Source organism: Streptomyces sp. NPDC097640 (assembly GCF_040302705.1).
Taxonomy (GTDB): domain Bacteria; phylum Actinomycetota; class Actinomycetes; order Streptomycetales; family Streptomycetaceae; genus Streptomyces.
This window is the reverse complement of sequence record NZ_JBEOSB010000001.1, coordinates 73,136-130,607: the sequence shown is the minus strand read 5'-3', so window position 1 is coordinate 130,607 and position 57,472 is coordinate 73,136. Positions and strand designations below refer to the sequence as shown.

Annotated in this window: 46 protein-coding genes and 1 pseudogene (2 of these 47 cut by a window edge); 14 read left to right on the top strand and 33 right to left on the bottom strand. The window is 70.3% G+C overall.

Annotated features, from left to right (window positions below; translation table 11 throughout):
• The 3 genes from ABTY62_RS00300 to ABTY62_RS00290 all read right to left on the bottom strand — a co-directional run.
• Positions 1-1,046 carry the 5' portion of a sugar ABC transporter substrate-binding protein gene (locus tag ABTY62_RS00300; protein WP_352127058.1) on the bottom strand. 187 nt of this gene lie to the left of the window's left edge, so 1,046 of the gene's 1,233 nt are visible here — the first part of the coding sequence; it begins with the start codon at positions 1,044-1,046; its stop codon lies beyond the left edge, outside the window.
• 258 nt (positions 1,047-1,304) lie between these two features.
• Entirely contained in the window at positions 1,305-2,378 is a 1,074-nt protein-coding gene (locus ABTY62_RS00295; protein WP_352127057.1) for a LacI family DNA-binding transcriptional regulator, read from the bottom strand.
• Positions 2,379-2,527: 149 nt separating this feature from the next.
• The gene (locus ABTY62_RS00290) at positions 2,528-3,106 is read right to left on the bottom strand and encodes a Dps family protein (protein WP_352127056.1); all 579 of its coding nucleotides are present in this window, start codon (positions 3,104-3,106) and stop codon (positions 2,528-2,530) included.
• 238 nt (positions 3,107-3,344) lie between these two features.
• Here ABTY62_RS00290 and ABTY62_RS00285 point away from each other — a divergent pair, with 238 nt between their 5' ends.
• Genes ABTY62_RS00285 through ABTY62_RS00275 form a run of 3 tightly spaced genes read left to right on the top strand, consistent with a single transcriptional unit; the run spans position 3,345 to position 6,653 of the window.
• Positions 3,345-4,712, top strand: a complete 1,368-nt coding sequence (locus tag ABTY62_RS00285; protein ID WP_352127055.1) for a dihydrolipoyl dehydrogenase family protein — start codon at positions 3,345-3,347, stop codon at positions 4,710-4,712.
• A gap of 50 nt (positions 4,713-4,762) precedes the next feature.
• Positions 4,763-5,935, top strand: a complete 1,173-nt coding sequence (locus tag ABTY62_RS00280) for a low temperature requirement protein A (protein WP_352127054.1) — start codon at positions 4,763-4,765, stop codon at positions 5,933-5,935.
• A complete protein-coding gene (locus ABTY62_RS00275; RefSeq protein WP_352127053.1) occupies positions 5,916-6,653 on the top strand; it encodes a YoaK family protein in 738 nt (245 codons plus the stop codon). The genes ABTY62_RS00280 and ABTY62_RS00275 overlap by 20 nt, the downstream gene beginning before the upstream one ends.
• 11 nt (positions 6,654-6,664) lie before the next feature.
• Here the strand turns inward: ABTY62_RS00275 and ABTY62_RS00270 are convergent, their stop codons facing one another.
• The 7 genes from ABTY62_RS00270 to ABTY62_RS00240 all read right to left on the bottom strand — a co-directional run bounded on the left by ABTY62_RS00270 (position 6,665) and on the right by ABTY62_RS00240 (position 15,561).
• Positions 6,665-7,672, bottom strand: coding sequence for an AraC-like ligand-binding domain-containing protein (locus ABTY62_RS00270; protein WP_352127052.1), 1,008 nt, complete (start codon positions 7,670-7,672; stop codon positions 6,665-6,667).
• Positions 7,673-7,773: 101 nt separating this feature from the next.
• Complete coding sequence (locus ABTY62_RS00265; protein WP_352127051.1) at positions 7,774-8,589, bottom strand: carbohydrate ABC transporter permease; 816 nt, start codon at positions 8,587-8,589, stop codon at positions 7,774-7,776.
• Between the two features lie 11 nt (positions 8,590-8,600).
• Positions 8,601-9,455 carry a carbohydrate ABC transporter permease gene (locus ABTY62_RS00260; protein ID WP_502997383.1) on the bottom strand — a complete coding sequence of 285 codons (855 nt, stop codon included), beginning with the start codon at positions 9,453-9,455 and terminating at the stop codon, positions 8,601-8,603.
• Positions 9,456-9,564: 109 nt separating this feature from the next.
• A complete protein-coding gene (locus tag ABTY62_RS00255) occupies positions 9,565-10,818 on the bottom strand; it encodes a sugar ABC transporter substrate-binding protein (protein ID WP_352127049.1) in 1,254 nt (417 codons plus the stop codon).
• A 150-nt stretch (positions 10,819-10,968) separates the two neighbouring features.
• Positions 10,969-11,739, bottom strand: coding sequence for an alpha/beta fold hydrolase (locus ABTY62_RS00250; protein WP_352127048.1), 771 nt, complete (start codon positions 11,737-11,739; stop codon positions 10,969-10,971).
• Positions 11,740-11,829: 90 nt separating this feature from the next.
• Complete coding sequence (locus ABTY62_RS00245; RefSeq protein WP_352127046.1) at positions 11,830-14,652, bottom strand: helix-turn-helix transcriptional regulator; 2,823 nt, start codon at positions 14,650-14,652, stop codon at positions 11,830-11,832.
• A gap of 183 nt (positions 14,653-14,835) precedes the next feature.
• On the bottom strand, positions 14,836-15,561 hold the full coding sequence (locus tag ABTY62_RS00240; protein WP_352127045.1) for an alpha/beta fold hydrolase: 726 nt from the start codon (positions 15,559-15,561) through the stop codon (positions 14,836-14,838).
• A gap of 378 nt (positions 15,562-15,939) precedes the next feature.
• Here ABTY62_RS00240 and ABTY62_RS00235 point away from each other — a divergent pair, with 378 nt between their 5' ends.
• Entirely contained in the window at positions 15,940-16,776 is an 837-nt protein-coding gene (locus ABTY62_RS00235) for an alpha/beta fold hydrolase (protein WP_311721739.1), read from the top strand.
• Positions 16,777-16,867: 91 nt separating this feature from the next.
• On the opposite strand, the gene ABTY62_RS00230 is transcribed toward ABTY62_RS00235, so the two are convergent.
• Positions 16,868-17,425 (bottom strand): adenine phosphoribosyltransferase, encoded by a 558-nt coding sequence (locus ABTY62_RS00230; protein ID WP_352127448.1) that lies wholly within the window; start codon positions 17,423-17,425, stop codon positions 16,868-16,870.
• Between the two features lie 115 nt (positions 17,426-17,540).
• A complete protein-coding gene (locus ABTY62_RS00225) occupies positions 17,541-17,675 on the bottom strand; it encodes a hypothetical protein (protein WP_352127044.1) in 135 nt (44 codons plus the stop codon).
• Positions 17,676-17,826: 151 nt separating this feature from the next.
• Between ABTY62_RS00225 and ABTY62_RS00220 the strand changes: the two genes are divergently transcribed.
• Positions 17,827-18,351, top strand: a complete 525-nt coding sequence (locus ABTY62_RS00220) for a GtrA domain-containing protein (protein WP_352127043.1) — start codon at positions 17,827-17,829, stop codon at positions 18,349-18,351.
• Between the two features lie 22 nt (positions 18,352-18,373).
• On the opposite strand, the gene ABTY62_RS00215 is transcribed toward ABTY62_RS00220, so the two are convergent.
• Together ABTY62_RS00215 and ABTY62_RS00210 are read right to left on the bottom strand one after the other, a co-directional pair.
• The gene (locus tag ABTY62_RS00215) at positions 18,374-18,955 is read right to left on the bottom strand and encodes an NIPSNAP family protein (RefSeq protein ID WP_352127042.1); all 582 of its coding nucleotides are present in this window, start codon (positions 18,953-18,955) and stop codon (positions 18,374-18,376) included.
• Positions 18,952-19,419 (bottom strand): hypothetical protein, encoded by a 468-nt coding sequence (locus ABTY62_RS00210; RefSeq protein WP_352127041.1) that lies wholly within the window; start codon positions 19,417-19,419, stop codon positions 18,952-18,954. The genes ABTY62_RS00215 and ABTY62_RS00210 overlap by 4 nt, the downstream gene beginning before the upstream one ends.
• 56 nt (positions 19,420-19,475) lie before the next feature.
• Here ABTY62_RS00210 and ABTY62_RS00205 point away from each other — a divergent pair, with 56 nt between their 5' ends.
• Positions 19,476-20,405, top strand: coding sequence for a helix-turn-helix transcriptional regulator (locus ABTY62_RS00205; RefSeq protein ID WP_352127040.1), 930 nt, complete (start codon positions 19,476-19,478; stop codon positions 20,403-20,405).
• 25 nt (positions 20,406-20,430) lie between these two features.
• Here ABTY62_RS00205 and ABTY62_RS00200 read toward each other — a convergent pair whose 3' ends face one another.
• Entirely contained in the window at positions 20,431-21,804 is a 1,374-nt protein-coding gene (locus ABTY62_RS00200; RefSeq protein ID WP_352127039.1) for an NtaA/DmoA family FMN-dependent monooxygenase, read from the bottom strand.
• Between the two features lie 23 nt (positions 21,805-21,827).
• The gene (locus ABTY62_RS00195) at positions 21,828-23,030 is read right to left on the bottom strand and encodes an LLM class flavin-dependent oxidoreductase (protein ID WP_352127038.1); all 1,203 of its coding nucleotides are present in this window, start codon (positions 23,028-23,030) and stop codon (positions 21,828-21,830) included.
• Positions 23,031-23,704: 674 nt separating this feature from the next.
• Here ABTY62_RS00195 and ABTY62_RS00190 point away from each other — a divergent pair.
• A complete protein-coding gene (locus tag ABTY62_RS00190) occupies positions 23,705-24,913 on the top strand; it encodes a S8 family peptidase (RefSeq protein WP_352127037.1) in 1,209 nt (402 codons plus the stop codon).
• A 96-nt stretch (positions 24,914-25,009) separates the two neighbouring features.
• Here the strand turns inward: ABTY62_RS00190 and ABTY62_RS00185 are convergent, their stop codons facing one another.
• Positions 25,010-25,495, bottom strand: a complete 486-nt coding sequence (locus ABTY62_RS00185; protein ID WP_352127036.1) for an RrF2 family transcriptional regulator — start codon at positions 25,493-25,495, stop codon at positions 25,010-25,012.
• A 53-nt stretch (positions 25,496-25,548) separates the two neighbouring features.
• Positions 25,549-26,772, bottom strand: coding sequence for an acyl-CoA dehydrogenase family protein (locus ABTY62_RS00180; RefSeq protein WP_352127035.1), 1,224 nt, complete (start codon positions 26,770-26,772; stop codon positions 25,549-25,551).
• Positions 26,773-27,016: 244 nt separating this feature from the next.
• On the opposite strand from ABTY62_RS00180, the gene ABTY62_RS00175 reads away from it, so the two are divergent.
• The 4 genes and pseudogenes from ABTY62_RS00175 to ABTY62_RS00160 all read left to right on the top strand — a co-directional run bounded on the left by ABTY62_RS00175 (position 27,017) and on the right by ABTY62_RS00160 (position 31,555).
• Positions 27,017-27,940 (top strand): LLM class F420-dependent oxidoreductase, encoded by a 924-nt coding sequence (locus tag ABTY62_RS00175; RefSeq protein WP_352127034.1) that lies wholly within the window; start codon positions 27,017-27,019, stop codon positions 27,938-27,940.
• A 181-nt stretch (positions 27,941-28,121) separates the two neighbouring features.
• A pseudogene (locus ABTY62_RS00170) lies at positions 28,122-29,231 on the top strand (pectate lyase family protein); the annotation flags it as partial.
• Between the two features lie 236 nt (positions 29,232-29,467).
• Positions 29,468-30,529 carry a hypothetical protein gene (locus ABTY62_RS00165; protein ID WP_352127033.1) on the top strand — a complete coding sequence of 354 codons (1,062 nt, stop codon included), beginning with the start codon at positions 29,468-29,470 and terminating at the stop codon, positions 30,527-30,529.
• A gap of 51 nt (positions 30,530-30,580) precedes the next feature.
• A complete protein-coding gene (locus ABTY62_RS00160; protein WP_352127032.1) occupies positions 30,581-31,555 on the top strand; it encodes an acetylxylan esterase in 975 nt (324 codons plus the stop codon).
• Between the two features lie 71 nt (positions 31,556-31,626).
• On the opposite strand, the gene ABTY62_RS00155 is transcribed toward ABTY62_RS00160, so the two are convergent.
• From ABTY62_RS00155 to ABTY62_RS00115, 9 genes are all read right to left on the bottom strand, one after another.
• Positions 31,627-33,330 carry a right-handed parallel beta-helix repeat-containing protein gene (locus ABTY62_RS00155; protein ID WP_352127031.1) on the bottom strand — a complete coding sequence of 568 codons (1,704 nt, stop codon included), beginning with the start codon at positions 33,328-33,330 and terminating at the stop codon, positions 31,627-31,629.
• Positions 33,331-33,500: 170 nt separating this feature from the next.
• Positions 33,501-35,672, bottom strand: a complete 2,172-nt coding sequence (locus ABTY62_RS00150; protein ID WP_352127030.1) for a glycoside hydrolase family 3 N-terminal domain-containing protein — start codon at positions 35,670-35,672, stop codon at positions 33,501-33,503.
• Between the two features lie 85 nt (positions 35,673-35,757).
• Positions 35,758-37,359 carry an FAD-dependent oxidoreductase gene (locus ABTY62_RS00145; protein ID WP_352127029.1) on the bottom strand — a complete coding sequence of 534 codons (1,602 nt, stop codon included), beginning with the start codon at positions 37,357-37,359 and terminating at the stop codon, positions 35,758-35,760.
• A 214-nt stretch (positions 37,360-37,573) separates the two neighbouring features.
• Entirely contained in the window at positions 37,574-38,617 is a 1,044-nt protein-coding gene (locus tag ABTY62_RS00140) for a LacI family DNA-binding transcriptional regulator (RefSeq protein WP_352127028.1), read from the bottom strand.
• Complete coding sequence (locus tag ABTY62_RS00135) at positions 38,614-39,717, bottom strand: ABC transporter ATP-binding protein (protein WP_352127027.1); 1,104 nt, start codon at positions 39,715-39,717, stop codon at positions 38,614-38,616. The genes ABTY62_RS00140 and ABTY62_RS00135 overlap by 4 nt, the downstream gene beginning before the upstream one ends.
• The gene (locus ABTY62_RS00130) at positions 39,714-40,781 is read right to left on the bottom strand and encodes an ABC transporter ATP-binding protein (RefSeq protein WP_352127026.1); all 1,068 of its coding nucleotides are present in this window, start codon (positions 40,779-40,781) and stop codon (positions 39,714-39,716) included. Before ABTY62_RS00130 ends, ABTY62_RS00135 begins: the two co-directional genes overlap by 4 nt.
• Before the next feature lie 58 nt (positions 40,782-40,839).
• Complete coding sequence (locus tag ABTY62_RS00125) at positions 40,840-41,739, bottom strand: ABC transporter permease (RefSeq protein ID WP_352127025.1); 900 nt, start codon at positions 41,737-41,739, stop codon at positions 40,840-40,842.
• A gap of 6 nt (positions 41,740-41,745) precedes the next feature.
• Entirely contained in the window at positions 41,746-42,786 is a 1,041-nt protein-coding gene (locus ABTY62_RS00120) for an ABC transporter permease (RefSeq protein ID WP_352127447.1), read from the bottom strand.
• Between the two features lie 14 nt (positions 42,787-42,800).
• A complete protein-coding gene (locus ABTY62_RS00115; protein WP_352127024.1) occupies positions 42,801-44,468 on the bottom strand; it encodes an ABC transporter substrate-binding protein in 1,668 nt (555 codons plus the stop codon).
• A gap of 526 nt (positions 44,469-44,994) precedes the next feature.
• Between ABTY62_RS00115 and ABTY62_RS00110 the strand changes: the two genes are divergently transcribed.
• The 3 genes from ABTY62_RS00110 to ABTY62_RS00100 are packed head-to-tail and all read left to right on the top strand — an operon-like array spanning position 44,995 to position 49,673.
• Positions 44,995-47,004 (top strand): beta-galactosidase, encoded by a 2,010-nt coding sequence (locus ABTY62_RS00110; RefSeq protein WP_352127023.1) that lies wholly within the window; start codon positions 44,995-44,997, stop codon positions 47,002-47,004.
• A gap of 56 nt (positions 47,005-47,060) precedes the next feature.
• The gene (locus ABTY62_RS00105) at positions 47,061-49,046 is read left to right on the top strand and encodes a hypothetical protein (protein WP_352127022.1); all 1,986 of its coding nucleotides are present in this window, start codon (positions 47,061-47,063) and stop codon (positions 49,044-49,046) included.
• Positions 49,047-49,073: 27 nt separating this feature from the next.
• On the top strand, positions 49,074-49,673 hold the full coding sequence (locus tag ABTY62_RS00100; protein ID WP_352127021.1) for a YdcF family protein: 600 nt from the start codon (positions 49,074-49,076) through the stop codon (positions 49,671-49,673).
• On the opposite strand, the gene ABTY62_RS00095 is transcribed toward ABTY62_RS00100, so the two are convergent.
• The 6 genes from ABTY62_RS00095 to ABTY62_RS00070 form a co-directional block, all read right to left on the bottom strand.
• Positions 49,597-50,685 carry a MerR family transcriptional regulator gene (locus tag ABTY62_RS00095; RefSeq protein ID WP_352127020.1) on the bottom strand — a complete coding sequence of 363 codons (1,089 nt, stop codon included), beginning with the start codon at positions 50,683-50,685 and terminating at the stop codon, positions 49,597-49,599. The two genes, ABTY62_RS00100 and ABTY62_RS00095, sit on opposite strands and share 77 nt — an antisense overlap.
• 3 nt (positions 50,686-50,688) lie before the next feature.
• On the bottom strand, positions 50,689-51,336 hold the full coding sequence (locus ABTY62_RS00090; protein WP_352127019.1) for a HEAT repeat domain-containing protein: 648 nt from the start codon (positions 51,334-51,336) through the stop codon (positions 50,689-50,691).
• A gap of 94 nt (positions 51,337-51,430) precedes the next feature.
• Positions 51,431-52,792, bottom strand: coding sequence for an RICIN domain-containing protein (locus ABTY62_RS00085; protein WP_352127018.1), 1,362 nt, complete (start codon positions 52,790-52,792; stop codon positions 51,431-51,433).
• 48 nt (positions 52,793-52,840) lie between these two features.
• Positions 52,841-55,963, bottom strand: a complete 3,123-nt coding sequence (locus ABTY62_RS00080; RefSeq protein ID WP_352127017.1) for a hypothetical protein — start codon at positions 55,961-55,963, stop codon at positions 52,841-52,843.
• Positions 55,960-56,676 carry a type VII secretion system-associated protein gene (locus tag ABTY62_RS00075; protein ID WP_352127016.1) on the bottom strand — a complete coding sequence of 239 codons (717 nt, stop codon included), beginning with the start codon at positions 56,674-56,676 and terminating at the stop codon, positions 55,960-55,962. The genes ABTY62_RS00080 and ABTY62_RS00075 overlap by 4 nt, the downstream gene beginning before the upstream one ends.
• A gap of 50 nt (positions 56,677-56,726) precedes the next feature.
• A protein-coding gene (locus tag ABTY62_RS00070) for a lonely Cys domain-containing protein (RefSeq protein ID WP_352127015.1) crosses the window boundary here: on the bottom strand, positions 56,727-57,472 show its end. Its footprint extends 54,346 nt past the window's final position; only the last 746 of its 55,092 coding nucleotides appear in the window; its start codon lies beyond the right edge, outside the window; the stop codon is at positions 56,727-56,729.

Genomic DNA, 57,472 nt, shown 5'->3' with positions numbered 1-57,472 from the left:
TTGTCGGCCTTGTACTGGGCGGCGGCGGAGTCCCTGGTGGGGATGTTGTTCACGCCCGCACCCCAGCCCACCTGGTTCTGGCTCTTGTTCAGGCAGTTGAGGATCTTGGCGGCAGTGGCCTGACGCCCGGTGTCGTCGGTACGGGGCAGGGTCATCACGGTTCCGCCCATCGGCGCCACCGGAGCCTTGCCGGCCACGGGCACCGGGATGGTGGTGACCGCCCAGTGCAGGGACTTGTGCTGGCTGAGCACGGGAACCTGCCAGGGGCCGTTGACCATCATGGCCGTACGGCCCGCGATGAACTGATCGTTGACGTCCTGCTGGTTCCAGGTGACCACGGCGCTTGACGCGGACCGGGCGGTGACCAGGTCCTTCCACAGCTTGAGCGCCTGTTCGCCCTTGCCGTTGTCGATGTGGGCCTCGTCGCCGCCCGCGGACCAGAAGAAGGGAAGGAACTGGTACACCCCGTCCGCGTCGGGTGTGGCGCTGAAGGCCATCCCGAACGTCTTGCCGCGGGTGAGCTTCTTGGCCGCCACCTTCAGCTCGTCCCACGTGGTGGGCGGTGCCACCCCCGCCTCCTTCAGCACGTCCGTGTTGTAGAACAGCGCCAGGGTGTTGACCGAGCGGGCGATGCCGTACGCGGTGCCCTGGAAACTCCCCATGCTCACGGCCCCCGGCGAGAGCCCGTCCACACTCACCCCCGCTGTCTTCAGCGGCACCAGGCCGCCGGCGTCGGCGAACTGCGGCAGCTCCGATCCGTCCAGCTCCAGGATGTCGGTCATCGAGTGTGACGACGCCATCCGCAGCGCCTTGGTCGCCACCTGGGCGGCGGGAACACTGGTCTGCTTCACCTTCACCCCGAGGGGCTTGGCACACCGGTCGAAGAACTTCTGCTGTTGGTCGTGCTCATGCTGGTCCGTGGCGGAGTTCAGCACCGTGATGGTGTCGGGGTCGGCCCCGCGCGCGCACCCGGTGAGGCCGGCCGAGGCCACAACGAGGGTCAGGAGCAGGACCGGCGCCGGCGGGCGGCGGCGAAGCAATGGCATGTGGTGTCTCTCAGTTCGTGCTACGGCTCTGCAAGGGGAGACGGAGGTCGTGCGAGATCGGCGTTCCGGGGGACAGCACCCATGCCACTTCATTGTGCCGGAACGTCCATCGAATCGATTCGACGAAGTGGCCAGCAGTGATGTTAAAGGCATGTGTCCGATGGCGACAAGAGTCTCAGGAGAAGAAAACAGCCACGGCAGCGCCGGGCAGGCCCACGGGATCCGGCGAGGCAGGCGCGCGGGGAAGGCTCGCGGAGTTCAGGCCCGCGGGGCGGTGAGCGGCGCGTCCCCCGGCAGCAGGACCGGAGCGATCAGAAGATGGCCGACGGTGTCGGCGAGCAGCCGGGGACCGGCCTCCGCGTTCCCTTCGGCGGTCTCGCGCAGCGCCGTGGCGGCGGCCACGGCGAGCCGGGTCACCTCGCCCGCCAGCGTTTCCACCGGCAGTTCGACACGAGGCAGCCGACGGCCGGCCGGGTCACCGGGCAGGGCGCCGATCACCACGACGGTGAGATCCTCGGGTATACGGAGCCCGGCATCGGCCACGGACGTCAGGATGTGGTGATGCGCGGAGGGGTGCTGCACGATCAGCGCGGTCGGCCGCCCGCCCGCCCCGTCGTCCGCCCGCTCCGCGAGCAGCGCCCGGAGCCGGCGGGCCAGTCCGGCCGGATCGTTCACCGCATGGGCCACCGTGACGGCGGCGCCGGTGCTCCGGGCGCCGCGGGTCGCACCGGCGATACCCCGGAGCGCGTAACTGCGCCTGGCCGCCACTTCCGCCTCGGTGGGGGCGAGGTACACCATCTCGCGGTGTCCCGCGGCGGCCAGCTCGCGCACCACCAGGGCGGCGGCCTCTTCCCAGTCCAGGTCGGTCCACGGCAGGGCGTCCTCGTCGGCCGGCCGCCCGATGAGCGCGGCGGGAAACTCCAGCTCCCGCACGACATCGATCCGGGCGTCCTCCATGTCGACGGCCATCAGCACCGCCGCATCGGCAAGGCCGCTCAGCGCCACGCGGCGCAGCCCCTCGGCCTTGTCCTGGGACGTGGTGAGCAGCAGGTCGTAGCCGAGTCTCACGGCTGCGTCGCTGACCTCGATCGCGAAGGGGCCGTCCACGGCGTTCCGCCGGCCGGCCGGGCGGGGCAGCGCGAGGGCGATCACATGGGTGCGGCTGCTGCGCAGGGTCCGGGCGCTGGCCCGCGGGTGATACCCGAGTGCGTCCACGGCCTCCTGCACGCGTCGGCGCGTCTCATCGGAAATGGGCCGGGAGCCGTTGAACACGTAGGAGACGGTGCTCGGCGCGACCCCTGCGTGCTGGGCGACATCCCTGATGGTAGGCAACCTCGACCCCTCGGTGATGCGGGCACGACGACGAAAGGCCTGAGCGGCGAACCCCATCATATAAGGGACGCCCGGAAGCCCGTCGCGGCAGGTCAGGCAGCGTTACACCGGCCGGGGAACCCGTCTGCCCGGGTGGGAGGTGCCATTTCTCAGGCGCGGACCAGGGGGGTGTCGACCAGATGCTCGGCGAGGAACCACGCCTGCCGTTCGCCGGTCCGGATCACCTGGGAGACCAGCAGATCGTTGGTGCCGTCGTCACCGCCCTCGGCGGTCCGGGCGGCGGCGTCGTGGGCGTCGATGAGGATGGTCTCGTGGGCCTCCAGCAGTCGGGACAGCATGGCCGGCACCTCCTCCACCCCGTCCGGGGGCCGCGGGATCGAGGTGATCTCGGCGACGTGCCGGGGATCTCCCACCGCGACACCGCCCAGCGACTGGACGCGTTCGGCGATGGTGTCGATGATTTCGAGCTGTTCACCAGCGTGCTTGTCCAGGACCAGGTGCAGCTGGTAGAAGGTCGCGCCGCGCATCAGCCAGTGGTGCTTCTTGTAGAGGCCGTAGAGGATCTGCGTGTCCGCGAGGGCCTTGTTCAGGCGCTGGCAGGAGTACATCCGTGCCTCGTAGGACAGGGCGACGGGGAACTGCTTGACGGTTCCGAACTCCTGGATCACCTCGCCCTTCTGGTGCAGCCAGGGCTGGCTGCCGTGCGGGGATGTCGAGTTGGTGGTCATGGGCCGCCTCCTGCGGTGCGGTGTGGTGCGTACCCCGGTGACGCTAGGTGCCCGGCCGGGGGCCGTGTTGACCGGCAGTGCATGCGGTGGTGCCCACCAGCGCACTGTGCCCTGTCCCTGTCCTCGGCGTTCACTCTCGGGCAAGCCTCCGTGCACGGGCGGACTCGGGCCGTTCTCCGGGCGCCCTAGCGTCAGCGGGACGGTCCATGCCCGGAGAGCCGGCGGAACGAGGAGAGGCATGAGCGTGAACGAGCAGGCGGATGTGGTGGTCGTCGGGCTGGGGCCGGGCGGTGAACACGTCGCCGGCACGCTGGCCGAAGCGGGACTTGATGTGGTGGGGGTCGAGGCGGGGCTCGTCGGCGGCGAGTGTCCGTACTGGGCCTGTGTGCCCAGCAAGATGATGATCCGGGCCGGGAACCTGCTCGCCGAGGCGGGCCGGGTGCCCGCCCTCGCCGGTGCGGCTGCGGTGACTCCCGACTGGACCAGAGTCGCCGGACGGATCCGGAACGAGGCCACCGACGACTGGAACGACCAGGTGGCCGCGGACCGCTTCGCGGCGAAGGGCGGTCGGCTCGTCCGGGGGACGGGGCGCCTGGCCGGGCCGCGCCGGGTGACCGTCGGTGACCGCACCTTCGAGGCCCGGCGCGGTGTCGTGCTGGCCACCGGTACCCGGCCCCGTATCCCCCCGGTGCCGGGGTTGGAGGAAACGCCGTACTGGACCAACCGCGACGTCATGGCCGCCAAGGAGCTCCCGGCCTCCATGGTGGTGCTCGGCGGGGGCGCCATCGGCGTCGAACTCGCCCAGGTCTTCGCCCGCTTCAACTGCGCGGTCACCGTGGTCGAGGGACAGGACCAGTTGCTGTCGCAGGAGGAGCCGGAAGCGGGGAAGCTGGCCGCGGAGGTGCTGCGCGCGGACGGTGTCACCGTTCTCACGGGCGCCCGGGCGCGGCGGGTCAGCTATGACGGCACCGAGTTCACCGTCCGTCTCGAGGGCAGTGAACAGCCGCTGAGTGCCGAACGGCTTCTGGTCGCCACCGGACGCGTGGCCGACCTGACTCCGCTGGGGGTCGACTCGGTGGGGCTCGATCCGGCAGCGGGAGCCGTTCCCACGGACGGGCGGATGCGGGCCGGGGAGGGGCTGTGGGCGGTCGGCGACATCGCCGGCCGGGGCGCCTTCACCCATGTGTCGATGTACCAGGCCGGTATCGCCGTCCGGGACATCCTCGGGCAGCCCGGTCCCGAAGCCGACTACCGGGCGCTGCCCCGCGTCACGTTCACCGATCCGGAGATCGGGGCCGTGGGGCTGACGGAGCGCCAGGCGCGCGAACGGGGGCTGCGCGTGCGCACCAGCGTGGTGGCCGTCGCCTCCTCCACGCGCGGCTGGATCCACGGGCCGGGCAACGAGGGGTTCATCAAGCTCGTCGAGGACGCCGACCGGGGCGTGCTGGTCGGGGCGACCTCGGCGGGACCGGTGGGCGGCGAGGTGCTGTACGGGCTGAACGTGGCCGTCCATGCCGAGGTACCGGTCGAGCGGCTCCAGCACATGATCTACACCTATCCGACCTTCCACCGGACGATCGAGGCGGCCCTGGGAGCCCTCCGCTGAACGCCACCCCGACCACGCAGGCGGACCCGGGCGCCGGGCGGTGGCGCACCATGGTGGGCCGCAATCCCGGCGAGCCTCATCGGTCCGCCACTTCGCTGGAGCTCTTCTTCGACCTGTGCTTCGTCGTCGCGGTGGCGCAGGCGTCCATGAGCCTGCATGAAGCGTTCGCCGAAGGGGAGCACGGCAGCGGCGCGCTGCGCTTCGCGCTGGTGTTCTTCACCATCTGGTGGGCGTGGATGAACTTCACCTGGTTCGCCTCCGCCTACGACCCGGACGACGTCACGTACCGGCTGACGGTGCTGGTGCAGATCACGGGATCGCTCATCCTCGCCGCCGGTGTCCGGCGCGCGTTCGAAGACGGCGATCTGCACATCATCACGCTCGGGTACGTCGTGCTGCGGACGGCGTTGGCCGCGTTGTGGCTGCGCGCCGCGCTGTCCGATGCCGCCCGGCGGAGGACCGCACTGCGCTTCGCCGCAGGGGTGACGATGTGCCAGCTCGGCTGGCTGGGGCTGCTTCTCGTGCCCGCTCCGGCGCGGCTGCCGGGCATCGTGGTGATGATCGTGGCCGAGCTGTCCGTTCCCGTGTGGGCGGAGTCCGCCGGGAGGACACCCTGGCATCCGCACCACATCGCCGAGCGCTACGAACTGTTCACCCTCATCGTCCTCGGCGAGTCGGTCGCGGCCGCCACCGTCGCCGTCCGGGGCGCCTTCGAGCGGCATCAGGGCACCGGTTCGCTGTACGCGCTGGCGGCGGGCGGCCTGCTCATGGCCTACGCCATGTGGTGGCTGTACTTCGCCCGCCCCGCGCATACGCTGCTCGCGACGACGCACCAGGCGCGCCGCAGGAGATTCCCCTGGGCCTACGGCCACTACCTGATCTTCGCCTCGGCGACCGCGGAGGGCGCCGGCCTGGCCGCGTACGCCGATCACGTCACGCGTCACACCGGGTCCTCGTCGGCTGCCGCCGGCGCCGCGGTCACGGTTCCAGCGGCTATCTTCCTGATCACGGTCTGGCTCGTGCACCTGCGGCCACACCAGAGGAGCCTGGCCGAACGGGTTCCGTTCCCCCTCGCCGCGGTCGGTGTCCTGGCGGCCGCCTGGTCTCCGGCACCCGCGCTTGTCGCCGGTGTGCTCCTGGCGGGCCTGGTCGTGGTGGTTACGGTGCCGCGTCACCCGCCCGCCGCGAGGGAAGGGAAGCAGTATGCGCAGGCTGCTGAGTGACGCGATGCACACGCTCGCACCGTCCGGGCAGGATCGCCATGGCCCGCTGCCTCCCCTGATGCTGACGCTGACGGTGGTCACGGGTCTGGTCGACGCGGTGAGCTATCTGGCACTCGGGCATGTGTTCGTCGCCAACATGACCGGCAACGTGGTGTTCCTGGGGTTCGCTCTGGCGGGCGCCGCGGGCCTGTCCGCGATCGCCTCTCTCGTCTCCCTGGCGGCGTTCCTCGCCGGCGCGCTCGCCGGGGGCAGGATCGGCACCCGGTTCGCGACGCACCGCGGAAAGCTGTTGAAGACGGCCACCGCCGTGCAGGCGGTGCTCGTCGCCGTCACCGTGGCCGCCGCCGCGGTCATGGACGGCCGGGTCACCACGGGCGTCCAGTACACGCTGATCGTGTTCCTGGGGCTCGGCATGGGGCTACAGAACGCGGTCGCCCGGCGCCTCGGTGTCCCGGACCTCACCACGACCGTACTGACCCTGACCCTGACGGGGCTGGCCGCGGACTCCACTCCGGCCGGCGGCGCGGCGCCACGGCCCGGCCGCCGGATCCTGTCCGTGCTCGCGATGTTCCTCGGCGCCCTCGCCGGAGCCCTGCTGGTGCTGCACGGCCACCTCGTGCTCACCCTGAGCCTGGCCCTGCTGCTCCTCGGCCTCACCTCCGTGGCCACCCACCGCCTCTCGGCCGCCGACCCGGACTGGACCCGGCCGCCGTCCTGACGCGGCGGGGGCTACGACGCCAGCAAGCCCTGGGTGTCGCGCCATTCGCGGGGAGCCATCCCGTAGGCGGCCCGGAAAGCCCGGCTGAAATGCGCGGCGCTGGTGAAACCCCAGCGGTGCGCCACCGCGGCGATCGTGGAGCTGCTCGCGCGGCGCGCCAGATCGCGTCGGCACTCCTCCAGCCGACGCCGCTGGATCCACCGGCCGACCGTGACGTCTTCGCTCTCGAACAGCTTGTGCAGATAGCGCAGGGATATGCGGTGGGCGCGGGCGATGGACTGCGGGGTGAGATCGGGGTCTGCGAGATGACGGTCGATGAACGCCTGGATCCGCAGCAGCAGTGCCCGGTTCCCGCCGGGCGTGTCCTCGTTCGATCGGCCGAGAATCTCTCCGGCCAGCGCGCCGAGCATGTCCACGACGTTGCGGGCCATCAGCTCGCTGGTGCGCGGCGAGTAGTTTCCCGCGCCGTCCACGAGTCCGGCCAGGAAGGGCGAGAGCAGACTGCCGAGGGGCGTGTCGGGGCCGAGCGGGGACGCCGTGACATGTGTCATATCGGACTCGCTCAGGCCCAGCACGTCCCTCGGTATGACGAGGGACTTCGTCCGGAAGGACTGGGGAAGATTCAGCCGGAGGGGGCGCGTCATGTCGTAGACGAAGATGTCTCCCGGCCCGAGGACCGCTTCACGGCCGTCCTGCTCCAGTCGGGCGACTCCCCTGTCCAGCAGTTTGACGACCACGTAGTCTTTGCCGCCCTGCGTGACCAGTCGGCGCGTGCGCAGGGCGGACAGGCAGTCGCCGTCCACCGTGACGGCCTGAAGTCGGCCGAGCGGTGCCGTACGGATCGTGCCGGAATACACCTCGTCGGGGACGGTCATGTCCACGCCGCCGAACGTTTGGGACAGGGCTTCACGCCAGTACGACCGTCTGCGCGGGACAGGCAGCGAATCGGTGGTGTGGAAGCTGCCGGAGGCGCTTCGTTCGAGCCGCACATGTTCCGGCCTCGATGTATCCAGCAGCATGATCCCTGTCCTTCTACCGGTGAGCCTGCTGAATCACCGTGCCAGCGGCCCGGGAGCGGCACATCGCGTGAATCCGCTAGATCACGGCTGCGGGACCGCCCTCACTTGCCGGCTCCCCTGGTGGCGCCGGCGGTGACATGGCGCTGGGCGACGACGAGCAGTGCGGCGGCGGGGACGGACGCCATGACTGTCGTGGCCATGATGGCGTTCCACTGGTTCGTGTGGGCCCCGATGTACTGGTAGATGCCCAGGGTGATCGGCCGAACGGTGTCCGTGGTGGTCAGTGTGAGGGCGAAGAGGAAGTCGCTCCAGGTGAAGAGGAAGGTGAAGACGGCGGCGGTGATCAATGCGTTGGTGCTCAGCGGGAGCACCACGGAGCGGAAGACCCGCAGCCTGCCGGCGCCGTCCACCCGCGCGGCCTCGAGGATCTCCCGGGGAATGCTCCGCATGAACGAACGCATGATGATGATCGCGAAGGGGACCCCGGCGGTGGAGTCGGCGAGGATCAGTCCAAGGTAGGAGTTCAGGAGTCCCAGGTCGTTGTAGGCGCCGTAGAGCGCGTTGGCCATGGCGATGCCCGGCACCATCTGTGTGATCAGGATGCCGAAGACCACGAGGTTGGTTCCCCGGAGGGGGAAGTGGGCCAGCGCGTAGGCCGCCGGCGCGGCGAGCCCGAGGCTGAGCGCCACGCTGCCGAGGCTGACGACGAGGCTGGTGACGAGGTTGCCTCCCTGGTCGCGCAGTGCCGTGACGTATCCGCTGAGGTCCGGATGGGCGGGGAACCATCCTCCCTGGAGTGTGTTGCCCGCCGGCTGGAGCGAGGCGTTCACCATCCAGTAGACGGGGAACAGCATCACGGCGAGCAGGGCGATCCCGACGATGGTGGACGGCAGGCCACGGCCCGGCGCGCGCTTCATGGAATCGCCTCTCAGACGTTGCGGGCGCGACGGCCGGCGCGCAGGTGGACGAGGGCGAAGGCGAGCGAGATGACGATGAGCACATTGCTCATCGCGGCGCCGCGCCCGAACTCGAACTGCTGAAAGGACAGTTCGTAGGAGCGCGTGGCGATGGTCTCCGTGGCGTCGGCCGGTCCCCCGCCCGTCACCACGAGGATGATGTCCAGCATCTTGACCGTGTAGACCACGCCCAGCACCAGCACCACGCTCACCACGGGCCGCAGCAGTGGCCAGGTGATATGGCGGAACGACGTCACCGGGCCGGCGCCGTCCAGCTTCGCCGCCTCGTACAGGTGCGTGGGGATGTTCTGGAGGCCGCCGTACAGGATCGCGGTGTTGAAGGGGATTCCGACCCAGATGTTGATGAGGATCACCGACACGAGCGCCTGGGAGGTGCCGGTGAGCCAGGGGACGCCGGACGACGAGAGATGGAGGCCGCGCAGCGCCGCGTTGACGACTCCCGTGTCGGGGTCGAGCATCCACTTCCACGTCGTTCCGGAGACGACCAGCGGCAACAGCCACGGCAGCAGCAGGAGCGAGCGCAGAACGCCGCCGAGCGGGAAGCGGCGCTGGAAGAACAGGGCGAAGGCCAGGCCGAGCGCGAACTGCCCGATGATCGAGCCGGCGGTGAACAGGACGGTGGTCAGCAGGGCCTGGGAGAACAGGTCCGACGAGAGGATCGCCGAGTAGTTCCGCAGCCCCGCGAACGGCGCGGAGCCCGTGTAGAACGTCGTGGTCGTGTACTGCTGGAAGCTCATCACGACGTTCCTGAAGATCGGGTAGCCGAAGAACAGCAGCAGGTACGCCGCGACGGGCACGAGGAACATCCACTGGGCCGTGCGCTCCCGAAAGCGGGACCGGGCCGCGGCCCGGTCCCCCGCGGCGAAGGCGCCGTCGTCCTGCCCGGTGCGGGGCTTCGGCAGGGCCGGGGACGGGTCAGTCACCGGTCGCGTACCGCTGCGCATGCCTGAGCGCTTCCTCCGGTGTCTGCTCGCCCGTCAGTGCGGACTGGATCGCGGTGTATATCCCGGTCGCCGCCTTGGGCCACCTGACGCCGAGCTCGCTGGTGCGGGCGCGCGCCGTTGCCACGCTCGTGACGAAGGCAGCCATCGACGGAACCTGCTCGGCGCGCCGGGCGGCCACCGCGGTCCGGGAGGGCACGGTGAAGTGCTGCCTGGCCAGGGTGAGCATGTTCGAGGAGTTGTTCAGGCAGGCGAGGACCTGGGCGGCCTTCTTCTGCCGGGCCTTGGAAGAGCTCTGCGGGACCGTCCACACCTCACCGCCGAGCGGTGTGACCGGGGTCCGCCCCGCCCGGGGGACGGGGACCGGGGCAACCCCCCAGCGCAGGTTCTTGTCCTTGTTCAGGGCGGGTATCCGCCAGGGGCCATTGATCATCATGGCCGTCCTTCCGGCGGCGAACTGATCGTGGACATCGGCCTGTGCCCAGTTCAGCACCGACTTCGACATGGACCCGCTCTTCACCAGGTCGACCCACAGCTGGAGTGCCTGCGCGGCCTGCGGGGTGTCCAGCCGCCTCTCGTCCCCGCCGTTGGACCACAGGAAGGGCAGGAACTGCCAGGCGCCCTCGAAAGTGGCGTTCGCGTCGACCGCCATGCCGTAGCGCCCGGGACGGGTCAGCTCGGCCGCGGCCGTCTTCAGTTCGCTCCAGGTCCTCGGTACGGCGACACCGGTCTTGGCGAGCATGTCCTTGTTGTAGAAGAGGGCGACCGTGCTGACGTAGGGGGCCAGTCCGTACACCTTTCCCTCGTATGTGCCCGCCGACAGGATGCCCGGGGCGAGGCCGCCGGGTTCGATGCCGTACTGGTCCAGAGGGGTCAGCGCGCCGGTCCGGGCGATCTGCTGAAGGTCGGGGTTGTCCAGCATCAGCAGGTCGGGAAGGGTCCGCGACGATGCCTGCCGCAGGACCGTGGGGATGAGCGACGCCCCCGGAACGCTCGTCTGCTCGACCTTCACCCCGGCGGTCTTGCCACAGGCGGTGAGCATCTCGTCCCACTGGGTGTGCTCGGGTTCGTCGGTGTAGTAGTCGAGCGCGGTGATGGAGGTCACCTTGCCGGTGGCGGACCCGGCACCGGTTCCGCCACCGCACCCGGTGGCGGCCGCTGTCAGAATGATGGTTCCGGTCAGGAGGGCGGCGATCCGCCGCGCCGGCGGACTGGCCGGTGAGATCATTCTGATGCCTTTACCGAGTGACGTCTGTGGCTGGAGTCGGCATCGCGGGGGTGGGCGGACTCCAGGGCGCCGTCAAGATGACCCATACCGGCATCTTCCGCTCGAAAGCATGTTACAGGGCGGCCCTGACCGGCCGATGGCATGGATGTTTCAGAAGAGCGACATCGGCAGGCCCCCGGTGGCGCCACCGTCATCGCCCTGTTCGGCGGCTTCCCGGATCATCGCCACCACGGCGTCGGGCTGCGACAGCACCACGGCGTGTGAGCCGTCCAGCGCGTATTCGGTGGCCGCCATGCGCTGTGCCATGAAGCGCTGAGCGGTGGGGTTGAGTATCCGGTCGGCGGTCGCGATGGCGTACCAGGACGGCTTGGAGGCCCATGCCGGCGGGCCCGATCTACTGGTCAGCGCGGTCCAGGCGATCGGGCGTTGCGCCACGGACAGCACCTCCTTGACGCTGGTCGGCAGGTCGGCGGCGTACACCTGCGGGAACTGTTCCTTACGGATGTAGAGCTCGCGGTCCGGGCCGCCGGGAATCGGGGCGGGGAGGGCGGCGGTGAAGGTCGCGTCGGCCCCCGGCGCGGGGGCGAAGCGGTTCACGATGTCCAGGACGCACTCGCCCGCGTCGAGGCCGAACGCGGCGACGTAGCACAAGGCCACGACGTTGTCGGCGTCGGTGGCGGCGTGTGTGATGACCGCGCCACCGTAGTCGTGGCCGACCAGGACGACCGGGACATCGATCTCCCGCACCACGCTTCCGAGGTACGCGGCGTCCTGCGCCAGACCACGCAGCGGGTTCGCCACGGCGCGCACGGGCAGTCCGGCGGTGTGCAGGCGGCTGACGACCCCCGCCCACGACGAGGCATCGGTGAACGCCCCATGGACGAGCACGATGGTCGGCGGTGCGGGGGTGGATCGGTGCATGCCGGTGACCTCCGACTGAGTGTGAGCGATGCGCCAGCCAAGCGCGCTCAGGTGTGGCAGCGCATCGCGTGAACGTACCAACTGGTCCGCTCAGCTGTCGGGCAAGGCCATGACCACGTTGGCGAGCTGAACCCGGGAGTTGATCGACAGCTTCTGGAAGACGGACGTCAGGTGGGTGTTGACCGTGTGCGGGGAGACGACGAGCAGGTCGGCGGCCGACCTGTTGGTGTGACCCTCGGCAACAAGGCGTGCGACCTTCTTCTCCGAGGCCGTGAGCGCCTCCCATCCCTGGACGGGGCGCTGCTTGGTCACCGCCCTGCGGCTGCCCGCTCCCGCACCCTCCAGAGCACGCTGTACGCGTGCCGCCTCCGCGTGGGCGCCCGACTCGGCGAACGTGTCACGGGCTTGCGTCAGCGCGGCCGCAGCCTGACGTTTCCGGCCTGCCGCCAGGAGCGCCTGTCCGAGATCGGCGTGTGTGGCGGCCCGCACCAGCGGGCGAGGGCCTGCCTTCAGCAGCTCCGCGGAGTGTTCGAGCATGGCGAGATCGTTTTTCACGAGCCCGAGGGCCTGCGCCGCGATGCCCGTGGCGGTCGGCACGGCGGCGTTGCGTTCGGCGTGGGCTTCGGCCTGTGCGGCGAGGTCCTCGGCCAGCTCGTGTTCCGCGCCGCGCAGGGCTATGCGTATCGCGGAATCGACCCAGTCGCGCAAGAGCCGCCACCGCATGAAGCGGCCTTCCCGCTGCACCTGCCGAATCCTGTCGACGGCACGCCCGATGTCCCCGTCGGCCTCGGCGTGGACCGCCTCCAGGAAACGCACCGCGGCCGTGTTGCCCGGGTTCGGTTTGGCCGCCAGTCTTTCCCGCGCCGCGACCAGGTGCTCCCGCGCCGCCTCCCGGTCGCCGCGCAGCAGGGCGATCCGGGAGCGGATCACGCGGCCGTTCACCTGCTGGACGGGTGTCTGCACCTCGTCCTCCAGGCGCTCCATGGTCATGAAGCCGGCATCGGCGTCGTCGAGCCGGCCGAGCCCCAGATCGTACTGGCCCTGCGCCCACAGCATCATCGCCTGACGCATCCACCCGGCCTGCTCCGCCGCTTGCGAGAGCAGCCGTTCGCCGGACTCGAAGTCGTCCATGTGCAGGCGCGCGACGATCTCTTCGGGAAGGAAGGCGGAATCGATGGCGCTCAGCGCGGCAAAGCGCTCCAGCGCGCCCGCGTTCTCACCCGCGTTCTGCGCGATCTCGCCGAGCCCGGACAGGGCCAGGATGTGTGCCTCCCGATCACCGACCTCGGTGGCGGCACGCAGCGCGGTCTCGCCGGCCTCACGCGCCGCTACGAGATCATGGTCCCGGGACAGGGCCAGCGTGTGCAGGGCGGCCAGCCTCGCCCCGATCTCCGGGGCGGCGCCCCCCATGGCCAGGGCGGTTTCGGTCCGGCGGCGCAGGTCGCCGGCGAGATCCATGTTCCACAGCGCCCCACCGAGGGCAGCCTGAATCCGGCTGAACGCCTCCAGCGGTGGCCGGCCGGCCAGGAGCCGGTCGCCTGTCGACAGCGCCTCGCGGTTCCTGCCGGCCCGTGTCAGGGAGAGGATCGTCCGCTCCCCCACGGTGAACCTCAGCGGCAGTGCCGGGGGCACGAGCTCCAGGGCGCGTGTCATCAGGTCGGCCGCGAGGCCCGGCGTGACCGACAGTATGTCGTCGGCCGCTCGCTGTAGCAGCGCTACGCATTCCTCGTCTCCGGGCAGGGCGCCCCTGAGGATGTGCGGCACCGCGTCGATCGGCTGGTGTCCCACGGAGACAAGGTGGCGGGCAGCCTCCCGGTGAAGGGCCTTCCGGGCCGACGGCGGGATGTCGACGTAGACCGCCTGGCGCAGCAGATCATGCCGGAACACCAGATGGTCGCCGTCGTCGTCCAGGAGTCCGGCGCGCACGGCTTCCTCGAGCGCCGGGATCAGTGTGGCGGCCGGCCGGCCGCAGAGCGCGGCGGCGTCATGGAAACCGAAACTGCGTCCCAGCACCGCCCCCATCTGGAGAAAACGCAGGGTGTCGGGGTCCAGGGACCTGAGTCTGCCACGCACACCCACCACGAGCCCGGGGGGCACGACCCCGGGGGTCACAAGTTCGTCCGAGGCCTCGGCGGTCCGCAGGCCCGCGAGCATCTCGACCGCCAGAAACGGGTTCCCGCCGGCCCCCTCGAGCAAGTCCCGCACCTGCTCGTCAGCCGCTGCCCCGAGGGTGTCGCCGACCAGTTGATCGATGGCCGCGCCGGACAGTGGCCCCACGGGCACAGTGACCGTCGGGAGGTTGCCGGCCGCGGCGGCGACGACCTCTTCCGCCGGGCCCGCGGGGTCCCGTCGCGCCGTCAGCAACCACAGGACCGGCGAGGTCCGCAGGCGTGTCGGAAGCTGCTTCAGGGCAAACCGGCTCAGCGGATCGGCCCACTGCACATCGTCCAGGCCGATCAGCACCGGCATGCTGCCCGCTCTGGCTTCGATCGCCTCCGCCAGGCGCTCCACCAGCCAGATGCGCTGATCATGGTTGCGGGCGAGATCGGCAAAGGCATCGCCGGACAGCAGTGGCTGATCGCCGTGCAGGACACTGGCAGCCAACGACGAGAGCGGCACGATGTGATGGAGCTCATCGGCCTTGCCGACGCCGACCGAGAATCCCGCCGCCCTGGCCCGGGAGACGGCCTCGGCCAGCAGTGTGGTCTTGCCGATGCCCGGTTCCCCCTGGATCAGGGCCAACCCGCCGCTTCCGGTGCGGGCCACCGAGGCGATCAGCGCCTGAAGCGCTTCGAGCTCGGCCTCTCGGCCGCGCAGACCGCTACGGGTCAGCCGCCCACGCCGGGCGGCGGATCCCGGCGGCTGTACGCCACCGGCTCCGTCCGTCGGCAATGGCTGCTGAGAACGGTCCAAGTGGGGTCCTGTGTCGGTGCGTGTCCGGGAGAGCGACGGAATGCCCGGGCGGGATCACTGGCAGCATACCGGGTCACATCTCCCCCACCGCCGGGCACCCGCTCCGCACGCGAGAGCTGCCCTCACCGGCGCCGCCGGAGAACGAGCGCTGGTCGGGGGCGGTGCGCTCAGTGGGCGGTGCGCTCAGAGGGCGGTGGCCCGGATGGCATCCTCGATCAGCTGGATGACGCGCTCCGGGTGGGCGAGCATCGCCAGGTGCGAGGAGTCGACCTCGACGGTGGCCATGTCGGCCCGCTGGTAGCCGTAACGCTGCACGTCGGGGTTGATGGTGTGGTCGGCCGTGGCCACCAGGCCCCAGGAGGGCTTGGTCTTCCACGCCGCCACCGGCGCCTTCTCGGCGAAGGCCTGCGCGGCCAGCGGACGCTGGGAGACGGCGAGGACGGCCGCGATGCGCGGGTCGACGTCGGCGGCGAAGATGGACGGAAACTTGTCGATCTCGACGGACACATCGGTGCCGGGAGTGGTGGAGCCCTCGATCGGGAAGGGCGAGTAGACGAGCGCGGTGGCGAGGCCGGAATCCGGGAAGCGACCCTGCAACTCGCCCAGGCTCTCGCCCTCCTCCAGGGCGTAACCGGCCACGTAGACCAGCGCTTTGACGTTGTCCTCCGCACCGGCGACGGTGATGACGGCACCGCCGTAGGAGTGTCCGACCAGGACGACCGGCCCGGGAATCTCACGGACGATCGAGGCGATGTAGGCGGAGTCGCCGAGCAGACTGCGGTTGGGGACCGCCGGCGCCACCACGTCCAGGCCACGGGCGAGCAGTTCGGGGATGACACGGCCGAAGCTGGACGCGTCGGCGAAGGCGCCGTGGATCAATACGACGGTCGGGCTGCCGGAACGAGACAAGGCACAACTCCCTGGTGATGTATTCGCGAGCGGCCGATGCGGGCGGGGAGGCCGGGGCGGAGCCCAAGGCTCTTCGTAGGGCCGGACCGGCACGGGCGGTGTCCGGACCGGACCACCTGCCGCAGGCATGAACCACCACACTACGGGCGGCCGGTGGAGCCGCCTTGTCTGTCGATGCACCATTTGTTGTCCGACCGCGCCACCGAGGGGTGCCGGTGAGGGACCCCTTCCCTCTTCCTGACACTCCCAGGCAACAAGCGATGCGCTCGAGGACAACAGGCGGCGAGACATTCGCCCTAGCGTGATGACTCCCGGTGCCGCGAACACCCCGACGTCGGCACCGCGGGCACCAGTCACTCCGCACGAAGGAACGAGAGCTTGCCGTACATCACCGTGGGTCAGGAAAACTCCACCACCATCGACCTCTACTACGAGGACCACGGCACCGGGCAGCCGGTCGTCCTCATCCACGGCTTCCCGCTCGACGGCCACTCCTGGGAGCGGCAGAGCGCCGTGCTGCTGGACGCGGGCTACCGCGTGATCACCTACGACCGCCGCGGCTTCGGACAGTCCAGCCAGCCGACGACCGGGTACGACTACGACACCTTCGCGGCCGACCTGAACACCGTGCTGGAGACCCTCGACCTGCGGGACGCCGTCCTGGTCGGCTTCTCCATGGGCACCGGTGAGGTCGCCCGGTACGTGTCCGCCTACGGCTCCGCGCGGGTCTCCAAGGTCGCTTTCCTGGCCTCACTGGAGCCCTGCCTGCTCAAGACCGACGACAACCCCGACGGGGTCGCCCCGAAGGAGTTCTTCGACGGCGTCGTCGCGGCCGTCAAGGCGGACCGCTACGCGTACTACACGGCCTTCTACAAGGACTTCTACAACCTCGACGAGAACCTCGGCACCAGGATCAGCGAGGAAGCCGTACGCAACAGCTGGAACGTCGCGGCGAGTGGCGGCTTCTTCGCCGCGGCCGCCGCACCGTCGACCTGGTACACCGACTTCCGGGCCGACATCCCGGCCATCGACGTGCCGACCCTGATCCTGCACGGTACGGGCGACCGGATCCTGCCCGTCGAGGGGACCGCGCGGCCGTTCCACAAGGCGCTCCCGTCCGCCGACTACGTGGAGATCGAGGGCGCTCCGCACGGCCTGCTGTGGACCCACGCGGAAGAGGTCAACACCGCGCTGCTCACCTTCCTGGCGAAGTGACCCCGTCGCAGGCCCGCCCGGCGGGCCTGCGACGCGTGGACGCCGTAGGGATCCCCGCCCCAGCGATCCCTACGGCGTCCACGCGCGTGCGTTATACGGACATGAGGGCGTGCAGCGCGGCCCCGGCGAGCGTCGGCTCGAGCCGTGCCCGTCCGTCGAGGAAGCCCAGTTCCAGCAGCACGGCCAGTCCGGCCACCGTCGCTCCGGTGGCTCGGATCAGATGCATGACGGCCTCCGCGGTCCCGCCCGAGGCCAGGACGTCGTCGATGACCAGGACCCGGTCGTGCGCCGCGAGAGCGTCGTCCTTGAGTTCGATGACCCCGCTCCCGTACGCGAGGTCGTAGGGACGCGACAGAACCGGCCCCGGAAGCTTGCCGGCCTTGCGTGCGGGCACGAAGCCGACGCGTGTCCGCACGGCGACGGGCGCGCCGAGGATGAAGCCCCTCGCCTCCACGCCGACGATCTTGGTCGCCCCGAGCCGGACGCACACGTCCGCGAGTAACTCGACGAGATACCCGAAGGCGACGGGGTCGGCCAGGAGGGGAGTGATGTCCTTGAACACCACGTCCGGGTTCGGATGGCCAGGTACGTCCCGGATCCGCTCGCGCAGCAGAGCGATCGCGGCCTCTTGGTCGGTGGGGCTCGTCATCGTCATCACAGGCTCCTCAGAGGAGGGAAGAGCAGGACAGAAGATCGCCTCCGGCAACGGGCGGGCCGATGCAGGAGACGGCGGTGTCAGTGCGATGCGGGTGGGGCGGCGAAGGTCACAACTCTACGGCCCGCACGAAGATCCGGCTGCCAGGGGAAATCGGCCACTTGGCGAGGAAGCGCTCATGGTTCCGGCCGAACGCCGGTGCCGCACGTTCGTCGCTGACCTGCACCTTCACGACTTCATCCACCCCGTGACACCACCGGCGCCACGGATAGCACCAAATACGGCGCACTATGGCGCCATTCATGTGCCATGATGGCATCACGACAGCGCACCCCTCGGTCCCACAGGCCGAGGGGTGCGCGTTTCGCGGAGTGAGCCATCAAAGGGGTCGGATCATGGACACAGCGCAGAGACAGGAGCAGGCGGCGCCCGGCGCCTTCACCGCCTTCGCCCGCTTCGCGCTCTGTGGCGGTGGGGTGGGGATCGCCTCCAGCTTCGCCGTGGCGGCCCTCGCCTCCTGGGTTCCCTGGGCCCTGGCCAACGCCCTCATCACCGCGGTCTCCACGCTCCTCGCCACCGAGCTGCATGCCCGCTTCACCTTCGGCGCGGGCGGGCGCGCGACCTGGCGCCAGCATGCGCAGTCGACCGGGTCCGCGGCCGCCGCGTACGCGGTGACCTGCGTGGCGATGCTTGGTCTGCAACAGCTGGTGGCGGCGCCTGGCGCGGTGCTCGAGCAGGTGGTCTACCTGTCCGCCTCCGCACTCGCCGGTGTCGCGCGGTTCGCGGTGCTGCGCCTCGTCGTCTTCGCGCGGAACCACTCGCAGGCCGCGGCCACCGTCCACACCGCCCGTCCCGTGCACGCCACCGTGGCCCGCGTCTCGGCCCCGGCCGACCCCGCGGCGCTCTGCTCCGCCGCCTGACGGGGTCCGGCAGACCGGTGCGTCACGACGACGCACGCGGGCTTGCCGACCTCGCCGACGCCGTCACGGGTTCCAGCCGCAGCCGCCGGGTGGGCCACGGTGGCGGCTCGGCCGGGCCGAACCAGACCCGGACGTCGTCCCCGGTGCGGACGGGCAGAAGGGGATAGTCGTTCTCGGCGTGCTCGGTGCGGTGCAGCGCATGGCCCGAGCCCAGGTGCCGGGCGGCATAGGCGTCGAAGGCAGCCGCGTCGGACGGCCGGCAGATCGTCGCGACCACCTCGCGGGTGCCCGGCTCCGGGGCGAAGCACGGGCCACGCAACAGCAGGACGTCGTCGCTGTCGACCATGGTGGCGTTGGCCTCGTCGCGGAACTTCCGCCAGACCGGGCCGGTGTAGAACGCCTCCAGCGCGCGCCGACGGTGCACCATGTCGGGGAACGCGCGCAGCCAGACGAAGCAGTCCGGGTCGTCGAGGTCGCGGAATCGGCCGCCGAGAGTGATGCCGACCGCGTGCTGGCCGACGACGAACTCGCGCTCGAACAGCTCGATCAGCGTCTCCCGGGCGCCGGGATGCAGGGTGTACTGCCGGAGTTCGACGATGCTCATGCGCCGGCCCGCCCGGTGCGGGTGAAGTCCATGGTCCAGTTGAGCTCCCAGGTGCGGCCCTCGTCGGCGGAGAACTCCTGCTCCCAGCGGGCGGCGTCCGGGCCGAGGCGGTACCAGGCGAAGTGCACCCGGATCGGGCGGCCGTCGTAGGTGTCCTCGCCGTGGAAGTCACCGCGGTCGCCCGTGAAGCCGCCGGTCACGGGGGGATCCAGTCGCCCCGTCCGGCTGTCGGACCAGTGGATCGACCAGCGCTCCGTCTCGCGGTCGAACAGTCGTAGGGTCACGCCCTGGCGGCCGAGGGTGGGAAAGGTGATCTCGTCGATGTTGCCGGCACCCCCGAACAGCGGCCGGACCACCGCGTGACCGGGGAACTCCACCCAGGTGGCGGGGCCCGGGCCGAGCGGTGCGGTGAGACGGCGGTTGGCCACGTCCCAGGAGCCGTGCAGGAAGTCGAAGTCGTCCATGCGCCGCAGGCTAGGGACACTCCCCTGACATCCACTGTCAGGGGATACTGGGCGGCATGCGCGCGAGCCGGCTGGTCACCCTGCTTCTGCTGCTCCAGAACCGGGGCCGGATGACGGCCCAGCAGCTGGCCGAGGAGCTGGAGGTCTCCGTCCGTACGGTCTACCGGGACGTCGAGGCGCTCGGCGCCGCCGGTATCCCGCTGTACGGCGCCGCCGGACACGCGGGCGGCTACCGGCTGGTCGACGGCTACCGGACCCGCCTCACCGGACTGACCGCGGACGAGGCGCAGGCCGCGTTCCTCGCCGCGCTCCCCGGCACCGCCGCCGACCTCGGCCTCGGCGAGGCACTCGCCACCGCCCAGCTCAAACTGCGGGCCGCCCTTCCGGCGGAGCTGCGCGAGCACGCCGGGCGGATCCAGGAACACTTCCTGCTCGACGCCCCCGGCTGGTACGGCGACGCCGACCGTACGCCTCACCTGGCCGCGGTCGCCGCCGCGGTGTGGGCGCGGCGGGCGGTGCTCCTGCGGTACCGGCGCTGGCGCGCGCCGGAGGAGATCGAGCGCCGGGTGGAGCCGTACGGGCTCGTGCTCAAGGCCGGCCGCTGGTACGTGGTCGCCGGCGGGCCGTCCGGAATCCGCACCTACCGGGTCGACCAGATCGTCGAACTCCATTCACTGGACGAGGAGTTCCTCATCCCGGACGGGTTCGACCTGTCCGCACACTGGAAGACCTACCTGGCCGATTTCCGGGCCCGGCTGCACACCGGGGAGGCTCTGGTACGGCTCACACCGGAGGGAGCCCGCCGCCTCGGCGTGACACCCGCGGGTGACGGATGGACGGAGACCCGGGTGCCCATCGAATCGATCGACCACGCCCATGGAGAGTTCCTGCGGCTGGGCACCGACGTCGAGGTCGTCGCACCGGCGGAACTCCGCGACCGCATCGCCGAGACGGTACGGACCCTGGCGACCCGCTACGAGGGGTGACCCCGGGCGAAGGGGCCTCTTGGCTTCACGACGCCGCCCGCTCGCTGCGTACGTCGTCCGGGTGGGCGAGGCCCAGGTGGTCACGCAGGGTCGGGCCCTCGTACTCGGTGCGGAAGACGCCCCTTTCCTGGAGCAGCGGGACGACGTCGTCGGCGAAGACGTCGAGGCCGCCGGGGGTGATGTGCGGGACGAGGATGAAGCCGTCGGCGGCGTCCGCCTGGACGTAGTCGTCGATGGTCTTCGCGACGGTGGCCGGGGAGCCGACGAAGTTCTGCCGGTTGCCGGTCTCGATGACGAGATCGCGGATGGACCAGTTGTTGGCGGTGGCGAGCTCCCGCCATGCGCGGGCGATGGCCACCGGATCGCGGTACATGCGCACCTGCGCCCGGCCGCGGGCGATGTGGTGCTCGCCGGGTTCCGGGTCGATGTCGGGGAGCGGGCCGTCGGGGTCGTACGAGGACAGGTCCCGGTTCCAGACGAATTCCAGGTGCTTGATGGCCGTGGCCCCGCTGACCTGTTGGCGGCGCACCTCCTTGGCCAGTTCCTCGGCCTCGGCGTCGGTGTCGCCGAGGACGAAGGTCGCGGCGGGCAGGATCAGCAGCTGGTCGGGGCGGCGGCCGTAGGTGGCCAGCCGGCTCTTGACGTCCGTGTAGAAGGCCTGGCCCTCCTTCAGGGTGGCGTGCCGGCTGAAGATCGCGTCGGCGCTCGAAGCGGCGAACTCGCGGCCCTCGTCGGAGTCGCCCGCCTGGAAGATGACCGGGCGGCCCTGCGGGGAGCGCGGGACGTCGAACCTGCCGCGGATGTCGAAGTGGCGGCCGGTGTGGACGAAGGCCCCGGCCTTCGCATCCCGCAGGAAGGTGCCGGTGGCCTGGTCGGCGAGGATCTCGTCGCCGTGCCAGGAGTCGAAGAGCTCGCCCGCGGTGGCCAGGAACTCCTTCGCGCGCGAGTAGCGCTCGTCCTGCGGGAGGAAGCCGCCACGGCGGAAGTTCTCGCCGGTGAACGCGTCCCAGGAGGTGACCACGTTCCAGGCGGAGCGGCCGCCCGAGAGGTGGTCGAGGCTCGCGAACTGGCGGGCGACCTCGTAGGGCTCGTTGAAGGTGGAGTTGATGGTGCCGGTCAGGCCGAGATGCTCGGTGACGGCGGCGAGCGCGGCGAGGACGGTGAAGGTGTCGGGGCGGCCGACGACATCCAGGTCGTAGATCTCACCGTCCTGTTCGCGCAGCCGCAGTCCCTCGGCGAGGAACAGGAAGTCGAACTTGGCACGTTCGGCGGTGCGGGCGAAATGGACGAAGGAGCTGAACTCGATGTGGCTGCCGGCCTCGGGGTCGCTCCACACGGTGGTGTTGTTGACGCCGGGGAAGTGGGCTGCCAGGTGGATCTGCTTCAGCGGCTTGCTCATGGTCGTACGTCTCTCCTTCGTGCTCAGGCGGCGGCGTAGCGGTTGGCGGGGCGGGCCAGGCCCAGCAGTCCGCGCAGGGTGTCGGCCTCGTAGGCGCGGCGGAAGGCGCCCCGGCGCTGGAGTTCGGGGACCAGGCCACGGGAGATCGCCGCAAGGTCGTGGCCGAGGACGGCGGGACGCAGCCGGAACCCGCTCAGTCCGGCCGACCGCCACTCCTCCAGCAGGTCGGCGAGTCGGGCCGGGGTGCCGGTGAAGATGCGGGCGTCGCTGGTGTACGGGGTTCCGGCGAGGGCGTCGAGGCGTGCGCGCCGGGCCGTCGCGGCGGCCGGGTCGTCGTCGAGGAAGACCACCAGGTCACCGAAGATGTGCAGGGGCTGGTCGGCGCGGCCCGCCGCTTCCTGCTCGGCGCGGATCTCCGCGACGATCGCGCGGGCGTGATCGGCGTGGCGCGGGGTGACGTAGCCGATGTCGGCCTGGCGGGCCACCAGCCGGTACGGGACGGTCCGGTGGGCGAGGGCGCTGACGACGGGCTGGCCCTGCGGCGGGCGTGGGGTGATGGACGGGCCCTTCACGCTGAAGTGCCTGCCCTCGAAGTCGATGTAGTGCAGCTTGTCGCGGTCGATGAAACGGCCGGTCGCGGCGTCCCGGATCTCCGCGTCGTCCTCCCAGCTGTCCCAGAGCCTGCGCACGACCTCCACGTAGTCGGCGGCCTCGTCGAAGAGGTCGGCCACCACCTCCTGCGCGGCCGGGCTCTCGTAGGCGTCGATGTGGGGGATCGTGCGGCGGCCGAAGTGGGCGGCCTCGTTCGGGCGCGCGGTGATCTGTGCCCGCAGGCCCGCCCGGCCGGTGCTGACGTAGTCGAGGGTGGCGATGGCCTTGGAGATGTGGAAGGGCTCGGTGTGGGTGACCACCGTGGTCGGGACCAGGCCTATGTGCCGCGTCAGCGGGGCGATGCGGGCCGCGAGAAGGACGGCGTCCAGGCGGCCACGGACCTGGTCGGTGCGACCGTCCGGCTCGAGGAGGTGGGAGGACTGGAGGCCGAGCCCGTCCTCGAAGGTCACGAAGTCGAGCAGGCCGCGCTCGGCCTCGGCGACCAGATCGGCCCAGTAGCGGGCGGCGAACAGGTCCCGGGGGCGGGCCACCGGCTCGCGCCAGGAGGCGGGGTGCCAGCCGGTGCCGTCGAGGGCGACGGCGAGATGCAGTGGGGAAGAGGGTGTTGAGGACACGAGTGGGTGCCTTCCATGAGGTCCGTACGGGGTCCGCCGGCCCTCATGCGAAGAGCCGAGGGCGGCACGGCGGCGGGCGAGCGCGGTGGGAGGGGCCCCGGCCGAAGGCGGGGGTGGGGGGTGGGTCAGGCGCGACAGCGCGCGCCGGTCACGCGCCGCAGATCGATGTGCGGCCGGGCGGCGCCTGGCGGTGGCGCCTCACACCCCATGCCGTACGGGAGCGCTGCGTTGTGCTGCCTGTACGTCCGCCGAGCGGGTATGCACGCCGGGCGGGGCGGGACGGTGGCAGTGGCGGTCAGCTACACAGCGCGGTGGCGACACGCATCAGATCGACGGGGCGCCGCCGGGTGAACCGCGAAGAGATCCGCATGTCGGCGACGCTATCCGCGCCCCCTGTGCACGTCAACAACGGCAGTCGCCAAAGGTGCCTTCCTCATTGTGTTCCCTGTGCGTACGCGGGGTTACGCGAGCGTGGCCCCCCGCCACGGCACACCGACTTCCATGGCGAGTTCATGTCATGCATATGGCATGTCTTGCCGGTGGCTCGCGCCCCGGCAAATCCTCATCAGGCCAGGGGCGTAACCGTGCGCTCCCGGTGAACTGTGCGAGCCCGCACACCCCGTAGAGCGCGCACGCACCACAGCGCGCCACCGATCGAGGAGGAATCCCTCGCGATGGCAGTGATGCGTACCACCAAGCGGCGGATCGCCGCGGCAATCGCCACGGCGGCCGCCGCCGCGTGCATCGGAGCAGGCACCACGCTCCCCGCCCACGCCGCACCGGCCGAAGGCACGGTCCTGCACGCCGGGGCCGCCGACGCGGTCCCCGGCAGCTACATCGTCACCTTGAAGAAGACGGCCGGCCTCAAGGCCGCCTCCGCCCGCGGCAAGGAGGTCATATCCGGCTACGGCGGCGCGGTGCAGCGGACCTTCACCACCGCGCTGAACGGCTACGCCGCCAAGCTCAGCCCCACCGAGGCCAGACGGCTCGCCGCCGACCCGGCCGTGGCCTCCGTCGAGCAGGACCGGAAGGTCCACGCCGACGCGACGCAGACCAACGCCCCCTGGGGCCTGGACCGCGTCGACCAGGCCAACCTGCCGCTGAGCGGCACGTACACCTACCCGGACAGCGCCGGCAGCGGTGTGACCGTCTACGTCCTGGACACCGGGGTGCGGATCACCCACTCCCAGATCAGCGGCCGGGCGTCCTACGGCTATGACTTCGTGGACAACGACACCACCGCGCAGGACGGCTACGGCCACGGCACGCACGTCGCCACGACCGTCGCCGGCAGCACCTACGGCGTGGCCAAGAACGCGAAGATCGTGGCGGTACGCGTCCTCGGCAACGACGGGTCCGGCACCACGGCCGGCGTCATCGCGGGCGTGGACTGGATCACCGCCAACCACTCCGGCCCGTCCGTCGCCAACGTATCGCTGGGCGGCGGCGCAAGCACCTCCCTGGACACCGCCGTCAGCAACTCGATCGCCTCCGGTGTGACCTACTCCATCGCCGCCGGCAACTCGGGGGCCAACGCCGCCAACTACTCCCCCGCCCGGGTGCCGACCGCCCTCACCGTCGGCGCCACCACCAGCACGGACGCGAAGGCAAGCTACTCCAACTACGGGTCGGTGGTGGACCTGTTCGCGCCGGGATCGAACATCACGGCCGGCTGGAACACCTCCGACACCGCCACCTACACCGGCTCCGGCACCTCCTTCGCCGCCCCGCATGTGTCCGGCGCCGCGGCGATCTACCTCTCCGGCCACACCACCGCCTCTCCCTCCGAGGTCGGGAGCGCGCTGGTGAACGGCGCCACCCCGGGCGTCCTGTCCGGCATCGGCTCGGGCTCCCCCAACAAGCTGCTCAAGATCGTCCAGTGACACGCTGACCGCGACGCCGGACACCGGACCCCGGTGATCGCACACTGCCGCCCGCCGGATCCCACCGGCGGGCGGCAGTACGACCGCGGCGGGAGATCAGGGATCGGTGGGCAGCGGCGTCGGCCGGGGATTCGTCCAGGCCTCGGGGTCCTCGGCAAGGACCAGGACCTCATCGGGCAACGTGGCGGTGGCCACGTCGGCCAGCGTGACCTCGCCCAGGATCTTGCGGATATTGGCGCGTACCGCGACCCACAGCGGGAGCAGCGACTCCGCGGGACCTGTGTAGGAAAGCTGGGGTGGGCGCACGCCCCGCACCGACACCAGCGGTCCGTCGGCCACCCGGATCACATCGGCGATGGCGATTTCGTCCGCCGGGCGGGCCAGCCGGTAGCCGCCGTTCCCACCGCGCCGGCTGGTCACCAGCCCGCCCCGGCGCAGGTCGCCCAGGATGCCTTCCAGGAACTTGTGCGGAATGCCCTGCGCCGCCGCGATCGCCTCGGCTTTGAGCGAGGTGTCGTGTCCTGCCGCTGCAAGCTCCAACGCCGCACGCACCGCGTAGTCCGCTCTCGCCGAGATCTGCATGCCGAGATTATCCGCCACTGTCGCGCCCACCCCGGTACCGGCTGCGCACGCCGTCAGGAGGGGATGGTGAACGGAGGGTGCGCACCATTGAGGAAGTAGTCCCCGACCTCGCGGAGTCTGTCGGCGACGGGCTCGCGCAGGGTGTGTGTCCTGGCGTTGCGCCAGAAGCGGTCGAATCCGTGCCGCAGGAGGGCGGCACGCGCGCCGATGACGTCCAGCGCCCGTCCGGTGATCTCCTGCACGGCCCGGGAGGCGGCGGACTCGGCCACACTCGCGAGTACGGCGATCTCCGCGCACTCGTCGTCGTCGAGGTCTTCGCCCCGTGCGAAGCCACGCCCCAGGGCCTCGACCGCCTGGTCGGCGAGAGCGGACGCGGAACGTGCGGCAACGGTCAGTTCCCCGTACACGCTCAGCACGTACGGGTCCCGCGACGGACCGCCCGGCCAGGGCTGTTCCGCGGAGAGCTGCCAGGAAGAGTGCGCCACCCTGCTGTACTCGCGCACTTCGGCAAGCAGCCCCTCGGCGACGCCGAGACAGAACTGCACGGAAACCAGGCGTGCGGTCGGTGCGGCCAAGCCGGCGAAGGGGGTCAGTGCGCCCTCGTCCGCGGAGAGGGAGCCGAACACGTCGTCCTCCGTGACCGGTACGGAGTCGAACTCCACGCTGCCGCCGGCCGCCAGGCGCTGGCCGAAGGTGTTCTCGTCGTCGACGTACACGACGCCGGGGTGGGCGGGATCGACGAGGACGGCCAGGGGATCGCCGATCCCGGCCCCAGTGGCGCGGACGACCAGCCGATCGGCGATTCCGGCTCCGGTGACACAACTCTGCCGGCCGTCCAGCACATAGCCGTGCGCGGTGGAGGTCAGCCGGGGAGACGGTCCGCAGGAGACGAGACCACCTCCCCAGCACCACTGCCTCGCCGCGGACTCCTGCTCGACGCGTGTGGCGAGGGCGGGGCCGGCGAAGAACCGGGCGCTGGAGGAGAGGAAGTAGTGGCAGCCGAGGAGATAGCCGATCGCCCCGTCGGCCGCTGAGATCGTCCGGACGACCGCGTAGGCCGTACGCCAGTCCGGGCCTCCCACGTCCCCCGTGCCGTGTCCGGACAGTGCCGGCACCGTGAGCAGCCCTGCCTCGCGCAGCCGCGCAACCTCGTCGAGCGGTGGTTTCCCTGCCTGCTCACGGTCGACCGCGTCCGTGGCCAGGTCGTCCGCGATCTCCCGGGCTATGCGCAGCCAGTGGTCGTGTCCGGTCTTCTGGGCAGGTAGTGCGGTGGTCATGGGGGGTCTTCCTTGCGGAGCCGAGGAGGATGAGAACCCACCGCGGGCGGTGCCCGGCGGACATGGAGACCATGCTCACCCGCCCTGGCGACCGGCGTCAACATTTCCCTACTAAATCGATAGGAAAACTGGGGAAACTGCGGCGTCTTGGCCGATTCTCACCGGGCCCCTGTACATATGACTGACAAAAACCTGTCACACACGAACCGGAATGCGGGTTCGGCCGAAGCCCGTTCTGACTGGCATGACTATTGGAGTAGTGCTCAACGCCTCCGACGCGCAGAACCAGGTCGACGCCACCGTGCTGCTGGCCCAGGAGGCCGCGGCCGCCGGTCTGCGGTCGGCCTGGTTCGGCCAGACCTTCGGCGCCGACTCACCCCAACTCGCCGCGCTCGTCGGGCGCGCGGTACCCGGACTGCATGTGGGCACCTCCGCGATCCCCGTCTTCGGACGCCACCCCCTGCTCGTCTCCAGCCAGGCCCAGACCGCCCAGGCCGCGACACACGGCCGCTACCACCTCGGTCTGGCCCTGGGCACGAAACTGCTGACGGAGACCGGCTTCGGCCTGCCCTTCGACCGCCCCATCACCCGCCTGCGTGAATTCATCACCGTATTGCGGCAGTTGACGCAGGACGGCACGGCCGACTTCCACGGCGAGCTGCTCACCGCCACCACCCCGATCCCGGCGCGCGTACCGGGCGCCGAGAGCGGGGTCCCCTTGCTGGTCGCCGCGATGGGGCCGCAGGCGCTCCGGGTCAGCGGTGAGTTGGCGGACGGGATCCTGCCCTATCTGGCGGGGCCACGCGCCTTGGCGGAACACATCGTTCCCGCCCTGACCGCCGCGGCCGAGGCCGCCGGCCGTCCCGCGCCCCGGATCGTGGCCCTGGTGCCCGGCGTGGTCACGGACGACGTGGACGCGGTACGGGCGAAGGCCACCGAGAGCCTCGCGTTCTACGAACAGATCCCGTCCTACGCGCGGGTCATCGAACTCTCCGGCGGCCGACGGGCTGCCGACGTGGCCGTGATCGGCGACGAGAAGACCGTCGAAGCCGAGGTACGGCGTTACCGCGACGCCGGCGCCACCGAGGTGGTGTTCTCGAGCACCGAGATCGCGGGAGAAGCGGACCGCCGACGTACCTGGGCGCTCCTCGGCGGACTGGCCGGCTGACAGCGCCCGTCGGGCCGCCGGCCTGACGGGCGCCGGCCCGACGGACGCCGGCGAACCGCGCCTGCGCAAAGCCTTGCCGTTTCACGGGTACCGCCCTAGCCTCCCGCACCGAAAGCGCTTTCTGTACGTGCCCGGCAGGCAGCACATCACCTGCGTTCGACGACGAAAGGGCAGGCCGAGGATGAAACGATCACGAGCAGCGCGGCTCCACGCCGCACTGGCCACGACGGCCCTTGCGGCCGCCGCCGCGACCGGCGCGGTGCTGCCGATGCCAGAGGCGGCGGCCGCGACCGGCAGCGCCACCGGCTACGCCACCCAGAACGGCGGCACCACCGGCGGAGCGGGCGGGCAGACGGTGCGGGCCACCACGGGAACCGCGATCCATGAGGCACTGTGCAACCGGGCCAGCAGCAGCACACCCATCACCATCCAGGTCGAGGGCACCGTCAACCACGGCAACACCAGCAAGGTGTCGGGCGACAGCTGCAACACCGCCGACGACAAGATCGAGCTCAAGGAGATCAGCAACGTCACGATCATCGGGGTCGGCAGCGGAGCCGTTTTTGACCAGCTGGGTATCCACATCCGCAACGCCAGCAACATCATCATCCAGAACGTGACCGTCCGGAACGTCAAGAAGTCGGGCTCCCCCACCTCCAACGGTGGTGACGCCATCGGCATGGAGAGCAACGTCCACAACGTCTGGGTGGACCACACCACCCTGGAGGCGTCGGGCGGGGAGTCCGAGGGCTACGACGGCCTCTTCGACCTCAAGAACAACACCCAGTACGTCACGCTGTCCTACAGCATTCTGCGCAACTCCGGCCGCGGTGGGCTCGTCGGATCCAGCGAGAGCGACACGTCGAACGGCTACATCACCTACCACCACAACCTGTACCAGAACATCGACTCCCGCACGCCCCTGCTGCGCGGCGGCATCGCCCACATCTACAACAACCACTACGTCGGCCTCAACGAATCCGGCATCAACTCCCGCGCCGGAGCCCGCGCCAAGGTGGACAACAACTACTTCGAGGACTCCAAGGACGTCCTCGGCACCTTCTACACCGACGCGGCCGGCTACTGGCAGGTCAGCGGCAACATCTTCGACAACGTGACGTGGTCCAGCCCCGGCACCGAGAACAACCCGGCCGGCCCCGACCCGAAGTCCAACACCACCGTCACCATCCCGTACTCCTACAGTCTCGACGCGGCCAGTTGCGTGCCGAGCGTCGTCAGCACGACGGCCGGCGCCAACAAGGGCCTACGGGTCTCGGACGGCAGCTGCTCCGCGTAGCCCCCTTCACGGACGCCGTGCGCGTGGACCTGCGAGGTCCGCAGCGCGCCGATACCGACGATGACGGGGTCTCTCCGGTTGCCTCGAGGACGATCCGCGCCGCCCGGGCACGCTATTTCAGGCAGGGGCGAAAGACGTTGCCCTTGCCCCCACTCCGTCACACAGTGTGCGGGGGCGGCGACGGGCACGACGCTGCCCGGATGTTTCCTCACCATAAACCGGAGAGAATGATGAGACGCACACATGGCAGCGCTCGCGTCCTGTTTTCGGCGGCGCTGATGGCGTCGTTGGTCGGCGCCGTGGCACCCACCGCCGCTGCCGCCGAACCGAGGGCCTGCGCGTGGACACCGGCCATCCTGCCGCTGCCCGCCGGCGCGCTCACCGGCGACGTGGCCGCGGCTGACGGAAGTGGTGGCTACGCGGGCACGATTTCATACGGCGCGAATTCCGAACAAGGCGGCCGCGCCGTGCTGTGGAAAAACGGAGAATTCACCGACTACGGCAACCTGGACGATCCCGAATACCAGAACTGGGTCAACGTCGCAGGGGTGAACGACGCCGGGACGGTCGTCGGAGCCGCCTACCGGGAGGCTGACGGACTTCCCGGCGCCGTCCGCTCGCGCAACGGCAAACTGGAGCGCCTGCCCGAACTGCCCGATGCCTATGCTTCGACGGCGGAAGGCATCAACGACCACGGGGATATCGTCGGCGCCGTCGGGACGGCGGTCGGCGACGCGCTGTACTGGCATCCGGTCATCTGGCCCGCCGACAAGCCCGGAGCCGTGGTGGAACTGACCGGGTCGCCCGACACGGAGGCTATCGCCACCGGCATCGACCAGGACGGCACCGTGCTGGTCGAGGCGGACTTCGACGGCGACCGAGTGCCATATGTGTGGAAGAACGGCGAGGCGCGCCAACTGCCCCTGCCCGATGGGGCATATGACGTCATCACGCGCGGAATATCGAACGGCCGTGTCATCGGCCAGGTCTCCTACGATATCGGTGACGACTGGCGAAGCGTGGTGTGGGATCGCGACGGCCGGCCGCGCGAGGTGGAGCGGGGCGAGGATGTCCGGGGGATCAACCGCGACGGTCAGATCGTCGGTCGCACCGATGATCCGAGCTGGCACGAATTCGGCGTGTGGCAGCTGACGACGCCCGGTTCCACCTTGAGCTACGCCCCCGACCGCGGGCTTGAACTCACTGTTTCCAGTGACGACGGCACGGTCGCCGGCCAGAGCTGGAAGATTCCCGGTGGCCGGGACGAGCCGACCGTCTGGACCTGCCGCTGAGCGAATTCGTTGGCTGCGCCCATGTTGTCGAGGGTGATCTACGATCACCGTATGCCGCGCTTCGCACACGACTTCCCCTTCGATCCGTCCTACGGCCGAGCGCTCCACGAACTGCTGGAGATTGCGGCACCGGCCGCCCCCGCCGACTTCGACGGGTTCTGGCGCGACAGATACGAGGCAGCCCGCCGGGTCGAGCCGGAGTCGCGCATCGGCGCACTCGTGGAAGAGCGCGATGGTGTGCGGATCTTCGACGTGTCCTACGCGTCGACACGCGGCCGGCGCGGCGGCTGGCTGGTCCTGCCCGCCGACGTGGCATCGGTGCGCCACGGTTTCGTCATCGGCCATGGCTACGGCGGCCGGGCCCAGGTCGGCCAGGACATCCCGCTGCCCCTGCCCGCCTCGGCGGCGATCCTGCCGTGCGTGACGGGCATGCCGAGCAAGGGACTGCTTCCGGGCGTGCCGAGCGTCGCCGACGACCATGTGCTGCACGGCATCGACTCGCGTGACGGCTATGTCATCGGCGACTGTGTCGCGGACCTGTGGTGTGCGGCCTCGGCGCTCACCGAGCTGGTCCCGGCGCTCGCCGGCCGCGGACTCGGGTACCTCGGGGAGAGCTTCGGCGGCGGTCTTGGCGCCCTCGGGCTGCCGTGGGACGAGCGCTTCGCGGCAGCGCAGCTACGGGTCCCCACCTTCGGCAACCACCCACTGCGCCTGACGCTTCCCTGCGTCGGCAGTGGCGAGGCCGTGCGCCGCCACCACCGAGAACACCCCGGCGTCGTCGATGTCCTCGCCTACTACGACGCGGCCACCGCGGCGACACGGATGGACATCCCGGTGCTTGCCGCCCCCGCCCTCTTCGATCCGGTCGTGCCGCCGCCGGGCCAGTTCGCGGTGTACAACGCGCTCTCGGGGCCGCGTGAACTGCACGTCCTGCAAGCCGGCCACTTCCCCTATGACGGGGAGGACGTCGAGGCACAGGCGCTGCGTGCGGCCACGACGGCGTTCTTCACCGAGCACCTGGCATGACATCGGCACCGGTTTCCCTCGCCGTGGGCGTGGGAGACCGGTGCCGATCGCCAGTGCGGGTCAGTCAGGGCCTATGAGGCGTCGGCCCCGATGTTCGGCGGGCTGGGGATGGTGGCCCCGTAGTAGTCCACACCGCCGTTGCCGGACACGGCCGTTCCCGTTCCGAGGGCCGGGGAACCCGCCTTGAGCGTGTAGGCCTGCGGACACGGCTGCGGCCCCGTGCCCGAGGTCGGAGACCACGAGCAGGTGCCGCCTCCGCCGGGCGTGGTGAACAGCGGGTCACCCCACACCGCGCCCGACTCAAGACCCGTCGCCTTCCAGGCGGCGAAGTCGGCGTAGGTCGTGCCGCTCCAGCGCCAACCGCCGGTGTTCGTGCCGTAGTACAGGTTGTTCGACAGCGTCATGCCGGTCTGCCCGTACGGGTTGTAGTACATCTGGCCGGTCTTGCCGTACGTGCCCTTGTTGGCCATGTGGCAGATGTTGTCCTTGATCTGCGAACCACTGGCCCATGTGCCCGAGGCATAGCCGAACAGGAAGCACGCGCTCGCGCCGGCCTTCTTGTTGGCACTTTGGTCCTTGTTGGTGAAGAAGGTGTTGCCGTAGATCGACAGAGCGTTCTTCGGGGCGCTGGGCACCACGTCGAACAGGCCGCCCTGGGCGTTCGCCCAGTCGTCGTTCTCGGAGATGTTGTAGCGGTAGGTGTTCGGCCCCCACACCCTCGAACTGGCCGTCGAGGTGTAGGCCAGGTAGCCGCTGCCCGCGTTGTTGTGGGTGTAGTTGTACTCCACCACCGAGTTGGTGGTGCCGCCGTCGAGGTCGATGCCGTCCCAGTCGCAGCCGGCGGTGTACGCCGGCGACGGCTGCACGTTGTACACCTCGTTGTGGCGGATGGTCACATCATTGGAGGTGTACGTCATGATGCCGCTGGCGCCGCCGCACGAGGTGACGTTCGCCCCGATGTCATGGACCACGTTGCGCTCGATGACCGCGCCGTTCCAGCCGTTCCCGGTCAGCCCGGCGCCGACGCTCTCGGGTGACATACCCAGGTTGTAGACGGAGTTGCCGGCGACCCGGACATTGGTGATGTTCACCCCCGAGCCCCAGCCGTAGAGGCCGGGGCCGGCGGTCGAGGTCACGCTGGAACCGTGCAGCTTGTTGTCGAGGATCTGCACATCGTCCAGCGGCCCGCTGTTGCCGTTGACCGCGTAGCCCAGGACCATGATCTGTCCACCGAAAGTGCTGCTGCTGCCACTGGGCTGCGCGAACCCGGAGATGTCCGAAGCCGTCACCTTCAGGCCCTTGGTCGCCGTCGACGACTTCTGGTTCTGGAGCAGCACACCGGCCGCGGTCGTGGTGCCGTTGACCAGCGTCAGATTGTTCAGCTCGAAGCCGCTCACGGCATCGGCGGTGACCGCCGCCGAGTAGTCCCCCGTGCAGGTGGACTTCAGCGTCGCCTTTCCGGTGCCGTACGACGTCACCTTGAACGGTGTGGACGCCGACGACACCGGCACGTTCGTCGAGTTGAACACCAGGCAGCCGGAGAACCACTCCTGGCCCTGGAACGCGACGGTACTGCCCTGCGGGAAGGAGAATCCGTTGACCTTGCCGACCGACTTCCATGCCTGGTCCGGCGACGTTCCGCTGTTGCTGTCGTTGCCGAACGTCGACACGTAGTACGTGGTGGTGGCGGCGTGCGCGGTCCCGGTTGCGGCACCCGCCAGCAGCAGGCCCAGCATCCCCTGGGCCACCACTGCTGCACACATTCTTGCTCTCATGCTTACTCCCCACTGAGTGACCGTGACGACGCACGGACACGCAGATGACGACTCGTGGATGAGGCATGTCCGACGCACCACGCACGGCGCAGCCGACGTGGCGTCGGACGCTCTGTACCGATTCGCTGCATCACTCCCTTCGACCGGACGACAGACCGCCCCGCCGGCGGTCAGGTGATCAGGAGGGTGCGCCGGGCGCGGGTCTGTGAGCTGTTGCCCGTGTGGATGTGGATCTCGCCCGGCTCGACCGTGAAGACTCCGGCCGGGTCGTTGGTCCAGAAGCCGACGTCATCCGCGCCCAGGGTGAAGCGGACTTCCCGCTCCTCCCCCGCCGCCAGCCGGATCCTGCGGAAGCCACGCAGTCGGCGGACCGGCTGGGCGATGCTCGCGGCGGGGTCCTGGACGTAGAGCTGGACCACCTCGTCGCCCTCGCGGTCGCCGCTGTTGCGGACGGCGACGGACACCTCCACCGTCGCGCCTGCCCGCAGCTCCTCCGCCCCGATCCGCTCACGGCTCAGCACCGGGTCGCCCAGCGAGAAGGTGGTGTAGCTCAGGCCGTGGCCGAACGCGAACTCCGGGCCGTCGGCGAGGTCGAGGTACTTCGAGACGTACTTCACGTCGGGCGCGGCCGGGTCAGAGGGGCGGCCGGTCCGCTCGTGGTTGTAGTAGAGCGGGAGCTGACCGACCGTGCGCGGGAAGGTCACGGGCAGCTTGCCGCCCGGGACCACGGCTCCGGTCAGGACGTCCGCGACGGCGGGGCCCGCCTCGATGCCCGGGTGCCAGGCCATCACAATCGCGGAGACCTTGTCCGCCCAGCCGCCGATCGTGAGCGGGCGCCCGCCGACGAGCACCACGACGCAGGGCTTGCCGGCCGCCGCGACCGCGTCGATCAGCTCCTCCTGGGCGCCGGGCAGCCCGAGTTCGCTGCGTACGGCCGCCTCTCCACTGATCGCGGGCGGTTCGCCCACCACGAGCACGACGGCGTCGGCGGCCTCGGCAGCCGCCACGGCCTCCGGAATGCCGCCGGTGTCGAACCCGTCCGAGGACACCCCGACGGCGTGGCGGATGTCGGTGTCCGGCAGTGCCGCGCGCAGGCCGGCAAGGACCGGGACCGCCGCGGGCGCGCCGGGCAGGGTCCAGGTGCCCAGCAGGTCACCGGAGTCGGCGAAGGGGCCGACCACCGCGAGCGAGCGCAGGGCCGGCGCGTCGAGGGGCAGGACGTTGTTGTCGTTCTTCAGCAGCACCATGCAGCGCCCGGCGACCTCGCGCGCCGCGGCCCGCGCCTCGGGGGTCGGCGCGGTCAGCGCGGCGGACTCCTCGACGTACGGGCTCTCGAACAGGCCCAGTCGCAGTTTCAGGCGCAGCACCCGGGCGACGGCGTCATCCAGCCGCTCCTGGCTCAGCGCCCCGGAGGCGAGCAGGTCCCGGCCGTGGTCGACGAAGGTGGTGGAGACCATCTCCATGTCCACTCCGGCGGTCAGGGAGCGCCGTGCCGCCTCGGCCTCGTTCGCCGCGTTGCCGTGCGGGATCAGTTCCTGGACGCCCGTCCAGTCGCTGACCACGACGCCGTCGAAGCCCCACTCCTCCTTGAGGATGTCCGTCAGGGTGTGCGGGTTGGCGTGGGCCGGGACGCCGCTGATGGTGTTGAAGGCCGCCATGACCGTGGCGGCGCCGGCGTCGACGGCGGCCCGGAACGGCGGCAGGTAGAGGTTGCGCAGCCGCTGCTCGGACACGTCGACGGTGTTGTAGTCGCGGCCACCCTCCGCGCCGCCGTAGGCCACGAAGTGCTTGGCGCAGGCGGCGAGCCGGTCCGGCGCGCTCAGGTCGGCGCCCTGGTAGCCGCGCACCTTGGCCACCGCGTAGCCGGCGGTCAGATACGGGTCCTCGCCGATACTCTCCGCGATCCGGCCCCAGCGCGGCTCCCGGGTGACGTCCATCATCGGGGAGAACGTCCAGTGGGTGCCGTTGGAGCGGGCCTCGCGCGCGGAGACCTCGGCGTCCTTCTCCGTCACCGCCGGGTCGAAGGCGGCGGCCTGGGCGAGCGGGATCGGGAACGTGGTGTGGTAGCCGTGGATCACGTCCAGGCCGAAGACCAGCGGAATGCCCAGGCGGGACTCCTCCACGGCGATGCGCTGGAGGGCGTTGCTCGTCTCGGCACCGACGATGTTGAGCACCGAGCCGAGCAGTCCCTTGCGCGCGGCGGCCTCGGCCTGCTCCGTGTCGGCGCCGCCAGGACCGGTGCCCCAGGCCCAGGCCAGCTGCTGGAGCTGGCCCAGCTTCTCGTCGACGGTCATCTGCCCCAGGAGGTCCTCGATACGGGACTGGTGGTCATGGCCGCTCATGGCGGATTCCTCTCAGGTGTGAATAGAGCCCGCGCCCCCGGCTGTCAGGGGACCGAGGACGCGGGAGACAAAGGTGTCGTCGGAATCAGTAGTGGTGCGCTCGGCTGCGGATCTCCTCCGGCCAGGCCAGTTGAATCCCGAGCGTCTGGCCGAGCAGGTGCTGGTAGTCGGCGAGCTGGGCCTGGTCCGAGCGGACCTTGCGGGGCGGCAGGGCGCGGTCGAGGCAGAACCCGGCGAGGGCCCCCACGGCCTCGCCGATGGCCCACTCCACGGGGTGCAGCCGGTAGCAGCCGTTGGTGATGTGTGTGGTGCCGATGTTCTTGTTGGCCGGCAGGAGATTGTCGACGCGTACGGGGATCAGGGCGCCCAGGGGGATCTGGAAGGGGTAGGACTCGATGTCGATGTAGGTGCGGCCCGCGGTGCTGGGATGCAGGTCGATGCGGTAGCTGCCGAGGCCCACGCTGTCGTGGAACACCTCGCCTCCGGCGCCCGGCGGACGTGCCTCGACGCCCACGTGCTGTTCGAGGACGGTGAACTCGGCCCGGATACGCCGGGATTCGCGGATGTACGGCGTCTTGGCCAGGCCGTCACGGGTGCCGGTGACGTCGGGCCGCAGACGCAGCCCCGGCCAGCCGGTGCCGCCGTCGGGGCGAGGAGCCTCGGTCTGCAACCAGTGCAGGAAGGACAGCGACAGGTCGCGGCTGGCCGCGAGCGCCACCTGCCGCTGCTCGGCGTCGACGCCCAGTAACGGCGCCTCCCAGTAGTCGATCTGGGGCCAGTTGACGACGGTGAGGTCGGAGGCGGAGGCCCCGGCGGCCAGTTGCTCGCGGGCCAGGATGCGTCGGAACTCCCACAGGCCGAAGTGCTCGCCGGCCTCCCGGCCGCCTCCCATCAGCGGCCAGGTGCGCTGCTGGAGGGTGATCGGGACGATGTCGGTGAAGGAGAGTTGCGGGCCGGGCCAGAACGGGGCGACGGTGGTGCGCCAGTGGTCGTAGGAGGCGGGCCGGTCGATCACATGGTCCTCGCCGGGCCGGTGCTCCAGGGCGAAACACCAGGACACGGCCTGCTGGTCGAGGGGGTCGGCGGTGTCGGGCGCGTGCGGCTCCCCGGTCTCGTCGCGGCCCTCCGCGCCGAAGACATGCTCCACGCCGGCCAGTTCCAGCAGGTCGCCGAGTTCGGTGGCGTCGGCGACGTAGGAGGCGTGGACGGTGATCTCGTGTCCGTCGTGCCGGTCGGTCAGCGTGACCGCCTCGACGCGGTCGCCGTCGGTGTGTGCGGCGACGGGCTCGTACCCGGTGAGGACGGTTATCGCGCCGGAGGACCGCCACGGGGCGAGCATCTCCTCGATGACGGCCACGGCCACCCGCGGTTCGTGGCACATCCGGCTCACGATGCCGAGTCCCGGGTCGAGGAGCGGGTCCTGCGCGGCCTCCGGTCTGAGGGGGTAGTTCCGGCGATAGTAGTCGCGTACGCGACGCCGGAGTTCGGCGTAGCCGGGTGGCGCGGCCGGGCCCTCGATCCAGGGATGCTCGTCAGGCGGCACGGCCTGTGCGGTGAGCTGTCCGCCGAGCCAGTCGGTGGCCTCGGTGAGCACCACCGTCCGGCCGAGCCGGGCGGCGGTGAGCGCCGCGGCCACGCCGCCGAGTCCGCCGCCGACGACGAGGAACTCGGTTCGTATTTCTCTCATGGGCTCGGGGCTCCTTCTGCCGGTCGAAGTGGCCAGTTCGGGGGCGTACCCGAAGGGCCTGCCTCGCCGGTGGGTGTGGGTGGGTTCGGGTATCCGTGGAGAGACGGTGTGCGGGCGGCTCGGGCCCGCCGTCCGTCGGGTTTCAGGGCAGGCCGGGACCTACGGACGGCGCCGCTGGTCTCTCGGCTCGTCCGGCGACCCCGGGCGTTCGGCCCTACTCGCTCACCGCCGCGATGGTGGTGCCCCGGATCAGCGGACACGGCACCAGCAGGCTTCCGGTCCGCTGCTCGGGGTCGTCGAGCGTGGCCTGGAGGCGGTCCACCGCGAGGCGCCCGATCTCGATGCGGGGAATCACCAGGGAGTCCCACTGCCCGGACGGGTCCGCGGGCGCCGCCTCCAGCACGGCGACGGACACGTCATCGGGGATCTTCCGCCCGCGGGCGCCCAGTTGCTCGCGCAGAGACTCAGCGAGCCCCACATTCTCCACCACAATCGCAGTGACCGCGCCGCGCGCCACCTCGTCGAGCCAGGATTCCTCGATCTCCGGTGTGCCGTGGAAACCTGGGGAGGTGTCCGTCAGGCCGAGCCGCTCCAGTGCCTCCGCGTAGCCGGCGCGGCGGTCGTCGTACGGCTCCATCTCGATCCACTGGCGTACGTAGCCGAACCGCCGGTGGCCGTGTTCCGCGAGCCGTTGCACGATCTGCCCGCTCGCCGACCGGTAGTCGGGGATGATCTGCGGGATCTCTACACCGGGCACCTCGCGGCGGCCGATGTGGAGGAAGGGATAGCCCTCGTACCAGAGCCGGGCCAACTCGCCGCGGTCGGTGGAGACACCGAGCAGAATGCTGCCGTCGGCCAGGTTGAGCCGATTGGTGCCGTTCCGGTAGATCTTCCGCTCGCCGTCGTTGCCGGACCCGGTGGAGGTGAACAGCACGAGGTCGAAGCCTGTCTCCTCGGCCCGCTCCTCGATCCCGAGCAGGAACTCGAAGTAGAAGTCCTCGTGTACGCGCGGGAAGACGCGCTCGAAGGTGTGCACGCCCAGCAGGTTGTTCCGCTTCTTGCGCATGGCCCGGGCGGCGGGGTTGGCCACGTATCCGAGCTCGCGCACCGCTTCGAAGACTCGCTGCCGGGTTTCCTCCGGGATCCGCGCCGTTGCCGCGTTCCCGCTGATCACCCGGGACACCGCCGACTGGGACACACCTGCCAGCCGAGCCACGTCCGCCTGGTTGGGCGCCTTGTCGCGCCGTCGTGCTGTCACGATGCTCCTCGCAGCGTCTCCCGCCGGGCGGTGGTGGCCGCGGCGTGTGTCGTCCCGGCCAGTTCCCGGGCCCGGCCCTTGACGTGCAGCCAGCACGTCGCCCAGTGCCCGTCGCCCAACTCGGTGCGCGGCGGGGCGTCGGTGACGCACTCTTCCATCGCGAACGGGCAGCGGGGGTGGAAACGGCAGCCTGTCGGCGGGTCGATCAGGCTGGGCGGCTCACCCAGCTCGTCGGCTCCCGCGAAGAGCGCGTCGCGGTCGCCCACTCCGCGCTCGGGGTCCGGGGAGGACTCTATGAGGAGTTTGGTGTACGGGTGCTGCGGTGACGCGATCACGTCGTCTTTGGGGCCGGATTCCACCATCTGCCCGGCGTACATCACGGCGATCTCATCGCACAGATAGCGGGCACTGGCAATGTCGTGTGTGATGTACAGCAGTGCGAGTCCGTCCTCGGTCCGCAGCCGCTGGAGCAGATTGAGCATCTCCAGCCGGATCGACACGTCCAGCATGGAGATCGGCTCGTCGCCGAGCAGGACCTTGGGCTCCACGGCGAGCGCGCGGGCGATCACGACGCGCTGGCGCTGCCCGCCGGAGAGCTCGTGCGGGAACTTCGCCGCGAAGTCCTCGGCCGGGGTGAGGCTGACCCGCTCCAGCAGTTCCGTGATCCGCTGCCGGCGCCCGGTGGCGGTCAGGTGGGGCTGGTGCAGGCGCAGCGCCCGGTCGAGGTTGTAGCGGACGCGGTGCAGCGGGTTCAGCGACCCGAAGGGGTCCTGGAAGATCAGCTGCACCTCGGAGTGGTAGGCGCGCCGTGCCCGTCGGCTACCGTTAACGGGCTCGCCGCGCAGGGCGATCTCGCCCTGCGTCGGTTCGTAGAAGCGGGCCAGTATCCGGGCCAGGGTGGTCTTGCCGCTGCCGCTCTCCCCCACCAGTGCCAGTATCTGACCGGGCTTGAGGCGGACGGTGGCGTCCTCGACGGCACGGACGACCGAGGTGCGGCCGAGCGGGCCGCGGACGGTGAAGTGCTTGGAGACCTGCCGTGCTTCCAGGACGTACTCCGGCTCCTCCGCCGCTGATGCCTTCTCGCGCAGGACCTTGCTCATCGGATCCCGCCTTTCGTCTCGCCGCTGTCGGTCACGGTCTCGTTGAGCAGGCACGCCGCCTGATGATCTGCTTGTGGCCCTACGGGAAGCAGGTCCGGCAGCCGCTCGTCGCAGCCCTCCGTCCGCTGAGCGCAGCGCGGGTGGAACGGGCAACCGGCCGGTGGGCGGCGCAGGTCGGGCGGGGTGCCGGGGATGCCACGCAGGGTACGCAGCGGGGCACGCAACGGTGGGAAGGAGTCCCGCAGGCCCTGGGTGTAGGGGTGTTTCGGGGCGCTGTAGAGGGCGCTCGCCTCGCCCACCTCGACGATGCGGCCGGCGTACATGATGGCGATCCGGTCCGCCAGTTCGAGCAGCAGCGACAGATCGTGGGTGACGAAGATGACCGCGAAGCCCAACTCGCGGCGCAGACGGAGCACTTGCGCGAGGATCTGCCGCTGCATCACGACGTCGACGGCCGTCGTCGGCTCGTCCATCACCACCAGTTCGGGCCTGCAGGCCAGGGCCAGGGCGATAGCGGCGCGCTGGCGCATGCCGCCGGACAGCTGGTGCGGATAGTCCCGGACCCGGTCGGCGGAGATCCCGACCAGGGCGAGCAGCTCCGCGGCCCGCGCCCAGGCATCCCGTTTACTCATCGAGCGGTCGCGGGCCCGCAGGACGTCGGCGAACTGGGCGCCGATCCGCATCACCGGATTCAGTGCGTCCATCGCCGACTGGAGCACGATGGACAGCGCCGTCCACCGGTAGCGGCGCAACTGCTTGGCGTCGAGCGCGACAAGGTTGACGGGCGGGGCGCCGTCCCGGCCGTGGAAGAGGATCTCCCCGCCGGTGGTGACGGCGGGCGGGCGCTGGAGCCGGGTCAGAGCGGTGATCAGGGTGGACTTCCCGGAGCCCGACTCCCCCGCGACCCCCAGGATTTCGCCCCGGCGCAGGGTGAAGGAGACGTCGGAGCAGGCGCGCACGGGGATGCTGCCGGTGGCGTATTCGACGGTCAGGCCACGTACCTCGAGGACAGCTTGTCCGGCGGGGGCCACAGACGGGGTGCGCTGCTCGGCCTGTACGGTCATCGGGATCCACCTCCGGGCGGAATGGTCATCGAGCGCGGTGGCACGGAGCACATGGCCATCACGCCCCACTACCCGCTCGCGCGAGCCGCTTGGCACGCCGCACCGACACGGGGCGGGCGACCCGCAGCTTGGGGTTGGCGATTTCGTCGACGCCGAAGTTGACCAGGGCGCAGGCCGTCCCGATCAGGGCGATGCACAGGCCGGGCGGGACGAACCACCACCACAGGCCGCGCAGGACGGCACTCTGCTGCTGCGCCGACTGGATCATCGTTCCCCAGCTGATCGTCGAGGAGTCGGAGATGCCGAGGAACGCGAGCCCCGCCTCGGCCATCACCGCGCCGATCATCGCGTGCAGGAACATCGACGCGATGAGGCCGGTCAGATGGGGCAGCACTTCGGCGAAGACCAGTCTGCGGCCTCGCTCGCCGAGCATGCGCATGGCCCGTACGAAGTCGCGGTTGGCGATGGAGAGGGCCTGGGCGCGCAGCGTACGTGCCCCGCCGGACCAGCCGAAGAAGCCGATGATCAGGGCGATGGTGGTGAGGCCGGTGCCCTCCAGGTAGCCGGCGACGATGAGGATGAGCGGCAGCACGGGCAGGACGAGGAAGAGGTTCGTCAGGAAGTTCAGGGCGGCGTCCACCTTGCCGCCGTAGTACCCGGACGGCACGCCGACCAGGATCGCCATCGCCGTGCCGACCACCGCGCCGAGCAGCCCGACATACATCGAACCGCGGGCGCCGGAGATGACCTGGGCGAGCATGTCCTGGCCGAACTGGTTGGTGCCCAGCAGGTGGTCGCCGCTGGGCGGCTGGGCGATGACACTGGTGTCGTTCTCGCCCGGGTCGACGCCCAGCAGGCTCTCCACCAGCCAGGGCCCGAACACGGCGAGCAGGCAGAAGAAGGCCAGGACCCCGAGGCCGATGCGAACCTTCCAGCTGGTGAGGAATGCGGTGCTCACGGCCCGTCACCCTCCCTCTCTGATACGCGGGTCGAGCAGGGCGTACACCGAGTCGGCCAGCAGGTTGGCCAGCAGAACGGTCAGCATGATGAGGAAGAAGACCCCTTGCATGACCGGATAGTCGCGCTGCTGGAGCGAGGTGAAGAGCAGATAGCCGACACCCGGGTAGTTGAAGACGACTTCGGTGAGCAGTGCGCCGCCGACGACGTGACCGAGGGCGAGGGCGAAGCCGGTGAAGTTCGGCAGGACCGCGTTGCGGGCCGCGTAGCGGAGCATCACCCTGCGGTTGGACAGGCCCTTGGCCTGGGCGAGAAGAACGTAGTCCTCACGCACGGTGGTGACCGTCATGTTGCGCATGCCGAGCAGCCAGCCGCCGAAGGCCGAGAAGACGATGGTGGTGGCGGGCAGCACCCCGTAGTGCAACACGCTCAGCAGGAACGACGGGGAGAACCTGATCGGGATGTCGGCGTCGTACCCGCCGGACAGCGGGAACCAGCCCAGCCGGAAGCCGAACAGCCACAGCGCGATGAGCGCCATCCAGAAGTACGGGATGGCCGAGATGAAGGTGGTGAGCGGGCTGACCACGGCGTCGAAACGGCTGCCCGCCTTCCAGCCCGCCACCGCGCCGATCCCGGTGCCGAGCACGAACGCGATCACCGTGGTCGCGCCGACGAGGAGCAGGGTCCAGGGCAGCCCCTGCCACAGCAAGTCGCTCACGGGCACGGGGAAGTTGCTGACGGAGATTCCGAGATCGAAGTGCGCCAGTTGGCCCAGGTAGTCGAGGTACTGGCGGCCCAGGTTGGCGTCCGGGTTGCCGAAGACCTTGTGGATCGATTCCGCCGCGCTCGCCGACAGTTGCTGGCCGCTGACACGCTGGAGCTTCTCGACGACCGCGGACGACGGGTCGCCGGGCATCAGCCGGGGCAGGAAGAAGTTCAACGTGATCGCCGACCAGGCAGCCGCCAGATAGAAGCCCAGGCGGCGGACCAGGAACCCCCAGCGCCGGGGGGTCCTGGCCCGGCGCGCGGCGGGCGCGGCGACGGTCACGGTGGTCGCCGCGGTCACGTGGTGGCCTGCTTCAGCTTCATGAGGGTGAGCGTGGCGTCGGGGCCGGCTCCGGGGAACGGCACATAGGAGTAGTTGTCGGGGGTGGGCCAGCCGGTCCAGTGCTCGCTGTTGATCAGGACGAACCAGTAGCTGTCGTAGATGGGGCTGAACGGCACCTGCTCGGCGACGATCTTCTGCATCTCCTCCCCCGCACTCTTCGTCTCGGCCGGGTCGTTCGACCCCTGCAGCGTACGGATCGCAGCATCGGTGGCCTCGTCCTTCCACCGACCGTAGTTGGTCACCGCCGTCTCTCCTACTGGCCGGTAGGCCACGCTGCTCAGAGCGCTGTAGAGTCCTGCGACACCCGCTCCGCCCGTGGTGCTGATGGTGAGGTCGAACTCGGCGCGCTGCTGCTGGTCGAGAAGGTTGGCGCTGGGGGCGCCCACCGGCTTCACCTTGATCCCCAGGTGCTTCTGCCAACTGCGGATCATGATGTTGGCGTAGGCGTCCCAGCCGTAGTCCTGGTTGAAGGAGAGCTTCGGGGTGTAGGACTTGCCGTCCTTCACCAGTTTGCCGTCCTTGACCTTGAAGCCGCTGAGCGCGAGTTCCTTCTGGGCCGCCGCGGCATCGACCTTCTGCACCTTGCCCCGGTACTCCGGGACAATCTCGTCCCCGTAGACCTCATCCACAAGTCCCGTGGGACCGGCCTCGGTTCCGGGCCGCTGCAGTGTGGCGACGATGTCCTTGCGCGGAATCGTCATCGCGAGCGCACGCCGCAGGTGGACATCGTCGAAGGGGGCCTGAGCGGTGTTGAAGAAGAGGGAGTAGGCGCCTCCGGTCGCGTACTTCTGGTACATGTGGCGCTTGGGGTCCTTGGCTACGTACTCCTGTTCGCCGCCGTTCCAGCCACTGAGCGCCCAGTTCACCTCGCCGCGCAGCAGTTGGGCTCGCAGGGAGTCGCCGTTGGTCGGGATGACCTTGATCTCCTTCAGAGCAAACTTTCCGCCCCAATAGTCATCCCTGGCACGGAGGGTGACCTGCTGAGCCGCGAACCGCTCCAGGGTGAAGGCGCCGGTGCCCACCGGGTCGGGATTGGTCCAGGTCCTGAGGTTCTTCCCCTCCCATATGTGCTTGGGCACGACCGGCAGCAGCACGTTTCCGAGCTGATTCAGTTCACTGAATGCGGCTTTCGCCCAGTGGATCGTGACGGTGGTGGCGTCCTTCTTGGCGACGCGGTCATAGGTGGTGCCACCGGTGTTGAAGGCGGCGTCCTTCAACGGGATGCTGAGCGAGAACACCACGTCGTCGGCGGTCATCGGCTTGCCGTCCGAGAACGTCACATCGTCGCGCAGCTTCACCGTAAGCGTCGTGCCGGCCTCGTCGAACTCCAGGCTCTTGGCCAGCCACGGCTTGACCTTCGCGCCGTCGCTGTAGTCGATCCGCGCCAGCGGCTCGTAGATCATCTCTATGCTGGGGGCCTTCTGCACGGCGGGGCCGAATACGTTGAAGTTGCGGACGAACGTCGTCCCGCCGTCGGTCTTGCCGAACACGAGCGCCTGCGTGCCCTTCCCGCCCGCCCCGGCTCCACCGGCGCCCGTCCCGGCCGTACAGGCACTCGCTCCCAGCGGTACGGCCACGGCCGACGCGGCGGCCCGCACGATGAAGGCTCTTCTGGTGGGCATGGCTGACTCCTGGCTCCTCGTGAGGGCGGTGCAGGACGCAAAAGGGAATGCTCATACGTATGAGCAATGGCAGGAAGTGCTCCTGGGGCTGTGCTTCTACGTATGACCAGGGAACGTACGGACGTTACGGGGGTGCGTCAAGAGTGTGACGTGAAGAGGTTTTCAGGCCATGCATCCGCGATCACGGCTCAACCGGGGTCTGACGCTCGCTACTTGCGATGCTCCGTAGGTCAACCGTTGAGGAAGGCCGTTTCGGTGTGGCCGCCACCGGCACGCGCGCCCCGCATTGACACCCCCGTGCGGCCAGCCTAAGTTGAACGCGCTTCCGGTGCGCAGCGTCAACTGCCGCCTCCCAGCCCCCGCATTGCACATCACGACGGGACGTCGTGCGTGCCTGCCTCCTCCCCCTGACGTCCGATCGTCCGATCGTCCGATCCCGCACGTTCTCGTGGACAAGCCGCCCGCCGGCGCCGACGGCTGCCCCATCGACCCCACACCTCGTAGCTCGGAACTCAGGAGCTTCCCCATGCCGCGATCCGACCACCCGCACCTCGCGTGGAGCCGAATCCCGCGCCCCGCCTACGGCGCCGACTACAACCCGGAGCAGTGGGACAGAGCCACCTGGGAAGACGATGTCCGTCTGATGCGTGAGGCCAACGTCAACCTGGTGACCCTCGGTGTTTTCTCCTGGTCCTGGATCGAACCCGCGCCGGACGCCTTCGAGTTCTCCGGCCTGGACGAGGTCATCGCGCTCCTGCACGAGTCGGGCATCGCCGTCGATCTGGCCACTCCAACCGCGGCACCGCCGCTGTGGTTCTCCCACGCTCACCCCGAATCGCTGCCTGTCACGGCCGACGGGCGAACGCTCGCGCCCGGCTCCCGCCAGGCGTACTGCCCATCGTCACCGGCCTATCGGGAGCGCGCCGCGCTGGTCACCCGCCGCCTCGCCGAACGCTATGGCGATCACCCGGCCGTGGTGATGTGGCACATCAACAACGAGTACGCAAACGGCAACCCTCACTGCTGGTGCGCGACCTCGGCCGACGCGTTCCGCGACTGGCTGCGCGCCACGTACGGAGACGACCTGGATGCCCTCAATGACCGCTGGGGCACGACCGTTTGGGGCGTGCGTTACAGCGACTGGGAGCAGGTCATTCCCCCGCGCACCAGCACCAGCAGCCTCTCGCCGGGGCTGTGGTTGGACTTCTATCGCTTCAGCGACGCCGAACATCTGGCCTGCTTCCGCGCCGAGCGCGACATCGTGCGCACCCACTCCCCCGGCCGCCCCGTCACCACCAACTTCATGGCCAGCGCGCTCCGCTGGAGCGACTACTGGCGCTGGGCGCGCGAGGTCGACATCGTCTCGAACGACCACTATCTCCCGTCCGAGGACCCCCATCGCGCCGCCGACCTCGCCTTCGCCGCCGACCTCACCCGCGGTCTCGCGGACGGACAGCCCTGGATGCTCATGGAACACTCCACCTCCGCGGTGCAATGGCAACCCCGCAACGTCGCCAAAACCCCCGGGGAGATGGCCCGCAACACTCTGACCCACCTTGCCCGCGGAGCGGACGGCGCCATGTTCTTCCAGTGGCGCCAGTCCACCTACGGCCCGGAGAAGTGGCATTCGGCCATGGTTCCCCACGGCGGTGAGGACACCAGAATCTGGCAGGAGACCAAAGCCCTCGGCGACACCGTGGCCGCCCTCGCCGAGATCGCCGGCAGCACCTGTCCGCCGGCCGACATCGCCCTGCTGCTGGACTACGAGGCCATGTGGGCCCTGCAACTGCCCCACCGGCCCAGCGGCGACATGACATCCTCCGGCATTCTTCGCGACTGGCACCGCGCTCTGTGGGATCTCGGTCTGTCCTGCGATCTCGTGCCGGCCCCCGGAGCACAGCGCCTCCTGCTGGTGCCCTCGCTCTACACCTTGTCCACCGACACGGCCCGGGCGCTGGAGGACTATGCGGCACGCGGCGGCCACCTGGTCATCGGCCCGTTCAGCGGATTGGTCGACCCACACGACCGGGTCCACCCCGGCCCGTATCCCGGCGCGCTGCGTGACCTGCTCGGACTGCGGGTGGACGAGTACCTTCCGCTCGCTGCCGGTGAATCGGTCGGCTTGGACGACGGCTCGACCGGCCACCTGTGGGCCGAGCGTGTGCTGCCCGACCCGGGAACCGAGGTGGAGAGCCGATTCGTCGACGGGCCCGCGCAAGGAGGCCCGGCCGTCCTCCGTCGCGGCAACATCCGGTACCTGGCCACTCGCCCGGACATCTCCTCCCTGCTACGGCTCCTTCCCCAGTGGGCAGCGGCCGCCGACTGCGCGACCCCGGTCCAGGGGGCCGGCCATGGAGTGGAAGTCATGCGCCGATCCACCCCCGACGGCAGGACCTGGCTCTTCGCCGTGAACCACACCAGTCACCCCGCGCAGGTGGCCGCGGCAGGGGTCGACGTCATATCGGGCGCCCTTTCACCGGGCGTGATCACCATTCCGGCGGGCGAAGTCGCCGTATTGGCAGAGGGGCCTCAGTGACCTCGCCGGCCGAGTCGCCGCATCTCAACCATCCCAACGAAACAGTGAGGTGACCCATGAAGGTCCGTTTGCTCGCAGCTGTGGGCGCGCTTGTCCTGGGAGCGGTTCCAGGCACGGCCGCTGCGGTGACTGATTCCGCTTCCGCCAGAGCGGTGGCAGGGGACCCCACGGCCGCACAGCCAGTCCTGCTCAACCAGAGCGGCTTCAACCTCGGCGAGTCCAAGCGGTTCACTGCACCGCGGGCCGAAGACGGTGCCACGTTCACCATCACCGACACATCCGGGCGGGTCAGATTCCGGGGCAAGGTCAAGGGCAGCATAGGAGATTTCACCAAGTTCAATCCGCGCGACACAGGGGACTTTGTCGTCACCGTCACAGGGGCGGCCGGCACGGGCGCGTCGGTTCCCTTCGGGATCGGTGCGTACTGGATCGACCGGGTGTCCTATCGGCGCGCCATCGAGTTCATGGCGGGCAGCCGGTGCTACTTCGGTGACTACACGCGCAAGACGGCCGATCCGGCCAGCGACGAGTACGGCGCGCGCGATTGCATGAAGGGAGTGACCTGGCGTGATTCGGCTCACTATTCGAGGGAGATCCCGACACTGGTCGACATGTATCTGGCCAACCCGAGCGCATTCGACCAGATCCATGTAGACGCCGATTACAAGGGGCTTCCGGTGACACTGCCGGAAGGCACTCCGGACATTGTGCGTCTCATCTACTGGGGCGTTGAGCTGCTTTTGCAGGAGAAGGTCAACGATCCGCAGCTCAAGGAGCAGTTGGCCGCGTTCGTCTACGCCTATCCGCAGCTGGAAAAGTATATTCCGGCCTCGGTTTACCAGCGCGCTCGCGATCATCTCTTCGACTCGTGGGGTGACCCTGCTCGCGATCGGTACTACTGGCAGGCTTTCACCCCCCACACCGGGGACCTGTTCCAGGTGTACACACAGGTGGGAACCGGTAAGGGAGAGCTGGCACCGGGGCACTCGGTGTGGCCGAACCTGATGATGTACGAGGTGGCGAAGCGCGAAGGCCGCGATGATGCCGGCCGTTACCTGCATGCCGCTCGGAGCCAGGCCGACTGGCTGATCAACAATCTGGACGTCAAGGATCCGCGCGTCAGCAAGGGACAGCGGCAGAGCGAGTACGTGCTGATCACCGGCCTGGTGCAGTTCGCCGAGACGTATCCGGACAAGGCTCCCCATGGCATCGAGGAGTTCGTCAGGGACTGGGCTCGCATTGCCGTCGACCGCTCGGACAATCTTTGGGACTTCCGCCGGTACTCCGACGACCGCTGGACCATTCCAGCCTTCAACGGGGGCGGCGCCGACGACCCCAACGAGGTCGGAAACGTAGCCGGCTTCTCCGCGCCGGCACTCGCCGCGGCTCGGCTGCTGGGGAACGATCCACTGGCCGGCCGACTCCGCGAGATCGCCACGGCACAGGTGGACAACATCTTCGGCCGCAACCCCACCGGGCGGCACGCTTCGTACGACGCGCCCAGCAAGACGGTGGGATTCGAGGGTGTGGAGCACGGATGGTTCTCCGAATATTACGGCGGCGCGGGACTGTTGGAGAATGTTCCCGGTGTGCTCGACGGGAGTCCCAAGAACGGGCACTATCCCTTCAATCCCGAGCAAGGCAATATCGGCCACACTGAGGGCTGGGTCGCCTTCAACACCGCGTGGAACGAATCACTGGCCTGGCGGGCAGCCGACCAGACAGAACTCAAGGTCAGCACCCGGGGCCGGGCCCCCGCACGTGTCGTACCGGGAGATACGGAGGTGCGAATCGACCTGGCGGCACCCCTGAACCTGGACGCCGACACCCTCGGTCAGGGCACGGTCGATGTGCGCGTGGGCGACCGCGCCACCAAGCGTCTGACCGTCACACAAACAGAGAAGAACTCGAAGACGTTCAGCGCCACCGTCAACCTGGCGACACTGGGTGCAAAGCCGCGCGATGCCATTACCGTGACGTACGGCCATGGGCCATTCGCGGTGTCGTACTCCTTCACGGTGGCCGGGGCGGGCCCTCAATGAATGCGTGAGGTGCCCTAAAGTCGCCGCATGAGACTGTGGACAGGGGTGGCGGTGGCTGGGGCAGCGGCCCTGGCCTGGGGCGAGTGGCTGAACTGGCGCTGGTCGCGCGCTCTCGTGGGGAACAGTGGAGGCGCTGTCGAGGCCGTGGTCGTATTGGGTTACCGGAACCCCCAGGCGACAGCGAACCTCATCAACCGCTGGCGAGTCCGTGCTGCGATCCGCTCCGTCGACGCTGACCGTGCGCACGGCACTCGCGTGATCTTCAGCGGCGGTGCGACCAGCGGTGGGGCCACGGAGGCCCAGTTGATGGCCGACTACGCGAAGTCGGTGCTCGCGTTCGACGGCACAGTGATCCTCGAAGACCAAAGCAGGACGACATGGGAGAACATCACGAACGTGCTCCCACTGCTCGAGGACGTCGACCGCATCAAGATCGCCTCCCAGCCGGCTCACGCCCTCAAGGCCCGCGCGTACTTGCGGCGGCAGCGCCCTGATCTTGCCGAGAGGCTGGTGCGCGCGGATGACTACCACCTGGGTGAGTGGATGGTCGTCAAACCGCTGCTTGCTCTGTACGGGCTTCGGACACTCCGCGGTCTCCAGGCCGACGAACGGAAGGTCTCACTGTAAGGGTTCGCTGTCGTCCGTTGCGCAGCTTGAGAATGTATGTCGCGGTCAGCGCGACGGCACGGTCTTCGTCATGTGACAGATCCGCGAGGGCACGTGCCGTCGTGTTCCCCGGGATGTCCGCGAGCGCCTGTGCCAGCCGTCGACGTGCGGACGATCCGGTGGTGCCGTGGGCGAGACGGTCGACGAGTCCGGTGGCGATCCGATCCGCCACCGCGGGATCAGTCGCCAGCGTGCTCAGTGCGTCGGCCGCGTCGGCGTCGTTCCTCTCCTCGACGATCATGTCGATGAGCGTCGGGACCGCGTCGGCCACTCGACGTGTTCCGAGCGCCAGGGCCGCGTACCCGCGGACCACGATGTCGGGGTTCGTGAGGGCGCCCCGCAGCAGCGCGGTCGCCTCACCGTCCGGAATCTCGGCGATGGACCGGACGGCACGTTTCCGCACCTCGGCCACGGGTGAACCGAGGCCCTTCGCCAGCAGTGCCGCCCCGTCCTCGCCCGATTGCGCCAGAGCCCAGCGAAGGGCTCCGGCGACGTTCGGGTCCGACTCGCTCAGCACGGCCTCGACCAGTGCTTCCACCGGCACGGGAACCTCCTCGACCGCGGACAGGGCCGCGCGCTGCCGCGCCCCCGCGCTCGATGACCCCAGCGCCTGGAGGAGCGCGACGATCTGGAGGACGCCCTCCCAGCCGGCGGGTTCCGCGGCACCGATCCGACGGAGCCGCGTGAGCAGCTCCGTCTCCGCCGCGATGCGGTCTCGCGTCTGGCGGATGAGGTCGTCGACGAGCTCCGCGGGCGCGAAGCCGGGGTCATCGAGCGCGCGCTTGACGTCGCCCAGCGACAGCCCCAATGACCGCAGGCTCTCGATGTGGAAGATTCGCCGGATGTTGTCGCTGGAGTACTCCCGATAGCCGGATTCGGTACGACCCGTTGGCCGCACCAGGCCGAGCGATTCGTAATGCCTGAGCATGCGGGCGCTGACCCCGGACCGCCGCGCGACATCACCGATCAACACTGCCTACCGCCCCTCCTGGCCGGGCCCACCGAGCGCAACGGTGCGCTTCGCCTCCTCGATCGCGAACTCGAATCCGGCGTCCGGGTCGCGCCACAGCCGTTCCGTGGCGTTCGCGTGCGCGCGCACGCGAGGGTCGGGATCCGTCGTCGCGGCGCCGAGTGTCGGCAGCATCACCTCGCCGAGCGCGATCAGCGCCCGGCTGAGGCTCAGCTGCGTCTCCCGTTCGCCGCGCCCGAGCTGTGTCGCCAGCACTACGGCCAACTCGTGCTCCTCACCTTCGGGCACGAGCACGACCGCTGCCCGCCAGGCGCTCCGGGCCACCTCGTCGTCGGCGTCGGACAGCAGCGCCGGTGTGATCGCCTGCCACGCCTGCCGATCCCCGATCTTGGACAGCGTGTGCAACGCCTGGCTCCGCGCCTGCACACGCTCCGAGCGGACTTCGTCGAGAAGCAGCGGGACCGTCATCGATGCCGCGTGGCGGGTGAGTGCCCACGTCAGCGTCTCACGCACGGAGAACTCGGGCTCGATCGCGCATCGCTCGACGAGCGCGCCGATGCACCCCGGGTCCGGGGTCGTGCCGACCGCCAGCGCCGCCTGTAGCCGGACCGACGGGCTGTTGTTCTCCAGCGCCTGGAGAGCCTGCGAGGTCATGAGGACCACCTCCTTGACACAGTGGATGCCTTGTCACTGTGTCAAGGTCAAGCGGAGCCAGGGCTGGGTCGGCGTCAGCGGCGACGCGTGGCCGTCATGACTCGCCCTTGGACAGCAGGCGCCACTCGTGGTCGTCAGTGGTGGAGCACGTATAGATGCCCAGACGTGCTTCGTTGCCGCCGAAGTCGGGCTTCTCGCCCCAGACCTCCAGGCACCGCTGATCGCTGGCGTAGTTGTGGATCCAGAACGTCCGGTTGCCGCCCCGGTTCTCGACCCACCACAGCTGGTTGTCCTGGAGCGTGAGATTGCAGTGGGTCTGGTAGAGCCCGGTCCTGTCCGGCTGGCTGCCGCGGTCGGGCAGGTCCAGGCACAGGCCGCTCTTCTTGTTCTTGATCACGACGAGATTGCGGCCGTCGGGTCCCTTGCCCTTCTGTGCCAGGACGAAGTCCCAGACCTGGTTGTCCGCGTCCCAGTCGTCAAGGCAGTCGTGCTGGAGGACGACGCCGTCGAGCTGGCCCGTGCCCTCGCCGGGCAGGTCCGCGCACCGGCCGGTCGAGACGTTCTTGAGCAGGAAGTTCGTGCGCTGGTCCGGGGCGATCACGTAGGGCTTGCCGGCCGACACCACCTTCTTCGTCCGAGGCTTCGGCTGCTCGCTGCTCGGCTCGGGCTCGGGCCGGGACTTCGGCTGCTCGCTGCTCGGCTCGGTCCGGGGCTTGGCCGTCGGCGAAGGGGACTTGCTCTCCTTGGTGGGGGACGGGGCGGGCGACTGGGCGGTGTACGTGCCGGGGCCCTTCTCCTCGAGCTTCGGAACCGTCATGCCCGAGGTGCGTTCGGGCGTCGCCTCGGTCTTGTCATCGTTGTCATCGGCCCCGAAGGCCAGGAACGGCAGGGTTATCAGCAGCGCGCCCGCGATGGCGGCGGCGGCAAGCAGCGCCTTGGTGGGGCGGCCCGAGGGGGGCTCGTCCTCCTCGCCGACCCCGGTGTCGGCGCCCGGGGGGTAATCGCCCACGGCCGACGCCATGGCGTCGGCGGATCCGCGGCCGTCCGCGTGGCCGTCGGCCTCGGCAGGCGGTACGTCCGGAGCCGCGGGAGTGTCCGGCGCCCCGGCCTCGGACGCCGCCGTGGCCCCGGCGGAGGCCGCCGTGACCCCGGCGGACGCCGTGGTGGCCCCGGCCGCGCCCGGCTTCACTGACTCAGCGGTCTCAGCGGTCTCAGCGGTCTCGCCGGCCGACGCGGACTCGCTCGACGAGACCTTCGGCTGCTCGGCGGTGTCCGCTTCGGCCGCGACACCGGCCGCGACACCGGCGGCGCCGCCCTCCGTACTCTCCGACTTCTCCGCACTCTCCGCACCCAGCGGTGTCAGCGCGGAGGGATCCGGCGTACCGACGGTGCCCGGCAGGGTGACGGCGCGGCGCACCACGGGCCCCTTGGGGTTCGTGGGTTCCTGACTCGACATCATGTCTCCTTTATCGATTCGTGTTATCCATGCGCGGCGGCCGACCGGTCACCGGCCGTGACGGCGCAGCGCCTCGTCCAGGCGGTCGAGCGCGGCGCGGTCGTGGTCATCGAGCCGCGCGTCCTGCGGTACCGCACCGGTGGCGGACGGGGAGGACGCGGTGGCGGGTACTTCTCGCAGCAGCACCAGCGGGGCGCCGTCGGTGTCGCGGACATCGAGCACCCGGAGCAGCGTCCCGGGGGCGAAGACGACCTCGTCCCCGCCGGAAGCGGAGCCGGGGCGGCCGGTCAGCTGGCGCGTACGACGCCCGGTGACCGACCAGATGGCGTACTGCGCGCCGGCAGGGCGTGGCGCCCCGGCCCCCAGCGGCAGCGCACACACCGGCCCCGGGTCGCGCAGCAGGGTTCCGGGGACCAGCCCACCGTCCGCCTCGGGGGTAAGGCGGCACGCCGGGCCCCGGTACGACGGCAGGCGCCGCAGAGCGGAGGCCACACAGGCGGCGTACGGCAGCAGCCGCTCGTCGCCCGTACGCATGCCGCGGGCGAGCGCGGCATGGCTCAGCCGCGCCGCCGGGGTGTCCGGAGCATCCGGGGCATCGGGGTCGTACGAGGTCTCCAGGTACACGTGGAGCGCGATCAGGTCGATGCGCGCCGCCTCCTGTTCCGCCCCGCGCAGCGCGGGCATCCGGGTGAGGGCGCGGGTGACCGCGGCGCTGTGCCGCTCCCACACCGCGTCCGCGAGCGCCCGGAAGGCGGTCCGCTCGGCCTCCGTACTGACATGCCCCGGCAGGAACGGAACCGGCGGCAACGGCCGGAGGGGCACGGACGGCGTACGAGCGGCCCGGGGCTCGGGCGCCGCGCCCGACGGGGGCCCCTGCGTGGACTGCGACACCGTGGTGGACAGTGGGGCCGCCGGGGGTACGGCGGGTGCCGGTGGCTCGGCAAGCGCCGGTGGCTCCGAGGACTCCGGGCTCGCCGACGGAGTCCGCGTGGCCGGGGTCACGGGGGTGTTCCGCGCCGCCTGGGGGGCCTGGCCCTGAGATGGGCGCGACAGCGGGGAACCCGGCTGGGTGGGCCGGCGGGTCAGGGGGGATGCCGACGGGGCGCTGTCCCCGTCTCCGGCACCGTCGGGCGGGCTCTGCGACCGGAGCAGGTCCAGCATCGCGTCCAGTCCCATCGGGGGCAGCGACTGGCTCCGCTGGTCCGGCTCCATCGGGGGTGGGGGCGTGTTGCTCCCCGTCCGCAAGGGGCGTCCCACTCCCGGGGGTTCGGGCCGCTCGGGGTCCCGTACGCGGCCGGAGCCCGGCGGCTTGCTCAGGCCGGAGCCCCCCGTTCGCGGCCCGGCGGGCTCCGGGGATCCTGCCCCTGCCCCGGATGTGGCGGACGCGGCAGGCTCGCCGGGCGCGGCGGAGGTGTCGCGCGCGGCCGGGGCCGGGGCCGCGCTGACCATCGACGGTCGCGTCGATGGGAGCGCGGGGCTCGGATCCTCGGTGGCTTCCAGCTGCGTTGCCTCCGGGAGCGTGGCTTCGGGGAGCGTGGCTTCGGGGAGCGTTCCCAGGGACATCGGATCGCGCTCGTGGTCCGGCTCGGGCTCCGCCTCCGCGGCCGGGGCGGACGCGACCGGCGCAGGGCCGGGCTCCGTCGGCGCCTGGGCGGACTCGGCCGGGGCCGGGCGCCGCACCTCGGGCCTGGCGGGCGCGAGGCCGGCACCGAAGCGGAGCGTCCGCAGGCCGTGTTCCGCGGCTATCCGGCGCAGTTCGCGGCCACCGTCCGCGCACGTACCGAGTACGAAGAGCCTGGCCCGGCCGCACACGTCGGCGCCGAGTCCGCCGAGCAGTTTGGCCAGCACGGGGTACAGCGTCGCGTCGATCGGCCGCCCGGGATGGCCCAGTTCGATCGCCGGTCCTTCGGGGTCCACCGCGCGGCCGGTGGCCGGTGGCGGCTCGCTCTCGGTGTCGGTGATCCACAGGCCCGCCCGAGTGACCGTGACCCGCCACTGCTCGGAGAGGCGTATGGCACCGTGTTCCGCGCTGCCGCGGCCCGGAACCGGCGGGCTCCAGCGCGACAGGCGGGGGCTCGGGGCGGTCTCACCCTCGCGCGCCGGGGCGCACACCACGGTGTCCACGAACGGCTGCCAGCGAGGCGCGCCGTCGGCGCCGACGAGCACGGACCGCACCGTGCCGGGCTCGGTCGGCATGCCGTAGGACATCAGCGGCATCCCGGTGCGGACGACGAGTTCGACGCCGAGCGAGTCGGCAACCGACTGGCTGGTGCGCAGGATGTCCCGGGGGCCGCCGGGGGCGAGCCGGACGCGGGGCCTGACGGCCTCGGGGAGGGCGGTGAGGAGTTCGGTGAGGTCGCCCGCCGGGACGTCCTCGTCCTGTGGCGCGCCCAGCAGCACGGTGGGGCCGCGCGGGTCGGCCGGTACGGCGTAGCAGAGGTCTTCGGGGCGGAGCGGGTTCGCGTCCCGGGACCGGATCAGCACGCCCGCAGGGATCTGCTCGACGGCGTATCCGCCGGAGGTGCCGACCGGCAGGTACTCGACCGCGGGCTGCCACGCGGGGGCCGGCTGGCGCGAGCCGATCCGCACCGGTTCCGCCCCCGGCGCGAAGCGCCACCATCCGCCCCGCTCGCCACCGCCGCGCCGGCCGCCCCGGCCCGAGCGACGCTCCGGTACGAACAGACTGCCGCCGGGCACCACGACGGCGACACCATCGGGGGCGATCACCTCGATCTCCCAGGCGTCGGCGATCCGGCGGGCCACGGCGGGCTCGTCCGGCCGGTCGTCGCCCGCTGCCGCCAGGACGAGCCGGACCACTCCGACGCCGTCCGAGCGCAGCGAGTCGAGCACCCTGCCGAGCCGCGGCCACAGCTCACCGGCCGACGACGCGTCGGCCCCGGCGACCACCGTCACGGTGTGCTCCGGGTCGGCGGAGAGGGCCCGGGCCAGGTCGGCGACGTCGGAGGCGGACAGCGTGTCGTCCACGGGGGAGCGGAGCAGCATGACACCGCCGTGCTCCTCGACGAGCAGCGCCCCGCCCCGCCCGCGGCTCCCGGGACGCTCCAGCGTGGTGACGGGCGCGGACGGCGCGGGGTCGGCGGCGGGCCCGGTACGGGCTCGGGCGTCCCGCCTGCTGAACCAGCGGGCTCTGGAGCCCCCGGAACGGCTCACGCCTGTCCTCCTCGTTCTTCCCGGGCACCGGCCGACGTGGCTTCGGCCTGATCCGCTTCGGCCTGATCCGCTTCGGCCCGTTCGCCCCCGTCCGTCTCCTGCGCCGGGGCGCTCTCCACGGCCGCCAGCGCCGCCACCAGCTTGTCCGTGACCAGCACCATGCTCACCGCGGCGGAGCTGTTGACGCACACGTTGTGGCCCTCGGGGATCCGGTCGAGGACGTCGGCGATCCGCACCCGCTCGAACCCCAGCGGGCCGGTTTTGTGGAGGTGGCGCGCCGAGGTGTAGATCGGGACCACTGCCGTGCCGTCGGCTGCCGACGCGCTCACCGGCCGGCCGTCCGCCGTGACCAGCATCGCCAGTTCGGCCTTGGCCAGGGCGGCGGTGACGTCGTCCGCCGGGCCGTAGCCGGTGGTGGCGAGCTGGACGGCGCGGTCCACGTCGTCGGTGGGCTCGGGCCAGCCCCGCGCCCCCGGCGATGGCACGTAGTCCTCGTTGGCCTGCCACTCGACGATCTCGCCGTTGTCATCGGAGCGCCACTGGCCGACCACCGCGAACTCGGGCGGCGGGGCCTCCCCGCGCCAGGTGGGGTCGGTCAGATAGAGCCAGTGGTTCGGCGCCGCCTTGGCAGCCTGGACGAACTCCTCGGGCGGCGCGGGGTCCACCGCGGGAGCGGTGGCAGGGGTGGTGGCCTCGCCGTTGGACTCACTCATCGTGTCCTCGCTTACTGTCGTGCTGTTCTGACGCCCGCGTGGGCGTCCCTTCACCGGTCTGAGCTGTCATCGCCCTGATCGCTCCCCGCTGCCTCCTCGGCCTCGTCGTCCAACTCGGCGAAAAGCGCCAGGGCGTGCTCGTCGGGGAAGAGCCCGTCGCGCGCGACATGGGCCCGCAACTCCTCCTCGGTCAGCGGATAGACGTTCCGGTACCGGTACCAGCCGTCCACGTAGTCCGGGACCCCCGGGTGGGCGACCTCGTCCAGGAGGAGCTGGGCGCCGGCCATCACCTCGTGGAAGCTGTGGTGGCGGTGGTCCGCGGACGCCATGACGCTGACGATCCCGGCCCTGAGCAGGCCGAGGTCCACGGGGAGGTTCGTGAGGCTCGACATCCGGGCGATGCACGTCAGGATGAAGTAGGCGGTGCCCGAGGTGCCGGTCAGCACCAGACCGCCACTCTCCTGGGAGCGTGCCTGGAATTCGGCGGACATCGGCAGATCGGTGGACAGCCCGGCAGGCCTCCACAGCAGTTTCCCGTCGTCCCTGACCCCGAGCAGCCGTTCGTCCTGGCTCAGCGGGGGCTGGACGTCCTCCGGCCGCAACCGCGTTCGCAACATCGCCTCCAGGTCCTCCACCTCTTCCGCTATCTCCTCCTCGTCAAGGCCCGCCGCGCGCAGTTCCCCTTCCGTCTGCTTGTAGCGCGTGTACGCCTCGGTGTTCCGCCGATCGTCGCGCTCCGCTTTGGTCACCGGATGCCTGCGCACGGTGCCTCCCGTGAAGGCGGGGAGGAGACCGT

Excerpts from the sequence above, each read along its gene's own strand:
- ABTY62_RS00290 (WP_352127056.1), bottom strand. The coding sequence starts at position 3,106 with ATGACCACCAACTCGACATCCCCGCACGGCAGCCAGCCCTGGCTGCAC.
- ABTY62_RS00285 (WP_352127055.1), top strand. The coding sequence starts at position 3,345 with ATGAGCGTGAACGAGCAGGCGGATGTGGTGGTCGTCGGGCTGGGGCCG.
- ABTY62_RS00280 (WP_352127054.1), top strand. The coding sequence starts at position 4,763 with ATGGTGGGCCGCAATCCCGGCGAGCCTCATCGGTCCGCCACTTCGCTG.
- ABTY62_RS00275 (WP_352127053.1), top strand. The coding sequence starts at position 5,916 with ATGCGCAGGCTGCTGAGTGACGCGATGCACACGCTCGCACCGTCCGGG.
- ABTY62_RS00270 (WP_352127052.1), bottom strand. The coding sequence starts at position 7,672 with ATGCTGCTGGATACATCGAGGCCGGAACATGTGCGGCTCGAACGAAGC.
- ABTY62_RS00265 (WP_352127051.1), bottom strand. The coding sequence starts at position 8,589 with ATGAAGCGCGCGCCGGGCCGTGGCCTGCCGTCCACCATCGTCGGGATC.
- ABTY62_RS00260 (WP_502997383.1), bottom strand. The coding sequence starts at position 9,455 with ATGTTCCTCGTGCCCGTCGCGGCGTACCTGCTGCTGTTCTTCGGCTAC.
- ABTY62_RS00255 (WP_352127049.1), bottom strand. The coding sequence starts at position 10,818 with ATGATCTCACCGGCCAGTCCGCCGGCGCGGCGGATCGCCGCCCTCCTG.
- ABTY62_RS00250 (WP_352127048.1), bottom strand. The coding sequence starts at position 11,739 with ATGCACCGATCCACCCCCGCACCGCCGACCATCGTGCTCGTCCATGGG.
- ABTY62_RS00230 (WP_352127448.1), bottom strand. The coding sequence starts at position 17,425 with ATGACGAGCCCCACCGACCAAGAGGCCGCGATCGCTCTGCTGCGCGAG.
- ABTY62_RS00220 (WP_352127043.1), top strand. The coding sequence starts at position 17,827 with ATGGACACAGCGCAGAGACAGGAGCAGGCGGCGCCCGGCGCCTTCACC.
- ABTY62_RS00215 (WP_352127042.1), bottom strand. The coding sequence starts at position 18,955 with ATGAGCATCGTCGAACTCCGGCAGTACACCCTGCATCCCGGCGCCCGG.
- ABTY62_RS00210 (WP_352127041.1), bottom strand. The coding sequence starts at position 19,419 with ATGGACGACTTCGACTTCCTGCACGGCTCCTGGGACGTGGCCAACCGC.
- ABTY62_RS00205 (WP_352127040.1), top strand. The coding sequence starts at position 19,476 with ATGCGCGCGAGCCGGCTGGTCACCCTGCTTCTGCTGCTCCAGAACCGG.
- ABTY62_RS00200 (WP_352127039.1), bottom strand. The coding sequence starts at position 21,804 with ATGAGCAAGCCGCTGAAGCAGATCCACCTGGCAGCCCACTTCCCCGGC.
- ABTY62_RS00190 (WP_352127037.1), top strand. The coding sequence starts at position 23,705 with ATGGCAGTGATGCGTACCACCAAGCGGCGGATCGCCGCGGCAATCGCC.
- ABTY62_RS00185 (WP_352127036.1), bottom strand. The coding sequence starts at position 25,495 with ATGCAGATCTCGGCGAGAGCGGACTACGCGGTGCGTGCGGCGTTGGAG.
- ABTY62_RS00180 (WP_352127035.1), bottom strand. The coding sequence starts at position 26,772 with ATGACCACCGCACTACCTGCCCAGAAGACCGGACACGACCACTGGCTG.
- ABTY62_RS00175 (WP_352127034.1), top strand. The coding sequence starts at position 27,017 with ATGACTATTGGAGTAGTGCTCAACGCCTCCGACGCGCAGAACCAGGTC.
- ABTY62_RS00165 (WP_352127033.1), top strand. The coding sequence starts at position 29,468 with ATGAGACGCACACATGGCAGCGCTCGCGTCCTGTTTTCGGCGGCGCTG.
- ABTY62_RS00160 (WP_352127032.1), top strand. The coding sequence starts at position 30,581 with ATGCCGCGCTTCGCACACGACTTCCCCTTCGATCCGTCCTACGGCCGA.
- ABTY62_RS00155 (WP_352127031.1), bottom strand. The coding sequence starts at position 33,330 with ATGAGAGCAAGAATGTGTGCAGCAGTGGTGGCCCAGGGGATGCTGGGC.
- ABTY62_RS00150 (WP_352127030.1), bottom strand. The coding sequence starts at position 35,672 with ATGAGCGGCCATGACCACCAGTCCCGTATCGAGGACCTCCTGGGGCAG.
- ABTY62_RS00145 (WP_352127029.1), bottom strand. The coding sequence starts at position 37,359 with ATGAGAGAAATACGAACCGAGTTCCTCGTCGTCGGCGGCGGACTCGGC.
- ABTY62_RS00135 (WP_352127027.1), bottom strand. The coding sequence starts at position 39,717 with ATGAGCAAGGTCCTGCGCGAGAAGGCATCAGCGGCGGAGGAGCCGGAG.
- ABTY62_RS00130 (WP_352127026.1), bottom strand. The coding sequence starts at position 40,781 with ATGACCGTACAGGCCGAGCAGCGCACCCCGTCTGTGGCCCCCGCCGGA.
- ABTY62_RS00115 (WP_352127024.1), bottom strand. The coding sequence starts at position 44,468 with ATGCCCACCAGAAGAGCCTTCATCGTGCGGGCCGCCGCGTCGGCCGTG.
- ABTY62_RS00110 (WP_352127023.1), top strand. The coding sequence starts at position 44,995 with ATGCCGCGATCCGACCACCCGCACCTCGCGTGGAGCCGAATCCCGCGC.
- ABTY62_RS00105 (WP_352127022.1), top strand. The coding sequence starts at position 47,061 with ATGAAGGTCCGTTTGCTCGCAGCTGTGGGCGCGCTTGTCCTGGGAGCG.
- ABTY62_RS00100 (WP_352127021.1), top strand. The coding sequence starts at position 49,074 with ATGAGACTGTGGACAGGGGTGGCGGTGGCTGGGGCAGCGGCCCTGGCC.
- ABTY62_RS00090 (WP_352127019.1), bottom strand. The coding sequence starts at position 51,336 with ATGACCTCGCAGGCTCTCCAGGCGCTGGAGAACAACAGCCCGTCGGTC.
- ABTY62_RS00085 (WP_352127018.1), bottom strand. The coding sequence starts at position 52,792 with ATGTCGAGTCAGGAACCCACGAACCCCAAGGGGCCCGTGGTGCGCCGC.
- ABTY62_RS00075 (WP_352127016.1), bottom strand. The coding sequence starts at position 56,676 with ATGAGTGAGTCCAACGGCGAGGCCACCACCCCTGCCACCGCTCCCGCG.